The 57,671-nt window shown below is 69.0% G+C and carries 48 protein-coding genes and 1 pseudogene (1 of these 49 running past the window's edge); 24 read left to right on the forward strand and 25 right to left on the reverse strand.

Annotation, left to right across the window (positions count from 1 at the left end; translation table 11 throughout):
- Positions 1 to 83: 83 nt before the first annotated feature.
- The 7 genes from ACWGO0_RS24745 to ACWGO0_RS24775 all read right to left on the reverse strand — a co-directional run bounded on the left by ACWGO0_RS24745 (position 84) and on the right by ACWGO0_RS24775 (position 11,291).
- A complete protein-coding gene (locus ACWGO0_RS24745) occupies positions 84 to 1,226 on the reverse strand; it encodes an ABC transporter ATP-binding protein (RefSeq protein WP_453539002.1) in 1,143 nt (380 codons plus the stop codon).
- Positions 1,219 to 2,277: an ABC transporter ATP-binding protein gene (locus ACWGO0_RS24750; protein WP_453539004.1), complete on the reverse strand. Its 1,059-nt coding sequence runs from the start codon at positions 2,275 to 2,277 to the stop codon at positions 1,219 to 1,221. The genes ACWGO0_RS24745 and ACWGO0_RS24750 overlap by 8 nt, the downstream gene beginning before the upstream one ends.
- An 11-nt stretch (positions 2,278 to 2,288) precedes the next feature.
- Positions 2,289 to 3,233: an ABC transporter permease gene (locus tag ACWGO0_RS24755; protein ID WP_453539007.1), complete on the reverse strand. Its 945-nt coding sequence runs from the start codon at positions 3,231 to 3,233 to the stop codon at positions 2,289 to 2,291.
- Complete coding sequence (locus ACWGO0_RS24760; protein WP_453539010.1) at positions 3,226 to 4,158, reverse strand: ABC transporter permease; 933 nt, start codon at positions 4,156 to 4,158, stop codon at positions 3,226 to 3,228. The genes ACWGO0_RS24755 and ACWGO0_RS24760 overlap by 8 nt, the downstream gene beginning before the upstream one ends.
- Before the next feature lie 169 nt (positions 4,159 to 4,327).
- On the reverse strand, positions 4,328 to 5,965 hold the full coding sequence (locus ACWGO0_RS24765; RefSeq protein WP_453539013.1) for a peptide ABC transporter substrate-binding protein: 1,638 nt from the start codon (positions 5,963 to 5,965) through the stop codon (positions 4,328 to 4,330).
- Between the two features lie 488 nt (positions 5,966 to 6,453).
- Positions 6,454 to 8,328 (reverse strand): translational GTPase TypA, encoded by a 1,875-nt coding sequence (gene typA, locus ACWGO0_RS24770; RefSeq protein WP_453539016.1) that lies wholly within the window; start codon positions 8,326 to 8,328, stop codon positions 6,454 to 6,456.
- 449 nt (positions 8,329 to 8,777) lie between these two features.
- Positions 8,778 to 11,291, reverse strand: a complete 2,514-nt coding sequence (locus tag ACWGO0_RS24775) for an ABC transporter family substrate-binding protein (protein ID WP_453539020.1) — start codon at positions 11,289 to 11,291, stop codon at positions 8,778 to 8,780.
- Between the two features lie 299 nt (positions 11,292 to 11,590).
- Between ACWGO0_RS24775 and ACWGO0_RS24780 the strand changes: the two genes are divergently transcribed.
- The 5 genes from ACWGO0_RS24780 (at position 11,591) to ACWGO0_RS24800 (ending at position 16,796) form a co-directional block, all read left to right on the forward strand.
- Positions 11,591 to 11,827, forward strand: coding sequence for a hypothetical protein (locus ACWGO0_RS24780; protein ID WP_453539023.1), 237 nt, complete (start codon positions 11,591 to 11,593; stop codon positions 11,825 to 11,827).
- A 69-nt stretch (positions 11,828 to 11,896) separates the two neighbouring features.
- A complete protein-coding gene (locus ACWGO0_RS24785; RefSeq protein WP_453539026.1) occupies positions 11,897 to 12,745 on the forward strand; it encodes a hypothetical protein in 849 nt (282 codons plus the stop codon).
- Complete coding sequence (locus tag ACWGO0_RS24790; RefSeq protein ID WP_453539029.1) at positions 12,746 to 14,671, forward strand: fumarate reductase/succinate dehydrogenase flavoprotein subunit; 1,926 nt, start codon at positions 12,746 to 12,748, stop codon at positions 14,669 to 14,671.
- On the forward strand, positions 14,668 to 15,444 hold the full coding sequence (locus ACWGO0_RS24795) for a succinate dehydrogenase/fumarate reductase iron-sulfur subunit (protein WP_453539032.1): 777 nt from the start codon (positions 14,668 to 14,670) through the stop codon (positions 15,442 to 15,444). Before ACWGO0_RS24790 ends, ACWGO0_RS24795 begins: the two co-directional genes overlap by 4 nt.
- 287 nt (positions 15,445 to 15,731) lie before the next feature.
- Positions 15,732 to 16,796 (forward strand): LacI family DNA-binding transcriptional regulator, encoded by a 1,065-nt coding sequence (locus ACWGO0_RS24800; RefSeq protein WP_453539035.1) that lies wholly within the window; start codon positions 15,732 to 15,734, stop codon positions 16,794 to 16,796.
- A gap of 13 nt (positions 16,797 to 16,809) precedes the next feature.
- Here ACWGO0_RS24800 and ACWGO0_RS24805 read toward each other — a convergent pair whose 3' ends face one another.
- Positions 16,810 to 17,781, reverse strand: coding sequence for an acetylxylan esterase (locus ACWGO0_RS24805; RefSeq protein WP_453539038.1), 972 nt, complete (start codon positions 17,779 to 17,781; stop codon positions 16,810 to 16,812).
- Positions 17,782 to 18,035: 254 nt separating this feature from the next.
- Between ACWGO0_RS24805 and ACWGO0_RS24810 the strand changes: the two genes are divergently transcribed.
- From ACWGO0_RS24810 to ACWGO0_RS24840, 7 genes are all read left to right on the forward strand, one after another.
- Positions 18,036 to 19,283, forward strand: coding sequence for a sugar ABC transporter substrate-binding protein (locus ACWGO0_RS24810; RefSeq protein WP_453539041.1), 1,248 nt, complete (start codon positions 18,036 to 18,038; stop codon positions 19,281 to 19,283).
- Positions 19,284 to 19,285: 2 nt separating this feature from the next.
- Positions 19,286 to 20,287, forward strand: a complete 1,002-nt coding sequence (locus tag ACWGO0_RS24815; protein WP_453539043.1) for a carbohydrate ABC transporter permease — start codon at positions 19,286 to 19,288, stop codon at positions 20,285 to 20,287.
- Positions 20,284 to 21,129 (forward strand): carbohydrate ABC transporter permease, encoded by an 846-nt coding sequence (locus ACWGO0_RS24820; RefSeq protein ID WP_453539046.1) that lies wholly within the window; start codon positions 20,284 to 20,286, stop codon positions 21,127 to 21,129. Before ACWGO0_RS24815 ends, ACWGO0_RS24820 begins: the two co-directional genes overlap by 4 nt.
- A gap of 90 nt (positions 21,130 to 21,219) precedes the next feature.
- A complete protein-coding gene (locus ACWGO0_RS24825) occupies positions 21,220 to 22,422 on the forward strand; it encodes a glycoside hydrolase family 1 protein (protein ID WP_453539049.1) in 1,203 nt (400 codons plus the stop codon).
- Between the two features lie 252 nt (positions 22,423 to 22,674).
- Positions 22,675 to 24,147, forward strand: a complete 1,473-nt coding sequence (locus ACWGO0_RS24830; protein WP_453539052.1) for a glucoamylase family protein — start codon at positions 22,675 to 22,677, stop codon at positions 24,145 to 24,147.
- A gap of 107 nt (positions 24,148 to 24,254) precedes the next feature.
- Positions 24,255 to 26,354 carry a TPM domain-containing protein gene (locus tag ACWGO0_RS24835; RefSeq protein ID WP_453539054.1) on the forward strand — a complete coding sequence of 700 codons (2,100 nt, stop codon included), beginning with the start codon at positions 24,255 to 24,257 and terminating at the stop codon, positions 26,352 to 26,354.
- Between the two features lie 141 nt (positions 26,355 to 26,495).
- Positions 26,496 to 27,206 carry a PspA/IM30 family protein gene (locus ACWGO0_RS24840; protein WP_453539057.1) on the forward strand — a complete coding sequence of 237 codons (711 nt, stop codon included), beginning with the start codon at positions 26,496 to 26,498 and terminating at the stop codon, positions 27,204 to 27,206.
- A 60-nt stretch (positions 27,207 to 27,266) separates the two neighbouring features.
- Here ACWGO0_RS24840 and ACWGO0_RS24845 read toward each other — a convergent pair whose 3' ends face one another.
- The 6 genes from ACWGO0_RS24845 to ACWGO0_RS24870 form a co-directional block, all read right to left on the reverse strand.
- Complete coding sequence (locus ACWGO0_RS24845) at positions 27,267 to 29,831, reverse strand: SpoIIE family protein phosphatase (protein ID WP_453539174.1); 2,565 nt, start codon at positions 29,829 to 29,831, stop codon at positions 27,267 to 27,269.
- A 193-nt stretch (positions 29,832 to 30,024) separates the two neighbouring features.
- Positions 30,025 to 30,480 carry an ATP-binding protein gene (locus ACWGO0_RS24850; protein ID WP_453539060.1) on the reverse strand — a complete coding sequence of 152 codons (456 nt, stop codon included), beginning with the start codon at positions 30,478 to 30,480 and terminating at the stop codon, positions 30,025 to 30,027.
- 142 nt (positions 30,481 to 30,622) lie between these two features.
- Positions 30,623 to 31,027 (reverse strand): (deoxy)nucleoside triphosphate pyrophosphohydrolase, encoded by a 405-nt coding sequence (locus tag ACWGO0_RS24855; RefSeq protein ID WP_453539063.1) that lies wholly within the window; start codon positions 31,025 to 31,027, stop codon positions 30,623 to 30,625.
- Positions 31,028 to 31,056: 29 nt separating this feature from the next.
- Positions 31,057 to 31,257 (reverse strand): SPOR domain-containing protein, encoded by a 201-nt coding sequence (locus tag ACWGO0_RS24860; protein WP_453539066.1) that lies wholly within the window; start codon positions 31,255 to 31,257, stop codon positions 31,057 to 31,059.
- Positions 31,258 to 31,453: 196 nt separating this feature from the next.
- Positions 31,454 to 33,196 (reverse strand): purine-cytosine permease family protein, encoded by a 1,743-nt coding sequence (locus tag ACWGO0_RS24865; RefSeq protein WP_453539069.1) that lies wholly within the window; start codon positions 33,194 to 33,196, stop codon positions 31,454 to 31,456.
- Between the two features lie 198 nt (positions 33,197 to 33,394).
- Complete coding sequence (locus ACWGO0_RS24870; RefSeq protein ID WP_453539072.1) at positions 33,395 to 34,147, reverse strand: GntR family transcriptional regulator; 753 nt, start codon at positions 34,145 to 34,147, stop codon at positions 33,395 to 33,397.
- A 241-nt stretch (positions 34,148 to 34,388) separates the two neighbouring features.
- Here ACWGO0_RS24870 and ACWGO0_RS24875 point away from each other — a divergent pair, with 241 nt between their 5' ends.
- On the forward strand, positions 34,389 to 35,717 hold the full coding sequence (locus ACWGO0_RS24875) for a glycoside hydrolase family 18 protein (protein ID WP_453539075.1): 1,329 nt from the start codon (positions 34,389 to 34,391) through the stop codon (positions 35,715 to 35,717).
- A gap of 97 nt (positions 35,718 to 35,814) precedes the next feature.
- Here the strand turns inward: ACWGO0_RS24875 and ACWGO0_RS24880 are convergent, their stop codons facing one another.
- Complete coding sequence (locus tag ACWGO0_RS24880) at positions 35,815 to 37,389, reverse strand: S8 family peptidase (RefSeq protein ID WP_453539078.1); 1,575 nt, start codon at positions 37,387 to 37,389, stop codon at positions 35,815 to 35,817.
- Between the two features lie 208 nt (positions 37,390 to 37,597).
- Between ACWGO0_RS24880 and ACWGO0_RS24885 the strand changes: the two genes are divergently transcribed.
- Together ACWGO0_RS24885 and ACWGO0_RS24890 are read left to right on the forward strand one after the other, a co-directional pair.
- Entirely contained in the window at positions 37,598 to 38,683 is a 1,086-nt protein-coding gene (locus tag ACWGO0_RS24885; RefSeq protein ID WP_453539081.1) for a pyridoxal-phosphate dependent enzyme, read from the forward strand.
- Positions 38,646 to 41,063 (forward strand): discoidin domain-containing protein, encoded by a 2,418-nt coding sequence (locus ACWGO0_RS24890; protein WP_453539177.1) that lies wholly within the window; start codon positions 38,646 to 38,648, stop codon positions 41,061 to 41,063. The genes ACWGO0_RS24885 and ACWGO0_RS24890 overlap by 38 nt, the downstream gene beginning before the upstream one ends.
- A gap of 6 nt (positions 41,064 to 41,069) precedes the next feature.
- Here ACWGO0_RS24890 and ACWGO0_RS24895 read toward each other — a convergent pair whose 3' ends face one another.
- Entirely contained in the window at positions 41,070 to 41,843 is a 774-nt protein-coding gene (locus ACWGO0_RS24895; protein WP_453539084.1) for an enoyl-CoA hydratase/isomerase family protein, read from the reverse strand.
- Positions 41,840 to 42,619, reverse strand: a complete 780-nt coding sequence (locus ACWGO0_RS24900) for an SDR family NAD(P)-dependent oxidoreductase (protein WP_453539087.1) — start codon at positions 42,617 to 42,619, stop codon at positions 41,840 to 41,842. The genes ACWGO0_RS24895 and ACWGO0_RS24900 overlap by 4 nt, the downstream gene beginning before the upstream one ends.
- Positions 42,620 to 42,949: 330 nt before the next feature.
- Here ACWGO0_RS24900 and ACWGO0_RS24905 point away from each other — a divergent pair, with 330 nt between their 5' ends.
- On the forward strand, positions 42,950 to 44,107 hold the full coding sequence (locus tag ACWGO0_RS24905) for a 3-oxoacyl-[acyl-carrier-protein] synthase III C-terminal domain-containing protein (protein WP_453539090.1): 1,158 nt from the start codon (positions 42,950 to 42,952) through the stop codon (positions 44,105 to 44,107).
- A 142-nt stretch (positions 44,108 to 44,249) separates the two neighbouring features.
- On the opposite strand, the gene ACWGO0_RS24910 is transcribed toward ACWGO0_RS24905, so the two are convergent.
- Both ACWGO0_RS24910 and ACWGO0_RS24915 read right to left on the reverse strand, forming a co-directional pair.
- Entirely contained in the window at positions 44,250 to 45,068 is an 819-nt protein-coding gene (locus ACWGO0_RS24910) for a hypothetical protein (RefSeq protein ID WP_453539093.1), read from the reverse strand.
- Between the two features lie 130 nt (positions 45,069 to 45,198).
- Positions 45,199 to 46,401 carry a hypothetical protein gene (locus tag ACWGO0_RS24915; protein ID WP_453539096.1) on the reverse strand — a complete coding sequence of 401 codons (1,203 nt, stop codon included), beginning with the start codon at positions 46,399 to 46,401 and terminating at the stop codon, positions 45,199 to 45,201.
- A 113-nt stretch (positions 46,402 to 46,514) separates the two neighbouring features.
- Between ACWGO0_RS24915 and ACWGO0_RS24920 the strand changes: the two genes are divergently transcribed.
- Positions 46,515 to 47,057 carry a DapH/DapD/GlmU-related protein gene (locus ACWGO0_RS24920; RefSeq protein ID WP_453539098.1) on the forward strand — a complete coding sequence of 181 codons (543 nt, stop codon included), beginning with the start codon at positions 46,515 to 46,517 and terminating at the stop codon, positions 47,055 to 47,057.
- Positions 47,058 to 47,123: 66 nt separating this feature from the next.
- A pseudogene (locus ACWGO0_RS24925) lies at positions 47,124 to 47,287 on the forward strand (Uma2 family endonuclease); the annotation flags it as partial.
- Between the two features lie 112 nt (positions 47,288 to 47,399).
- Here the strand turns inward: ACWGO0_RS24925 and ychF are convergent.
- Positions 47,400 to 48,488, reverse strand: a complete 1,089-nt coding sequence (gene ychF, locus ACWGO0_RS24930) for a redox-regulated ATPase YchF (protein WP_453539101.1) — start codon at positions 48,486 to 48,488, stop codon at positions 47,400 to 47,402.
- A gap of 196 nt (positions 48,489 to 48,684) precedes the next feature.
- Between ychF and ACWGO0_RS24935 the strand changes: the two genes are divergently transcribed.
- Entirely contained in the window at positions 48,685 to 49,347 is a 663-nt protein-coding gene (locus ACWGO0_RS24935; RefSeq protein ID WP_453539104.1) for a DUF6542 domain-containing protein, read from the forward strand.
- Positions 49,348 to 49,358: 11 nt separating this feature from the next.
- Here ACWGO0_RS24935 and ppgK read toward each other — a convergent pair whose 3' ends face one another.
- Both ppgK and ACWGO0_RS24945 read right to left on the reverse strand, forming a co-directional pair.
- Positions 49,359 to 50,114: a polyphosphate--glucose phosphotransferase gene (ppgK, locus tag ACWGO0_RS24940; protein WP_453539107.1), complete on the reverse strand. Its 756-nt coding sequence runs from the start codon at positions 50,112 to 50,114 to the stop codon at positions 49,359 to 49,361.
- 46 nt (positions 50,115 to 50,160) lie between these two features.
- Complete coding sequence (locus ACWGO0_RS24945; RefSeq protein WP_453539110.1) at positions 50,161 to 51,150, reverse strand: 4-hydroxy-3-methylbut-2-enyl diphosphate reductase; 990 nt, start codon at positions 51,148 to 51,150, stop codon at positions 50,161 to 50,163.
- 93 nt (positions 51,151 to 51,243) lie between these two features.
- Between ACWGO0_RS24945 and ACWGO0_RS24950 the strand changes: the two genes are divergently transcribed.
- The 4 genes from ACWGO0_RS24950 to ACWGO0_RS24965 all read left to right on the forward strand — a co-directional run bounded on the left by ACWGO0_RS24950 (position 51,244) and on the right by ACWGO0_RS24965 (position 54,982).
- Positions 51,244 to 52,668: an APC family permease gene (locus ACWGO0_RS24950; RefSeq protein ID WP_453539113.1), complete on the forward strand. Its 1,425-nt coding sequence runs from the start codon at positions 51,244 to 51,246 to the stop codon at positions 52,666 to 52,668.
- 39 nt (positions 52,669 to 52,707) lie between these two features.
- Positions 52,708 to 53,919: an exodeoxyribonuclease VII large subunit gene (gene xseA, locus ACWGO0_RS24955; protein WP_453539116.1), complete on the forward strand. Its 1,212-nt coding sequence runs from the start codon at positions 52,708 to 52,710 to the stop codon at positions 53,917 to 53,919.
- Positions 53,920 to 53,988: 69 nt separating this feature from the next.
- Entirely contained in the window at positions 53,989 to 54,258 is a 270-nt protein-coding gene (locus ACWGO0_RS24960; RefSeq protein WP_453539118.1) for an exodeoxyribonuclease VII small subunit, read from the forward strand.
- 133 nt (positions 54,259 to 54,391) lie between these two features.
- The gene (locus ACWGO0_RS24965) at positions 54,392 to 54,982 is read left to right on the forward strand and encodes a malonic semialdehyde reductase (protein WP_453539121.1); all 591 of its coding nucleotides are present in this window, start codon (positions 54,392 to 54,394) and stop codon (positions 54,980 to 54,982) included.
- Positions 54,983 to 55,060: 78 nt separating this feature from the next.
- Here the strand turns inward: ACWGO0_RS24965 and ACWGO0_RS24970 are convergent, their stop codons facing one another.
- Positions 55,061 to 55,579, reverse strand: a complete 519-nt coding sequence (locus ACWGO0_RS24970; protein ID WP_453539124.1) for a DUF4245 domain-containing protein — start codon at positions 55,577 to 55,579, stop codon at positions 55,061 to 55,063.
- A gap of 147 nt (positions 55,580 to 55,726) precedes the next feature.
- On the opposite strand from ACWGO0_RS24970, the gene glpX reads away from it, so the two are divergent.
- Positions 55,727 to 56,761, forward strand: coding sequence for a class II fructose-bisphosphatase (glpX, locus tag ACWGO0_RS24975; protein WP_453539127.1), 1,035 nt, complete (start codon positions 55,727 to 55,729; stop codon positions 56,759 to 56,761).
- 174 nt (positions 56,762 to 56,935) lie between these two features.
- Here the strand turns inward: glpX and ACWGO0_RS24980 are convergent, their stop codons facing one another.
- Positions 56,936 to 57,307, reverse strand: coding sequence for a WhiB family transcriptional regulator (locus ACWGO0_RS24980; protein ID WP_453539130.1), 372 nt, complete (start codon positions 57,305 to 57,307; stop codon positions 56,936 to 56,938).
- Positions 57,308 to 57,476: 169 nt separating this feature from the next.
- Positions 57,477 to 57,671, reverse strand: the final stretch of a protein-coding gene (locus tag ACWGO0_RS24985) for a DUF1707 SHOCT-like domain-containing protein (RefSeq protein WP_453539133.1). The gene runs 513 nt beyond the window's last position; only the last 195 of its 708 coding nucleotides appear in the window; the start codon falls outside the window, past its right edge; its stop codon occupies positions 57,477 to 57,479.

Raw genomic sequence — 57,671 nt, forward strand, 5'->3', positions numbered from 1 at the left:
ACGGGGGCGCGGCCCGCTACACCCACCCCCCGGGGGGCCGCGGCCGCCCCCCCCCCCCCCCGGCGGTGGCGTACGAAGGGGAACTATGCCGCGTGAACGACATCCTTCTCCTCGGCGAAGTGACACGCCGACTCGTGCGCGGCCGGGGAGTCCACGGACTTGAAGTGCTCGGGGATCGCCAGCAGCGGCATCTCCGTGGCGCACTTGTCCTCGGCCTTCCAGCACCGGGTACGGAAGCGGCAGCCCGACGGCGGGTTCGCCGGCGACGGGACGTCACCGGAGAGAATGATCCGCTCGCGGCCCTCACGGGCCTCCGGGTCCGGAACCGGAACCGCCGACAGCAGCGCCTGGGTGTAGGGGTGCGTCGGGTGCTCGTAGATCTGCTCGTCGGTGCCGATCTCGGCCATCTTGCCGAGGTACATGACCCCGACCCGGTCCGAGATGTGCCGGACGATCGACAGGTCGTGCGCGATGAAGAGGTAGGAGAGGTTGAACTCGTCCTGGAGCTTCCCCATCAGGTTGATGACCTGGGCCTGCACCGACACGTCGAGCGCGGAGACCGGCTCGTCGCAGATGATGATCTCCGGGTTGAGCGCGAGGCCGCGGGCGATGCCGATGCGCTGGCGCTGACCGCCGGAGAACTGGTGCGGGTACCGGTTGATGTACTCCGGGTTGAGACCCACGACGTCCAGGAGGTCCTGCACCTTGCGGCGCCGCTCGCCCTTGGGCGCGACCTCGGGGTGGATGTCGTAGGGCTCGCCGATGATGTCGCCGACCGTCATACGCGGGTTCAGCGAGGTGTACGGGTCCTGGAACACCATCTGGATGTTGCGGCGCACGGCCTTCAGCGCACGCCCCGACAGCTTGGTGATGTCCTGGCCCTTGTAGAAGACCTCGCCCGCGGTGGCCCGCTCCAGCGTCATCAGGAGCTTGGCGACCGTGGACTTGCCACAGCCGGACTCGCCCACGATGCCGAGCGTCTCGCCCGCGAAGAGATCGAAGGAGATCCCGTCGACGGCCTTGACCGCGCCGACCTGCTTCTTGAACAGAATGCCCTGGGTCAGCGGGAAGTGCTTGACCAGGTTGCGCACCTGAAGGATGGGCTCGCCCTGCGAGACCGGCGCATCGATGGCGGCTACGGCCTCCGCCTCGGTGGCCGCGTCCACAGTCGCCACTTCGGTGACGTTCGGGGTGGCGTCCACGGGCTCTTTACTGATGTCAGCCATGGATCGTCTCCTTCCAGAAGTGGCAGGCGCTGCCGCGGCCGACCAGCTCGGTGCCGTCCTGCTCGGTCACCGGGCGCAGGGCCGGGATCTCCGTACGGCAGATGTCCTGCGCCATGATGCAGCGCGGGTTGAACGCACAGCCCGAGGGCACGTTCAGCAGGTTGGGCGGCAGGCCCTTGATCGCGAAGAGCTCCTGGCCCTTCTGGTCCAGGCGCGGGATCGACTCCAGCAGACCCTTGGTGTACGGGTGGGCCGGCCGCTTGTAGATCTCGTGCACCGGAGCGGTCTCGACGATCCGGCCCGCGTACATCACGGCGATCTTGTCGGCGACGTCCGCGACGACACCCAGGTCGTGCGTGATGAGGATCAGACCCATGTTGTACTCGCGCTGGAGCTCCGCGAGCAGGTCCATGACCTGCGCCTGCACCGTCACGTCGAGGGCCGTGGTCGGCTCGTCCGCGATGATCAGGTCCGGCTCCAGGGCCAGCGCCATGGCGATCATGATGCGCTGGCGCATACCGCCGGAGAACTGGTGCGGGTAGTCCGAGACACGGGCCGCGGCGGCCGGAATCTTGACCTGGTCCATCAGATCGATGGCCTTGGCCTTGGCTTCCTTCTTGGACAGGCCCTGGTGGACCCGGAACATCTCGCCGAGCTGGTAGCCGACGGTGAGGACCGGGTTCAGCGAGGACAGCGCGTCCTGGAAGATCATGGCGATCTTCTGGCCGCGGATCTTGCGCCGCTCCTCGTAGGACATCTTGAGCATGTCCTGGCCGCGGAAGAAGATCTCGCCCTGCGGGATCTTGCCCGGCGGCATGTCGAGGATGCCCATGATGGCCTGCGCCGTCACGGACTTGCCGGAGCCCGACTCGCCGAGGACGGCGAGCGTCTCACCGGCGTTCACGCTGTAGTTGACGCCGTTGACGGCCTTGGCCACGCCGTCGCGGGTGTGGAACTCCACGTGCAGGTCGCGGACTTCGAGCAGCGGGCCGACGTGGTCGTCTCCCGAGCGCGCGGACGGGACTTCTGCGGTCTTGTCGATGGTGGTCACGTGCGCCCTCCTTATCGCGTCTTCGGGTCGAGGGCGTTACGGACGGCTTCGCCGAGCATGATGAACGCCAGAACGGTGATGCTGAGCATGATCGACGGGTAGATCAGGATGTGCTGGGCCACCCGGATCTGAGCCGAACCACCGGAGATGTCCATACCCCACGAAACGGTCGGCGAGGCCAGGCCGAGACCCAGGTAGGACAGCGTCGCCTCCGCCGAGATGTACACACCGAGCGAGATGGTCGCGACCACGATCACCGGGGCCATGACGTTCGGCAGGATGTGGCGGAACAGGATGCGGGGCGTGCTCGCACCGAGTGCTCTGGCCGCCTGGACGAAGTCCGACTGCTTGATGGTGATCACCGCACCACGCATGACACGCGCGATCTGGGTCCAGCCGAGGAACGCCAGGGCGAAGACGACCACCCAGATCGAGCGGTCGGTGAAGGCCTGGAGGACGACCATCGCACCGAGCAGGAAGGGCAGGCCCAGGAAGATGTTGGTGAATCCGGAGAGCACCGCGTCGATCCAGCCGCCGAAGTAGCCGGACAGCATGCCGATCAGTCCACCGAACAGGGTCACCGCGAGGGTCACCGCGACGCCGACGATCACCGAGGCACGGGTGCCGTAGATGACGCGGGCGTAGACGCTGCGGCCCTGGCCGTCGTAACCGAACCACTCCGGCGAGCCGATCTTGCTCAGCTCGGGCTTCCCCAGGAAGTGGTTCACGAGGTCACCCGTGGTGGGCGAGGCGCTGGTGAACAGGCTCGGGAAGGCCGTGATCAGAAGAAGGACCACGATGAGGGCCGCGGAGATGATGAAGTACCAGTTGCGCCGCAGGTCCTGCCAGGCGTCGCCCCAGAGGCTGCGTGCCTTGTCGGCCTTGACGGCCTGGGGGTCCACGTCGGGAACGACGGCCTCGTCGGGCGCGGGAGCGGTCTTGGTCAGGTCAGGCATACCGGATCCTCGGGTCCAGGACCGCGTACAGCAGGTCGACGAGCAGGCTCATGAAGAGGTAGACGAGCACCAGGACGGTGACCAGTCCGACCAGGGTGGTGCCCTCGCGCCGGACGATCGACTCGAAGATGGTGCCGCCGATGCCCTTCACGTTGAAGAGGCCCTCGGTGACGACCGCGCCGCCCATCAGGGCACCGAGGTCGGTGCCGAGGAAGGTGACGACCGGGATCAGGGAGTTGCGCATGAGGTGGACACCCACGATGCGCCGCTTGGGAAGACCCTTGGCGACGGCCGTGCGCATGTAGTCCGAGCGCAGGTTCTCCGCCATCGTCGTACGGGTCAGTCGTGCCACGTACGCCAGGGAGAGCGAACCAAGAACGATCGCCGGGGTGAACAGCTCGCCCCACGTCGCCTCGTTGGAGACGTTCGGTGCGATCCAGCCGAGCTCGAAGGCGAACACCGACTTGACGATGAAGCCGAGCACGAAGACCGGGATCGAGATGATGAGCAGCGTCAGTACCAGGACGACGTTGTCGGTGAGACGGCCGGCGCGGAGACCGGCGGCCATGCCCAGGCCGAGACCGAGGATGATCTCGATGAGGAACGCCATCCCGGCGAGGCGCAGCGTGACCGGGAACGCGTCACCGAGCACGTCGGTGACCGGCCGGCCGCTGGCTATCTGGGTGCCGAAGTCGAAGTGAAGGACGATGCCCTTCATGTACTCCCAGTACTGCACCAGAATCGGCTGGTCGAGGCCGAGTTGGTGCCGCATGGCAGCAAGGGTCGCGGGGTCCGCACCCTTGTCCCCGAAGAGCCCCCGCACGGGGTCGCCGGGCAGCGTGTAGACCATCAGGAAGATCAGCAGAGTTGTCCCGATGAAGACCGGGATCATCTGGAGCAGTCGTCGTGCGACATAGCGCCCCATGGTGCCTCCATGTAAGTGGCACGCAGCAGCCCGACGGGCCCTCCCTCGGCACCGATCCCCTCGTGGGGTCGTCGGTGTCGTGGAAGGGCCCCCCGGCCACGGCGTGCAGGCTGGTGCAGGAACCGATGTCAGTGTCGGTCCTGCACCGGCCTGCGGACTACGTCGGTGGTTACTTCTTGACCTCGACCTGCGTCAGGATCGGGTCACCGTCCTGCTGGTAGCCCACGTTCTGGACCTTCTCCGAGTAGCCGGCGTTGACCTTGTAGTACCAGAGCGGGATGGTCGGCATGTAGTTGACCAGCTCCTTCTCCACCTCCTGGTACGCCTTGACCGACTCCTCGAGCGAGGCGGCGGTGTCCGCGGCCTTGATCTTCGCGTCGAGTTCCTTGTTCGAGAAGAAGCCGTTGTTGCCGGCCGCACCCGTGCGGAACAGGTCCGAGATGAAGTTGGCGTTCACCGGGTAGTCGAGCACCCAGCCACCGCGGTAGAAGGACTTGACCTGCTTGGCGTCACGGGCGTCCAGGTCGGCCTGGAAGTCGGCCTTCGAGTCGCCGGCGCACGCGACACCGGTCGCCTGGGTGATGCTGTTGCAGACAGCCTCGACCCATTCCTTGTGACCGCCGTCGGCGTTGAACTGGATGAAGATCTTGTTACCCGGAACACCGCCACCCTCCTTGATGAGGGCCTTGGCCTTGGTCGGGTCGTACTTGGTGACGTCACCGGCGACGTTCGGCTGGTAGCCGAGAACGCCCTTGGCGACCCAGCCGGTGGCCGGCTCGCGGGTGCCCTGGAGCACCGTCTTGGTGATCGTGTCACGGTCGATGGCCATCGACAGGCCCTGGAGGACCTTGGGGTCGGTGTCCTTCCACTGCTTCTGGTACATCGCGACACCGAGCGTCTGGATGGCGGAGTACGCCTGGTCCACAGCGCGGTCACCGAGGTCGGCACGGTAGACCGGAAGGTCCTTCGGGCCGATCTGGCGGAGAACGTCGACGTTGCCCGACTTCAGGTCCTCGTAGGCGGTCTCGATGGTGGTGTAGTTCTTGAAGATCACACCACCGTTCTTCGCCTTGTCGAGACCCTTGTAGTCGTCGTTGCGGACGACCTTGATCTGCTTCTTGTGGTCCCAGCTCTCGAACTTGTACGCGCCGTTGCCGACCGGCTTCTCACCGGCAGCCGCGGGGTCCTTGTAGAAGGACTCCGGCAGCGGGGAGTAGACCGTGTAGCCGAGCTTGTACGCGAAGTACGGCAGCGGGGCGTCGAGTTCGACGGTGAAGGTGTAGTCGTCCACGACCTTCAGGCCGGACATGGCGTCGGCCGTCGGCTTGGCGCCTTCCTTCTCCGGGTGCACGTCCGCGTAGCCCTTGATGCCGTCGAACCACGACGCGTTGGTCTGCGCGTTGGTGATGTTCGCGGCCCAGTTCCACGCCTTGACGTAGGACTCGGCGGTGACCGGGGTCCCGTCGTGGAACTTCCAGTCCTTCTTGAGCTTGATCGTCCACAGCTTGGAGTCCGTGGTGTCCACCGACTCGGCGTTGATCATCTCAAGCTTGCCGGCCGAGTCGTAGTCGACCAGCTGCGAGAAGATCGAGTCGGTGACGATCGAGCCGTTCGACTCCATCGTGTTGGCCGGCTGCAGCGGGTTCTGCGGCTCACCGACCTCGACGGAGAAGATGCCGTTGGGGTCAACCGCACCCTTGGCACTCTCGTTGCCCTTGTCATTGTTCTCGCCGCCGCCACAGGCAGTCGCGGCCAGGGCGATGATTGCCGCTCCCGCGACCCACTTGGCGCTCTTGGCACCGCGCATGGGTTTCCTCCTCATGAGTCCACTTTTGACTACAAGAGGGGCACTGGAGAGATCTACCGACACCCCTGACGGCGATCGATTCAGTGCCCCGAGTGTGCTCGTGAGTCGGCACTCCCCACAGTGCGTGACCCATTGACCCGAGCTCAATGGAGCCAACTATTGGGTACGCCCAGGCTGTAAACCACACTTAAAGGGTCTCGGTTTGACAACATCAGCTTGACCCGTGTGACCGAAATCCGGACAAACTGATCCTAGACAGACACCCCCGAAACGGACCGTTAACACATGTTCCGGAGAGCGACGCCCGATATCCGGACACCTCGGTCAGAAAAAGTGATTGACGAAAGGTCCGGCCCCCCACAGTTTCCGTGGGGGGCCGGACCTCTTGTCAATGCTTCGTACTGACGGATCGTCGAGTGAACCCGACGCTCCGGATGTTGGCCGACCAGGTCACACGGTGAACGTGCTCACAGTCGGCCGACGCCGCGTCAGCCGTTCTTGGCGCGCGAGGCGGTACGGCCGCGCTGCTTGGCGTCCAGGACGACCTTGCGGATACGCACGGTCTCCGGGGTCACCTCGATGCACTCGTCGTCGCGGCAGAACTCCAGGGACTGCTCCAGGGAGAGCTTGCGCGCGGGCACCACGTTCTCGGTGGTGTCCGCGGAAGCCGCACGCATGTTGGTGAGCTTCTTCTCCTTGGTGATGTTCACGTCCATGTCGTCGGCGCGGGAGTTCTCGCCGATGATCATGCCCTCGTAGACCTCGGTGCCGGCCTCGGTGAAGATGACACCGCGCTCCTGGAGGTTGACCATCGCGAACGGCGTCACCGTGCCCGAGCGGTCCGCGACCAGCGAGCCGTTGTGACGGGTGCGCAGCTCGCCGAACCACGGCTCGTGGCCCTCGAAGATGGAGTGCGCGATGCCCGTACCGCGGGTCTGCGTCAGGAACTCCGTACGGAAGCCGATGAGGCCGCGGGAGGGCACGATCCACTCCATGCGGACCCAGCCCGAACCGTGGTTCGTCATCGTCTCCATGCGGCCCTTGCGGGTCGCCATCAGCTGCGTGATGGCGCCGAGGTGCTCCTCGGGCGAGTCGATCGTCATGCGCTCGATCGGCTCGTGGGTCTTGCCGTCGACCTGCTTGGTGACGACCTCGGGCTTGCCGACGGTCAGCTCGAAGCCCTCGCGGCGCATCTGCTCGACCAGGATGGCCAGGGCGAGCTCACCGCGGCCCTGGACCTCCCACGCGTCGGGGCGCTCGGTGTCGAGCACGCGCAGCGAGACGTTACCGACCAGCTCGCGGTCGAGGCGGTCCTTGATCTGGCGCGCCGTGACCTTGTGGCCCTTGCCGCCCTTGCCGACGAGCGGCGAGGTGTTGGCACCGATGGTCATGGAGATGGCCGGCTCGTCGACCGTGATCAGCGGAAGCGCGATCGGGTTCTCGGGGTCGGCCAGGGTCTCGCCGATCATGATGTCCGGGATACCGGCGATGGCACAGATGTCACCGGGGCCCGCCACCTCGGCCGGCTTGCGGGTGAGCGCCTCGGTCATCAGGAGCTCGGTGATGCGCACGTTGGACATCGTGCCGTCGCGCTTGATCCACGTGACGTTCTGGCCCTTGCGCAGCTCGCCCTGCTCGACACGGCAGAGCGCGATACGGCCGAGGAAGTTGTCGGCGTCCAGGTTGGTGACGTGGGCCTGGAGAGGCGCGTCCGCGTCGTACTCCGGGGCCGGAACCGTGGAGAGGATCGTGTTGAAGAACGGCTCCAGGTTGGTGCTGTCCGGCGGGACAGTGCCGTCCTCGGGCTTCGTCAGCGAGGCGACGCCGTCACGGGCACAGGCGTAGACGATCGGGAACTCGATCTGGTCCTCGTCGGCGTCCAGGTCCAGGAAGAGGTCGTACGTCTCGTCGATGACCTCGGAGATCCGGGAGTCGGGACGGTCGGTCTTGTTGATGCAGAGGATGACCGGCAGCTTGGCCGTGAGCGCCTTGCGGAGCACGAAGCGGGTCTGCGGGAGCGGGCCCTCTGAGGCATCGACGAGCAGTACGACCGCGTCCACCATCGACAGACCGCGCTCGACCTCGCCGCCGAAGTCGGCGTGGCCAGGGGTGTCGATGATGTTGATGGTGATGACGTCGCCGCCATCCTTCGGGTGGTACTTGACGGCCGTGTTCTTGGCCAGGATCGTGATGCCCTTCTCACGCTCCAGGTCGTTCGAGTCCATCATGCGATCGTCGAGGTGCTCCGCGGCGTGCGCGGCGAAGGCGCCGGCCTGCTTGAGCATGGCGTCGACCAGCGTGGTCTTGCCGTGGTCGACGTGGGCGACGATGGCTACGTTACGGATGTCGTGGCGCGTGGGCATGGGTGGCTTGCGCTTCTCTCGGATCGTGGGATCAGGCGTCTCAGTCGGTCTCGAGTCCTCGTACGCCCGCCGGGCGGACACGCCACGGCTAGTCCAATGGTACGGGCCCGGCGCGTCCGGGGCTTCCCGGGCCGATCCGCGAGAGCGGTCTTCAGCCGGTATTAAGTCATTACTCGGCCACTGCACGCCCGGAACGGGGCGCGAAAAAGGCAGGGAAGAAAAGAAGAGACGCGAGGAGAGACACGAGGAAACGCGAGCGAGCGCGGTAGGAGATCGCGCTCGCCTGTGGGGGTGTGGGGAGGGCGAACAGCCCGGGTCAGGGCATGAACCACCTTGCCCGCCGGGGGGTCCGGCGGGCAAGGGAATTGAGCTGCTTCTGAGCTTCGGTCTGCGCTTAGGTGCGGTGCTTCGGGGCTGCTTCGGGAAGTCCTTAATACCGCCTTGACCTGCTACTTCTTACGGTTCGCGGGGGAACCTGCCGCTTGCGGCTTCTTGAAGCCGATGTCCTGGTAATGGGGGGCGGCGAAACCGAAGGCGCCGACGTTCACGAGCTTCTTGTCGGCCGCCACCAGCTGTGGGCGCTGGTAGAGCGGAATCGATCCTGCCGCGGCCCAGATCCGTGCGTCGGCCTGCTTCATCAGGTCCCGGGCGGCGTCCTCGTCGAGTTCCGAGACCGCCTGGTCGAAGAGCTGGTCGATGTGGTCCGTTCCGACCCGGGTGTAGTTCTGCTCGACCAGCAGTGATCCGTCGGTGGCGGGTTCGGGCTTGGCGAAGATCGGGCGGCCGTCGGTCGCCGGGTAGGCGCTCGCGGGCCAGGAGTACAGCGCCAGGTCGTAGTCGCCGGACGCGATGTGGTCCTTGAAGTAGCTGTCGTCGGCGACCTTCGTGATCTCCGTACGGATGCCGACCGATTCCAGCATCGCGGCGATCTTCTCGCCGACGCTGCGGAGCGCCTGGGAGCCGGGCCCGGACGGGAGGACGAAGCGCAGGGACAGCGGCACGCCGTCCTTGCCCAGCGGGCCCCGGACGGAGGCGGGCGCAGGGGCTGCGGTGCCCACGGGGGCGTAGGCACCGGCGGCGCCGCCGGGCCGCTTGTCCTGGGCGGTGACCTTGGAGGAGGCGGCTTCGGCCGCGGTGCCGGTGTCGCCGTTGTCGCTGTTGTCGCTGTCCTTGGCGTCGGCGGTGTCCTTGGCGTCCTTGAGGTCCGCGACCGGTTTGGCGGTGCCGGCCGCGGTGAAAAGGCCTGCCTGGCGCAGCAGGGCGGCGCTCTGCATGCCTGCGGCAGGGGCGGGGGCGAGGATGTGGGTGGCGGGGCCCTCGTCGCGGCGCTCGCCCGGCTTGTCGTCCTGGCCGACGATGTACATGCCCTCGTCGCGGGACGGCTCGGCGTTGCTGCCCGCGTCGCCCGCCCGGGCGGCGGTGTCGCTCTTCCCGGCCTTCTCGGCCTTCTCCGTCTTCTCCGTCTTCTCCGTCTTCTCCTCGGCCGCCTTCCCGGCTTCCTTCTCCTTCGCCTTCTTCTTGTCGGCCTCCTTCTCGGCCTCCGTCGCCTTCTTCTTGTCGGCCTCGCTGCCCGCCTTGGTGTCCTTGGGCTTCTGCGCCGCTCCGCCGTGCGTCCAGCCCGCGTCGGCCAGCAGCGCCTGCGCCTCCTTGGTGTCCTGGTCGCCGAGTGCGCCGCTGCCGTCCTTGTAAGCGGGCTGCCCGGTCAGGGCCAGGTGGCTGCCGAGCGGTTCCGCGGGCAGTCCGAGCGGCTTCAGGACGGTGTCGACGAGCTCCTGGCGGTCCAGGGCGCGCGCCACCGCACGGCGTACCCGGTCGTCCGAGAGCGGCCCGGACTCGCCGTTCAGCGCGAGCTGCGTATACGAGGGCTCCAGGGACTTGCGTACGGCGAATTCGCGCAGGGACTTCTGCTCGGTGGCGTACGAGGCGATGGCTTCCCGGTTCCTCTTGCGGGCGGCCTGCGCGGCCTCCGCCTGGTCCTCGTCCGAGCCGTGCGCCAGCGCCCAGGAGCGCAGGGCGGCGGCGGGGGTGAGGGCGGCGGCGGGACCGTGGTTGAGCGGCTGCCCGTTGCCGCCGCCGTCGCGGGCGGCGAGGGCGATACGGTTCGCGGCGCTCGCGTCGACGTCCGCGATGTCCACGGTCCCCTCGGCCAGCGCCTCGACGCGGTCCTGGGGCTTGACCGCACGGAAGACGAGCGAGTCGAGCTTGGGCTCGCTGCCCCACCAGCGCGGGTTGCGGTCGAGGGTGAGCTGTTGCTTGCTCTTGCTCACACTGCGCAGCCGAAACGGTCCTGCGGAGACCTTGAGCGTGGACCGCGCACCGTCGTTGAAGGTGTCCGGGGAACCGGTCACCTCCTTCGGGAGGAGCGGAGTGAAGAGCGAGCGCCAGTCCGCGTACGGCTTCGCGAAGGTGACCCGGACCTGAAGGTCGTCGCTGCCGCGCTCGATCTTCTCGATCCGTTCGTAGCCGGCGTTGCGGGCGGTCCAGTACGCGGAGTCCTTGCCGCTCAGCGCCCGCCACTGGGCGACGAAGTCGGGGGCTCCGATCTCCCGCCCGTTGCTCCACACCGCCTGCTGGTTGAGCTTGTAGAGCACGACCTGCTTGGGTTCCCGCTCGATGATCTTCGCGGACTCCAGGTAGTCCGGGTTGCGCCGCGGCGTCCCCTTGGCATCCATCGGGAACAGGGAGGGCAGCAGGGCACCGGTGACGCGCGCGGTCGAGCCGTCGGCGTCCGCCTGATAGGCGTTGAGGGTGGTGGGCATCGAGTCGATCGCCCAGTTGAGCGTGCCACCGTCCCGCACCATGTCCCGGGCGGCCGGAGCGATGTCCTGCGGGACGGCCGCCGAGGTCTCCTCGCTGCCCGAGCTGCATCCGGCCAGCACCGGGATCGTGAGCACACCCGTCGTGAGGAGCGCGACGGAGCGGCGCTTTCGGGCCGTCCCGCGCGGGACGCCGACGTGGGACATGGCTGATACCTCCGGGGCCGGCCCGGTCCACCCCGTACCGGAATGGACCGGATGCTTCGAGTTTGGTGGCATTTGCAGTTGATCACACTGGTTCCTTCCATCCACTGAAAGCGCCTCCGCGCGAGAGGCGGCGCAGGCGCGGCGGGCCGCGCCACGAACCTCACCCGAGCGGGCGAACGGCCCGGCCACCGGCCGCTCCGAGACAGCGATGCGCGCTCCCTTCACAAAGCAGATGTGACGCGCGACACTCGCTTCCGCATGAGCATGGCCGGCCGCCATCGCGGAAGTGAGGGCAAATCATGTCCCTGCACGAGGAATTGACGGCAGTTCAGCACTGCATCGACGATCTGGTCCGCACCGTCGGACAACTGGAGCGCAGCCTCGCGCGCCTGCGTCGCGAGGGCGCTGCGGGCCCGGCCGGTCCCCCGGACCACCCCGCCGACATGGTCACCATCACCGAGGCGCCGTACGACACCGCGCTGTGGACGGACTCGGACGACGAAGGTCTGGGAGTCCGCGGCAGGCACGCCCCCTAGGGCCTGATCCGCCGGGCAGGCCCCAGCGCCCGGCTCCAGCCACCCAGACCCATCCCCGAGGAGCACTCCTTGGCCACCGGTACGGAACCAGGCACGCAACCACCGCACCCGCGCACCGCGCGGACCGGCGCCGGCGTCCGCCACGCCTCGCGAGCCGCCATCGCCGCCCGGCATCTGCGCACCGACCGCTGGTGGCTGGCGCCCGCCGCGACGGCCGGCGGGCTGCTCGCCTTCATCGTCTACTCGACCTGGCGGGCCTTCGCCAACGCCGACTACTACGCGGCCCCGTACGTCTCGCCGTTCTACTCACCCTGTCTGGCGGAGAACTGCGAACCGATGCGCTCCGGACCGAACTGGGAGATCTTCGGCAGCTGGTGGGGCCTCTCCCCCGCGCTGATCGTCCTGATCTTCCCGCTCGGCTTCCGGCTGACCTGCTACTACTACCGGAAGGCGTATTACCGCGGCTTCTGGGCCTCGCCGCCGGCCTGCGCGGTCGCCGAGCCGCACTCCTCGTACACCGGCGAGACCCGCTTCCCGCTGATCCTGCAGAACATGCACCGCTACTTCTTCTACGCGGCGCTGCCGGTCGCCGGCATCCTCACGTACGACACCGTGCTCTCCTTCCGCGACGAGCACTACGCCTGGGGACACATGGGTCTCGGCACCCTGATCTTCCTGGTGAACATCACCCTGATCTGGGCGTACACCCTCTCCTGCCACTCCTGCCGGCACATCATCGGCGGCCGGCTGCGGCACTTCTCCAAGCACCCTGTGCGCTACCGGCTCTGGGGCTGGGCCGGGAAGCTCAACGGCCGGCACATGCAGCTCGCCTGGGCCTCCCTGATCAGCGTGGCGGTGGCCGACTTCTACGTCTATCTCGTCGCGTCCGGCGCTTTCGACGATCCGAGGTTTTTCTGAATGACTGAGCTAGAACGGCAGCAGTGGGACGTCGTGGTGGTCGGAGCCGGCGGCGCCGGGCTGCGGGCCGCGATCGAGGCCCGGGAGCGCGGAGCCCGTACCGCCGTCATCTGCAAATCACTCTTCGGCAAGGCCCACACCGTCATGGCCGAGGGCGGAATCGCCGCGTCCATGGGCAATGTGAACTCCGGGGACAACTGGCAGGTGCACTTCCGCGACACCATGCGCGGCGGGAAGTTCCTCAACCAGTGGCGGATGGCGGAGTTGCACGCCAAGGAGGCGCCCGACCGGGTCTGGGAGCTGGAGACCTGGGGTGCGCTCTTCGACCGCACCCCGGACGGCAGGATCTCCCAGCGCAACTTCGGCGGCCATGAGTATCCGCGGCTCGCACACGTCGGGGACCGTACCGGCCTCGAACTGATCCGCACGCTCCAGCAGAAGATCGTCGCGCTGCAACAGGAGGACTTCAAGGAGACCGGCGACTACGAGGCCCGCCTGAAGGTCTTCCAGGAGTGCACGGTCACCCGCGTCCTCAAGGACGGCGAGAGAGTCAGCGGCACCTTCTGCTACGAGCGCGAGTCCGGCCGCTTCTTCGTGCTCGAAGCCCCCGCGGTCATTCTCGCCACCGGTGGCATCGGCAAGTCGTTCAAGGTGACGTCGAACTCCTGGGAGTACACCGGCGACGGCCACGCCCTCGCCCTGCTGGCCGGCGCGCCCCTGCTGAACATGGAGTTCGTGCAGTTCCATCCGACCGGCATGGTCTGGCCGCCGTCGGTGAAGGGCATCCTCGTCACCGAGTCGGTACGGGGCGACGGCGGGGTGCTCCGCAACTCCGAGGGCAAGCGGTTCATGTTCGATTACGTCCCGGATGTGTTCAAGGAGAAGTACGCGCAGTCGGAGGAGGAGGGCGACCGCTGGTACGAGGACCCGGACCACAACCGCCGCCCGCCCGAGCTGCTGCCGCGCGACGAGGTCGCCCGCGCCATCAACTCCGAGGTGAAGTCCGGCCGCGGCTCGCCGCACGGCGGGGTGTTCCTGGATGTGTCGACCCGGATGCCCGCGGACACGATCCGCCGTCGGCTGCCCTCGATGTACCACCAGTTCAAGGAGCTGGCGGACGTCGACATCACGGCGGAGGCGATGGAGGTCGGGCCGACCTGCCACTACGTGATGGGCGGGATCGCCGTCGAATCCGACAGCGCGTCCGCAGTCGCCGTACCCGGGCTCTACGCGGCGGGCGAGGTGGCGGGCGGCATGCACGGCTCCAACCGGCTCGGCGGAAACTCCCTCTCCGACCTGCTGGTCTTCGGGAGGCGGGCGGGACTGCACGCCGCCGAGTACGCGGCGGGGCTCTCCGCGCTCCCGGTCGTGGACCAGGAACAGATCGACGGGGCGGCGGCGGAAGCCCTGCGTCCGTTCTCCGCGGAGGACCTGGCGGACGGGTCCGTCGCGGAGAATCCGTACACCCTGCACCAGGAACTCCAGCAGACGATGAACGACCTGGTCGGCATCATCCGCCGCGCGCCCGAGATGGCGCAGGCCCTGGAGAAGCTGGCCGGGCTGCGCGTACGGGCGGGCCGCGCCGCGGTGGAGGGCCACCGGCAGTTCAACCCCGGCTGGCACCTCTCCCTGGACCTGCGGAACATGCTGCTGGTCAGCGAGTGCATCGCGCGGGCGGCGCTGGAGCGTACCGAGAGCCGAGGCGGTCACACCCGTGAGGACTGCCCCACGATGGAACGCTCCTGGCGCCCGGTCAACCTGCTGTGCCGGCTGGCCGGCGACGATGCCGCCGCTGCCGCCGCGACGCCGGCCGGCCGGATCGAGCTCGTACGGAAGACGACCGAACCCATCCGTTCCGACCTGCTCTCCCTGTTCGAGAAGGAGGAGCTGGTCAAGTACCTCGCCGAAGAGGAGCTGTACGAGTGAGCAGCTACAACGCGCGGTTCAGGGTGTGGCGCGGGGACACCGAAGGCGGTGACCTGGAGGACTACACGGTCGAGGTGAACGACGGCGAAGTCGTCCTCGACATCATCCACCGCATCCAGGCCACCCAGGCGGGCGATCTCGCGGTCCGCTGGAACTGCAAGGCGGGCAAGTGCGGTTCGTGCAGTGCGGAGATCAACGGCCGGCCGCGGCTGCTGTGCATGACGCGGATGTCGGTGTTCGACCGCCAGGAGACGATCACCGTCACACCGCTGCGAGCGTTCCCCGTCGTCCGCGACCTGGTGACGGACGTGACGTTCAACTACGCCAAGGCGCGGGAAGTGCCCGCCTTCGTGCCGCCCGAGGGGGTGAAGGCGGGTGACTACCGGATGCAGCAGGTCGATGTGGAGCGCTCGCAGGAGTTCCGTAAATGCATCGAGTGCTTCCTGTGCCAGGACACCTGCCATGTGGTGCGCGACCACGAGGAGAACAAGGCGTCGTTCGCGGGGCCGCGCTTCCTGATGCGAGTCGCAGAGCTGGACATGCACCCCCTGGACGCCGCCGCCCGGTCGGGCCTCGACCGGAAGGCCACGGCGCAGGAGGAGCACGGTCTGGGCTACTGCAACATCACGAAGTGCTGTACGGAGGTGTGCCCCGAGAACATCAAGATCACGGACAACGCGCTGATCCCGCTGAAGGAGCGGGCCGCCGACCGGAAGTACGACCCGCTGGTCTGGCTCGGCAACAAGATCGGCCGGCGCGGGGACGGGGTGTGAGGGGCGGGGCTTGAGGGGCGGGGCTTGAGGGGCGGGGGCGTCCCTCATTTACCCCGGCCCGCCCCGGCCCGCTTCCGGGGCGCGGGCGGTGTGTGCTGTGTGTGCTGTGTGCGCGGTGTGCGCCACAACCGGGTGGCCTTGCCCCTCCGCGGCCCCGCGATCTAGGGTGAATGCGCTTTCAAAACCCGAGTGAGCAGCACAATCGGTAGAGAGCCATCAGTCACAATCAGCAGACAGCACACGCATCAGGCGCGTCGCTACGGAAGAAGAAGCGGACGGTCGGTCGAGTGAGCGCCCCCACGGTGTACGACGTCGCGGAGCGGTCGGGCGTCTCCATCGCCACGGTCTCCCGGGTCTACCGGAACCCGGATTCTGTACGCGTCCAGACCCGCGAACGGGTACTGGAGGCGGCCCGCGAGCTCGGATACGTACCCAGCGGGAACGCCCGGGGGCTGGCGAGCCGCACGACCGGGGTCCTCGGCCTCTGCTTCCCCGACTACTCCGATCCCGATGCCGAGAGCGCCGCGGCGGCCACCGACGCCGACGACGACGACGCCGTCATGCTCTACTCCGACCAGATCATCCGGGGCATGGAGCGGGCCTCACGCCGGCACGGGTACGCCCTGCTCATCGCCGCGTCGCTGGACGGCGGCCCGGAGAGCCTCGTCGCCAAGGTGGCGGGCCGGGTCGACGGCTTCGCGGTACTGGCGCAGACCGTGCCGACCAAGGACCTCGAAGTGATATCGCGACGGCTGCCCGTCGTGATGCTCGCCGGACCGCGCGAGATCGACCACCTCGACCACATCGTGGTGGCCAACGCCGACGGCGAACGCGAGCTCGCCCGCCACCTCATCAGGGATCACGGGCTGCGCAGGCTGGCCTTCATCGGCGGCGAGGCGAATTCCCCGGACGCCGAGGCGCGGTTCCGCGGCTTCCGGGAGGCATGCCGTGAGGCCGGGCTGCCGGTGCCGGACGAGCCTGCGCTGCGGGCCGAGATGATGACGCAGGCCGAGGGCGCACGGACCGCCGAAGCGCTGCTGGACCGGGCGGCGGACGGCGACCGGCCCGAGGCGATGCTGTTCGCCAACGACCAGATGGCCGTGGGCGCGCTGTACGCGCTGGAGCGGCGCGGCGTCCGGGTCCCCGAGGACATCGCGGTTACCGGCTTCGACGGGATTCCGCTGAGCCGGATCGTACGGCCGTCCCTGACGACCGTGCGGCAGCCCATTCAGCAGCTGGGCGAACAGGCCGTCGAGTTGCTGGTGCGCCGCCTCGGCGAGCGGGACCGCGACCCGGTCTCCCTGGAACTGCCGGTCTCCATGGCCCGCAGGGCGAGCTGCGGCTGCGGCTGACCGCGCCGCGGCTTCACCGCCCCAGCCACTCCCCGAAGAAGCGCCGCCGGTTCTCACGGAGCTCCGCCGTCTCCGCCGCGAGCGCCTCGTACTCGAAGTGCCCGGCGCTGAGCACCTGCAGCTCGCGCACGCCGGGCAGCGCGTTGTACACGGCGAACTGGCCGGGCGGCGGCACCGCGGGGTCGAACAGTGCGGCGGCGACCAGCGTCGGCGTCCAGAGCCGCGCGGCAGCCGACGCCGCGTCGAAGTACCGCAGCACGTCGGCGACTTCGGGGTGGTCCCGGTGATGGGCCCGCACCGATGCGCCGCTGCCGACGGACGGCAGGGTGAGCCGCAGCGGGTGGTTGCCGAACGTCGGCACCGTCAGCTGCGCGGCGGCGAAACGGTCGTCCCAGGGCAGCGCGAGGGCCCCGAGCCCGCCCCCGAAACTCTCCCCCACATACCCGAGGCGCCCGAGGCCCGGCACGAGCTCCGCAAGGGCCGAGGCGGCGCACCACAGGTCGGCGACGCACCCGGCGATGACGTAGGCGTCGCGCGACTCGATGCCGTGCAGTACATGCCCGGCGGCGACGTCCGGGATGCCGGTCCGCAGACCCCGGCTCCCCATGCCGCGTACGCAGGGCAGGATCGCGGCGGACCGCGGCAGGGGCAGCGGCACATCGGGGCCCGGCCGGTCCCGGCCGCCGTAACCGTGCCCGATGACGAAGCCGTGCCCGGCCGGCCCTTCGGCGGGCAGGGCCACCCATCCGCCGACGCGTATCCCGCCCACGGAGCTGTACGTCACACCGTGGATCCGCACACCGTCGCGCTCGTCCTCGACCGGGCCGATCTCCGGCGCGGTGTCGACCTTCCGGGCCTTCTCGTACTCCGCGCGCCAGAACTCCGCGAAGTCGCCGGGGGCCTCCGGGGCGGGGATGCGAAGCAGCTCGTCCAGCTCGCGCCCGTACGCCGGATCGAAGGGGAAGTCATGTGCGAACGAAGCCATGACCAGGACCCTAGACCGCCTCCCCAGCCCCTCGCGCACCCATTCCGCCCCTCGCACAACTATGCGAAATCGGTCACATCGGCTTCAAATCCGCATACGCCGCACCTACCGTTCGAAGTTGAACAATCAGGTGTCCAGCACGTTGCACGAGTGTGACCTAGCACCCTCTTGCGGATTCCCGAACGCCTGCCGCAGAGTGATGTATGCGCTTACAGGCAGCGCATACATCCGGATTGCTCAAGGAGGAGCCCTCCATGCCCCGCACCGCCAGAACCGTCTCCGCCGGCATCGCAGTCGCACTCGCTTTCGGCATCACCGCCTGCGGCAGTTCCGGGGGCGACGACGTCGCCGCGGACAAGAAGCAGACGCTCACTGTCTGGGCCATGGGGGCCGAGGGCGAGAAGCTCGCGGATGTGGCCAAGGTCTACGAGAAGGCCAACCCGAACATCACCGTCAAGGTGACCCCGGTCGGCTGGGACGTCGCCCACCAGAAGCTGGTCTCCGCCGCCGCCGCAGGCACCATGCCGGACGTGGCGCAGATGGGCGGCACCTACATGGGCGAGTTCTCCGAGCTCGGCGTCCTGGAGCCGGTCGACACCAAGGTCTTCGACAAGGGCGACTTCTTCCCGGCCGGCTGGAACCAGGGCGAGGTGGACGGCACCGCCTACGGCGTGCCGTGGTACGTCGACACCCGCGTGCTCTTCTACCGCACCGACCTCGCCGAGAAGGCCGGCATCGACAAGGCTCCGGCCAACTGGAAGGAGATGCAGGACCTCGCCACCGCCTACCAGGAGAAGGCGGGCACCAAGTGGGGCCTGTCCATCCAGCCCAGCGGCCTGGACACGGTGCAGAACTTCTACTCCTTCCTGTACTCGGCCGGCGGCGAGATCGTCAACGACAAGGGCGAAGCCGTCATCGACAGCCCCGAGGCCGTCAAGGCGCTCAAGGAGTACGGCTCGTACTTCGACAAGGGCCTCTCCAACAAGTCCGTCCCGCCCGGCTACGACGTCGTGAAGGACTTCGGCAACGACCGGGTCCCGATGTTCTTCGGCGGCCCCTGGCACGTGACCCTCCTCAACGAGGGCCAGCCGCAGATCAAGGGCAAGTGGGCGGTGGCCAACGTGCCCGCCGACAAGTCCTCCGGCTCCATGGCGGGCGGCTCCTCGCTGGTGATCTCCAAGGACAGCGAGCACAAGGCCGCCGCCACGGAGTTCATCAAGTACCTCACCGACACCAAGGGCCAGGCCGACTGGTACGAGCGCACCAAGGACCTGCCCGCGAACACCGCGGCCTGGACCTCCGGCACCCTCGCCGACAACGCCGACCTCCAGGTCTTCAAGAAGCAGATGGACACCGCCAAGTCCTCGCCGTCCAGCGCGAAGTGGACGGAGATCACCGACAAGGTCGACCAGGCCATCGCGAAGGTGACGCAGGGCAAGGCGTCCGCGGAGGACGCGCTGAAGACGGCGCAGTCCGAGATCGAAGGGCTCGTGAAGCAGTAGCCATGGGCACCACGACCGGAAAGGCCGCGCAGCCGGCCAAGGTGACGGCCGGGCCGGGGACATCCCAGTCCCCGGCCGCCGGGCCCGGGAACCGCCAGGGTCGCCGAGGTCGCAAGAAGGCTTCGATGGGCGTGCAGAACGCGGCCGGCTGGCTGTTCTCCACTCCCTTCCTCGTCATCTTCACCGTCTTCATGGCGTTCCCCATCCTGGCCACGCTGCTGATGAGCTTCACGGACTTCGGGCTGCGCAACGTCACTCGCCCGCTGGACGCGAACTTCATCGGCTTCGAGAACTACGTGAAGCTGTTCAGCGACGAGCGGTTCCTCAAGTCGCTCTTCAACACGGCGTACTTCGTGGTCATCGGTGTCCCCCTGACGATTGGTCTCGGACTGGTCGTCGCCGTACTGCTGAACAATGGCATCGACCGGGCGCGGACCTTCTTCCGCGTCGGTTTCTACGCCCCGGTGGTCACGACCATCGTCGCGGTCGCCGTGGTCTGGCGGTTCGTGCTCGACCCGAGTGACGGGCTGATCGCGGGCCTCTTCTCCGAAGTGGGTCTCACCTCGCCGGACTTCCTCGGTTCGGAGACGCTCGCCATGCCCTCGATGATCGCGATGGCAGTCTGGCGCAACGTCGGCACGGTCATGGTGCTCTTCATCGCGGGTCTGCAGGCCATTCCCACCGAGGTCCGGGAAGCCGCCAAGCTCGACGGCGCCGGCGCCTGGCAGGAGTTCCGCGGCATCACGGTGCCCCTGCTGCGGCCCACGCTGCTCTACGCCACGGTGATCACCACCATCGGCTACCTCAACGTCTTCGAGGAACCGTTCGTGATGACGCAGGGCGGGCCTTCCGACTCCACCCTCACCGTCTCGCTGAACATGTACCGCGAGGGATTCAACTTCTTCCACATGGGCTATGCGAGCGCCATGGCGTATGTCCTCTTCGTAGTGATCATGGGCATCACCGTGCTCCAGCTCCGACTGCTGAAGGACAACACCAAATGAGCACGCCGGTGAGGAAGCCCGCGAACCTGAAGCGCCCGCTCGTCTATGTCCTGCTCTCTCTCGGCCTGCTGGTCATGTCGGCGCCGTTCCTCTGGATGGGCCTCTCGGCCTTCAAGACGACGAGTGAACTGTCGGCCAGCCCACCGGTGTGGATTCCGACCGAGTGGACCCTGGACAACTTCCGGGAACTGCTCGACAAGCTGGACCTGCCGCTGTACTTCATGAACTCCGTGATCGTGGCGGTGCTGGTCACCGTCTCGAACCTGGTGTTCTGCTCGATGCTCGGCTACGCACTGGCCAAGCTGAACTTCGTCGGCCGGAACAAGATCTTCGGTCTGGTCCTCGGGGCCCTGATGGTCCCCGGCAACCTGATGCTGCTGCCGCTCTTCGTGCTGATGAGCAAGCTCCAGCTGATCGACTCGTACGCAGGTCTGGTGCTGCCCTTCGCCGCAGGCGCCTTCGGGGTCTTCCTGATGCGGCAGTTCATGCAGTCGATCCCGGACGAGCTGCTGGAAGCGGCCCGGATGGACGGCGCCGGTGAGTGGTACATCTTCTGGCGCATCGTGATGCCGCTGGTGAAGCCCGCCCTCGCGACGCTGTCGATCTTCACGTTCCTCGGTTCCTGGAACAACTTCGTCTGGCCGCTCATCGCGACCAACGACCCGGACAAATACACGCTCCCGGTGGCGCTCGCGACGTTCGCCACGGACCCCAACAAGGCCGGTGGCTCCAACGGCATGCTGATGGCCGGAGCCTTCCTGGTCGTGCTGCCGGTGCTGGTCCTGTTCATCGCACTGCAGCGGCACTTCACCCAGGGCATCGCCACAGCGGGCATGAAGTAGCCCGCCCGGGCAGCCCCCCGAACACGTACGAGACCGCACCCCGCACCACCGGCGGTCACACCCCTTCACGCACCAGAAAGACATTCCGCGATGACGCACACCCCGGTCCCGTTCCCCGAAGGCTTCCTGTGGGGTGCCTCCACAGCCGCCCACCAGATCGAGGGCAACAACACCAACAGCGACTGGTGGGTCAAGGAACACACCACCGGCACCCACATCCAGGAGCCCAGCCTGGACGCCTGCGACAGCTACCACCGCTGGCGCGAGGACATGGACACGCTGGCCGGACTGGGCTTCACCGACTACCGCTTCTCCATCGAGTGGGCGCGCATCGAGCCGGCCGAGGGCCATTTCTCCCGGGCCGAGCTCGCCCACTACCGCCGCATGGTCGAGGGCGCCATCGAGCGCGGTCTGCGCCCGATGATCACGCTGCACCACTTCACCGTGCCGCAGTGGTTCGAGGCTCGTGGCGGCTGGACCGCCGAGGGGGCCACCGAGCTCTTCGCCCGGTACGTGGCGGCCTGCGCACCGGTGATCTCCGAAGGCGTCAGCCACGTCTGCACCATCAACGAGCCCAACATGATCGCGGTGATGGCCGGTCTGGCCAAGCTCGGCGACATCGGCTTCCCTCCGGCCGGACTTCCGACTCCGGACGAAGAGACCACCGACGCCGTCATCGCCGCCCACCACGCGGCCGTGAAGGAGGTACGGGCGATCGACGCGGGCATCCAGGTCGGCTGGACAATCGCCAACCAGGTCTACCAGGCGCTTCCCGGCGCGGAGGACGTCACCGCGGCCTACCGTCACCCGCGCGAGGACGTCTTCATCGAGGCGGCGCGGGGCGACGACTGGATCGGTGTGCAGTCCTACACCCGCACCAAGATCGGCCCCGAGGGCCCGATCCCGGCGCCCGACGACGTCGAGCGCACGCTCACGCAGTGGGAGTACTACCCCTCCGCCGTCGGCCACGCCCTGCGCCACACCGCCGAGGTCATCGGCAGCGACATGCCGCTCATCGTCACGGAGAACGGCATCGCCACCTCCGACGACACCCGCCGCGCCGACTACTACGCCGGTGCGCTCAACGAGGTCGCCTCCGCGCTGGAGGACGGCCTCAACATCCAGGGCTACCTGGCGTGGAGCGCGCTCGACAACTACGAGTGGGGCTCGTTCAAGCCGACCTTCGGCCTGATCGCCGTCGACCTCGAGACCTTCGAGCGCACCGCCCGGCCTTCGGCCGTATGGCTCGGCTCTCTCGGGCGCAGCCGGGAGCTGCCGCGCATCGCCGGCTGATGCCGGCCACAGGACAGGGAGCCACCTGACGGCTCCCTCGCGTGCGGGAGCCGTCGGAACCTGACGACCGCCGGCTCCCGCACCGCACCACCCGGGCCCGCGCCCCAGCCCGCCGGGAATCAGCAGGCGGGCGAGCCCGGACCACTGCCTCCGGGCAGACCGCGAACGCACAAGGGCGCTCCGCGCCTTCAAGGCCAACGAACGAATTCTGCCCACCGCTCTTACGCGGTGGCTCTTCTTCGAGGGGTTCTCATGGACCGTCGCACATTCCTCACCGCCGCGGGTACCGGGGCTGCCGCCCTGTCGCTCGGAGCCGTATCCGCGCCTTCCGCAAGCGCCGCTCATCCTGTTCATGCCTTTGATACACCGCAACTGCTGCGCTGGTTCCGCGATACGTACCGCTCGATCGAGGCGATGACGACCGACTTCGGTCTCGCCACCGACAAGATCGATGTCAGCGGCCCCGGCGCCCCCGTCCAGTCGCGCCAGACCTCGCCCACCAATATCGGCTGCGGACTCTGGTCGACGGTCGCCGCCGCCGGCCTCGGCGTGATCAGCGAATCGTCGATGCGCCAGAAACTGACGCGCACCGTCTCCGCCGTGGAGAAGCTGGAGCGCCACCACGGCTTCTGGCTGAACTGGTACGACGCCCACGACGGCTCGGTCCTGACCGAGTGGCCGGGCACCGGCGACCCCGTCCGCCCGTTCCTCTCCTCCGTCGACAACGCCTGGCTCGTCACCGGCCTGCGGATCGCGGCCGACGCCGAGCCCTCGCTGCGTCCTCGCATCGAGCGCATCCTGGCCACGGCCGACTGGTCCTACTACTACACGCCCTACGATCCCGCCGATCCGGTCGCCGGCCCCGGCCAGCTCCGCGGCGGCTTCTGGCCCGACACCGAAGAACCCACCGGACACCACTACGGCGCGCTGAACACCGAGCCGCGCATGGCCAGTTACCTCGGGATCGCGGACGGCTCGCTGCCATCGGACCATTACTGGCACATGCTGCGCACGATGCTTCCCGAGCACGGACAGGAGCAGTCGCCGCAGGGCAGTTACGTCGCGATGGACGGCGTACGGGTCTGGCAGGGGCACTACACCCACGGTGGCCGGAAGATCGTCCCCACCTGGGGCGGTTCGATGTTCGAGGCGCTGATGGTGCCGCTGTTCGTACCGGAACCGGAGTGGTCGCCCGGCTCCTGGGGCCGCACCCACCAGCGCTACGTCCGCAGCCAGATCGAGCACGGGATGAAAGAGGCGCGGTACGGATACTGGGGCTTCTCCCCCGCCAACATCCCCGAGGGCGGATACCAGGAGTACGGCGTAGACGCGCTGGGCATGCAGGTCGACGGCTACGCGTCCAACACCGACCGTACGTACACCACGGACGGTGCGCCGCTGCCGCCTCCGTCCGCCTTCATCAACGGCGTGGTCACACCGCACGCCTCGTTCCTGGCACTGCCGTACGCCCCCCAGGAGGCCGTGGCCAACCTGCACGCCCTCGACCGCGACTTCGGCGCGTACCACGAGGGTCTCGGGTTCCGGGACTCCGTCAATGTCGGCACCGGCCGGGTCAGCGACTTCATGCTGGCTCTGGATCAGGGCATGATCACGGCGGCTCTGGCCCAGGCGATCCGGCCGGGCCTGCTCCAGCGCCCGTTCCGGACCGGCGGCTTCCGTACGCGGGTGCGTCCGCTGCTCGCCAAGGAGCGCTTCAGCATCTGATCCGCGCCGGAGGCGACCCGGAGGCTCTGCCGGGCGCCTCCGGGTCGCGGAGCCGGAATACGGGACATAGCCTCCCAAATGTGATGCCGCCTGCGAGTCGTACCCGGATGTCCGGATCCGGCAGAGCCCTGCTCACCGCACTGATCGCGGTGTGCTGGCTGCTGCTGCCCCCCATGCCGACCGCACACGCCGACGACCCCGTCACCCTGTCCCGCGACGGGCAGATCACCGACAAGGTGGGGGCGGTCGGCGACCGCGACCAGCCCGTGGAGGACGCGCTCGACTCGCTCTTCGACGAGCACCGCGTCCAGCTCTTCGTCGTGTACGTACGAGACTTCTCCGGCCGGTCCGCGCAGACCTGGGCCGATGAGACGGCCAACCGCAACGGCCTCGGCCAGGAGGACGTCCTGCTGGCCGTGGCCACGCACGACCGGCAGTACGCCTATTCGGTCGACGCGGGTTCGCGGCTCACGGATGCACAGCTGCAGGACGTGGCGAGCACCGCCATCGAACCCGCCCTCGCGGCGAACGACTGGGCGGGCGCCGCCATCGGAGCCGCCAACGGCTACTCCGCGGTGCTGGCAGGGCAGTCCGTGCCCACCCCCACGCTCACTCCCGGTGCCGCCGATCCCGGAACGGGCAGTTCCGACGGCAGCAGCGCCGGGAACCTGATCCTGCCGGCGGCGCTCGTCGGCGGGGCGGGTGCGGTCGCCGTGTACGCCTACACGCGGCGCAAGCGACGCGCTTCGGGCCGTACCACCCCTGCCGCGACCGGCTGGGGCTCAGGGGCGGCGGCCGAGGCCGAGCCGCCGACTCCGCTGCCGGAGCTCGACGCGCAGGCCAAGGAAGTGCTGGTGGACACCGATGACGCGGTGCGCACGAGCGAGGAAGAACTCGGCTTTGCCACCGCTCAGTTCGGGGAAGAGGCCGCCGTCCCGTTCACGGAGGCCGTCACCCATGCCAAGACGGAGCTGACGGCCGCGTTCCGGTTGCGTCAGCAGCTCGACGACGCGTTCCCGGAGGACGACGCGGCCCGCCGCCGGATGCTCGACGAGATCATCAGCCGCTGCGCGGATGCCAACGAACGCCTGGACACCGTGTCGGAGGACTTCGACCGGCTCCGGGCCCTCGAACGCACCGCTCCGCAGGCCCTGGCCACAGCGGAGGCGGCCTTCCGCGAGCTCACGGGACGGATCTCCACGGCGGAGGCGACCCTCACGGCCATGAGCAGCCGTTACGCGGAATCGGCCGCCGCACCCGTGGCGAGCGGCATCGAACAGGCCAAGGACCGGCTCCTCTTCGCGACGTCCAGCCTCAACGAGGCCCGCCAGGCCGTGGACGGCGGGGACAACTCCAAAGCCGCGGTGTACGTACGGGCGGCCGAGGGCGCGGTCGGACAGGCGGCCACACTCGTCGACGCCGTGGACCGGCGCGCCAAGGAACTCGCCGAGGCCGCGGGCAGGCTGCCGGCCTCGCTCACCGAGACCGAGACGGACCTTGCGGACGCCGGCGGGCTCCTCCAAGGAACGTCCGAGGGGGTGTCGACCGCCGATCTGCGCGGCCGGATCGCCCGCGCGCAGGCGGTGCTCGACGACGTACGGGCGGAAGTGGCGGCCGGTCCGTACGACCCCATCGACGCGCTGCGCAGGGTCGAGGAGGCGGACGCCGCGCTGGACGAGGCGCTGGCAGGGGCCCGTGAACAGGAGCAGGGAACTCTCCGGGCCCGGTCGCTCCTCGATCAGGCGATGCTCACCGCACGATCGACGATCGGCGCAGCGGCCGACTACATCACCACGCACCGGGGTGCCGTGGGCAGCCAGGCCCGCACCCGGCTCGCGGAGGCCCAGCGGCGGTGGGAACGGGCCGGGGAACTGGCGGGGGCGGACGATCCGCAGGGGGCACTGGCCGAGGCGCAGCAGGCGGACGCGCTGGCCGGTCAGGCGCAGAGCCTGGCGGAGCAGGACGTGCGGAGCTACGGGAACCAGGGCGGACCGGGCGGTGTACAAGGAGGTGGCGGCGGGATGAGCGGGGCGGTGCTGGGCGGGATCATCCTCGGCGGGCTCTTCGGCGGCGGAGGCGGCCGGGGTGGAGGCGGTGGCTTCGGAGGGGGATTCGGGGGTTCCGGTGGTGGGGGGTTCGGTGGCGGGCCCGGCAGCTTCGGCGGCGGGGGCACTCGGGGCCGGCGAGGCGGCGGCGGACGCTTCTGACCGGTCGTCCGCACCTTCGTCCACAGTTCGCAGTTCGCAGTTCGCAGTCATCCGTAGTTCGCAGTCCGTAGTCCGCGTTCGCAGTCGTCGTTCTTCGTCGTTCGTTCTTCGTCGTTCGTTCTTCACCCAAGGAGAGGTGCCATGACCAAGCAGACCATCCTCGGCCGCGTCACTCAGCTGGCGAAGGCCAACATCAACGCCCTGCTGGATCAGGCCGAGGACCCGCAGAAGATGCTGGACCAGCTGATCCGCGACTACACGAGCAATATCGCGGAGGCCGAACAGGCGGTGGCCGCCACCATCGGGAACCTCCGCCTGATGGAGCAGGACCACCGGGAGGATGTCGACGCTGCCAGGGAGTGGGGTCAGAAGGCCCTCTCCGCCAGCAAGAAGGCCGACGAACTGCGTGGCGCAGGCTCGGCCGCCGAGGCGGACAAGTTCGACAACCTCGCGAAGGTCGCGCTGGGCCGCCAGCTCCAGGCGGAGAAGGAGGCGAAAACCGCGGAGCCGACCATCGCCTCCCAGACAACCGTGGTCGACAAGCTCAAGACCGGCCTCGACCAGATGAAGACCAAGCTGACGGAGCTGAAGTCCAAGCGCGACGAGCTCGTGGCACGCGCCAAGTCCGCGCAGGCGCAGAACCAGATGATGGACGCGGTGAAGAACATCGACGTCCTCGACCCGACCAGCGAGCTCAGCCGCTTCGAGGACAAGGTGCGGCGGGAGGAGGCCAGGGCCGTGGGCAAGCAGGAGCTCGCCGCGTCGTCGCTGGACGCCCAGTTCGAGCAACTGGACAGCCTGGGCGACAGCGCCGAGGTCGAAGCCCGCCTCGCTGCCCTGAAGGTCTCCTGAAGGTTCCCTCAAGCGTTCCGAGGTGTCCTGAAGGTGTCCCGAGGGGGGTTCAGCACATGCTCAGTACATGCTCAGCAGTTGCTCGACCGAGAGCTCGGCGGCGGGCGCTCCGTCCGGCAGAGCCAGTTCGAACCAGACCGTCTTGCCGCGCGGTGTCCGCCTCGAACCCCACGCCGCGCTCAGCAGGCCGACCAGTTGCAGCCCGCGTCCGCCCTCGTCGGTGTCACGGGCCCGGCGTCGCCGGGGCTGGACGAGGCCCGCGTCCCATACCTCGCACACGAGCGTACGGTCGCGCAGCAGCCTGAGCCGGATCTCGCCCTCGCCGTACCGGAGCCCGTTGGTGACGAGTTCGCTGACGAGTAGTTCGGTGGTGTCCACCAGGTCGTCCAGGCCCCAGGCGAGCAGTTGCGTGCGGGCCAGTTCGCGGGCACGGCCGACGGAGCGCAGTTCGCGCGGCAGGGTCCAGTCGCCGATCGCGTCCGCCGGCAGACCCTGGATGCGGGCCATCAGCAGCGCTATGTCGTCCTCGCCGTGGCGTGTGTCCAGCGTCGTCAGCACATGGTCACAGACGTCCTCCAGCGGCCGGACGGGTGAGGTGAGCGCCTCGCGGAGGGCTTCCAGACCCTCGTCGAGCGGGTGGTCGCGGGATTCGACGAGGCCGTCCGTGTAGAGGGCGAGGAGGGCGCCCTCCTTGAGCTCCACCTCGACCTCCTCGAAGGGTTCGCCGCCGACGCCGAGCGGCATCCCAGGGGGGACGTCGAGCAGCATGGCCGGTTCGCCCGGTTCGACCACGGCAGGAGGGAGGTGACCGGCGTTGGCGAACGTGCACCGGCGGGTGACCGGGTCGTAGACGGCGTACACGCAGGTCGCGAGATAGACCTCGGAGAGATCCGCCTCGCGGGACTTGTGGGCGGCCCGCGAGGGCCACTGGGCGCCGCCGCCTCCGCCGAAGCCGTCGCTCCGGTCGCCGCCTCCGGGGGTGCCGAGGCCGCGGGCGACCTCGTCGAGTGCGGAGAGCACCTCCGCGGGTTCCAGGTCGAGGAGGGCCAGGGTTCTCACAGCGGTGCGCAGCTCTCCCATGGCGACAGCGGCCCGAAGCCCGCGGCCCATGACATCGCCGACGACGAGGGCGGTGCGGTGGCCGGGTAGTTCGATCACGTCGAACCAGTCGCCGCCGACCTCGGTGGCCGTATTGCCGGGCAGATAGCGGCAGGCGATGTCGAGGCCCGCGGCCTCGGGGTCGCCCGGGGGAAGCAGGCTGCGCTGGAGGATCAGGGCGCGCTCGTGCTCGCGGCGGTAGAGGCGGGCGTTGTCGATACAGACGGCGGCCCGGGCAGCCAGCTCGGTGGCCAGTGCCCGGTCCCGCTCGCCGAACGATTCGCTGCCCTTCGTCCTGGAGAACCGGACGAGACCGACAACCGTGTCGTGGGCGACCATCGGGACGGCGAGCGTGGAGTGGACGAAGCTGTTGTCGTCGCCGGGCACGTCCTCGATGTGCCCGGTGCGCAGGGCAACGGCACACGGCGAGTTGAACGGATAGCGGTGGACGGAGCCGAGGGCCGGCGGGCCTGTGCCCCCGTCCGGTGGGCAGCACTCCGGTGCGGTGGCCGACAGCGCGTCGGACACGGCGCTGGCCATGGCTACCCGGCGCAGTTCGGCCGAGCCGCCGGACTCGTGGTCGCCCGGACCCCAACTTCCCGGTGGAGCCTCCTCCCCCGTGAGCAGCCCCTGGTACAGGTCGACGGAAGCGAGGTCACAGAAGCCGGGCACGGCGACGTCGAGGAGTTCGCGTGCGGTGGTCTCCAGGTCCAGGGAGTTGCCGATGCGCGCGCCGGCCTCGTTGAGGAGGGCGAGGTTGCGGCGGGCGCTGGCCGCGTCACGGGCGGCCAGGTGCCTGCGGGTGACATCGGTGGCCAGTCCCGCGACACCGACGGGCCGCCCGGCCCCGCTGTGGACCCGGTAGAGGTTCATCGACCAGTGCCGGCTGTCACCGGCGCCGGGTGCGTTGCCCACCAGTTGGAGGTCGGTGACGGATTCCCCGGTCTCCAGCACGCGCTTCAGGGTGCGGGAGAGCCGGTCGGCCTCGGGGCCTGCGAGGTAGTCGTCGACCGTGCGCCCGCGATGGTCGTCGGCCTCCCCGCCGAAGACGGTGGCGAACCGCTGGTTGGCCCGCACGACCGTGAAGTCCGTACCGAACAGCACGAAGCCGAAAGGAGATTGGCCGAATATTGCCTGTGATGCCGCAAGGTCCGTTTCGATCAGGCGCAGCGCCCGGACATCGACGACGATGCAGAGCGCGGCCCGCTCGCCGGTCGCCGTCTCGCTCGGCATGACATAGATCTCGGCGACGCCGTGCGCGCCGTCCTCACCCGGCATCCGGAACGGGACGAAGCCCGTCCATTCCTTGCCGTCGAGGATTTCCGCGACCCTCCGACGGCCGTCGTCGCGGAGCTCGGCGGGCATGAACGCCTCGACCGGGTCCCTGCCCACCACCTCGTCGGAGGCCATGCCGAACAGACCGGCGGCGCGCCGGCTCCACTGCTCGATCAGCCCGTCGGGCCCGATCGAGAAGGAGGCGATCCTGACGTAGTCATAGATCGAGCCAGGTGGGCTGCTCTGCCACACGATGTCGCCCGCTGTCCCAGGTATCTCGCTCACGCGACCGTCCCCTCCAGCTCACACACCGGACCGGTCCTGCCCGCAGTATTCAGCACTACGGCCCCTACCGACACGGCGTTCACGATCACAGCAAGGTCTCAGTCCCTTTCAGCCAGGTTCTGCCCGACCTCTGGTGATCGCTGTGCGTCCCACCCCACTCCTAACCAGGGAGAGCCAGCTCGAACCACACCGTCTTGCCGTTCTTTCCCCGACGGGTCCCCCAGCGGCGCGCGGAACAAGCCACCAGCTGCAGTCCTCGCCCCCCTTCGTCGTCGGGTCCGGCACTGCGTTCGGTGGGCACATCCGGAAGCGGATCGGAGACTTCCACCAGCAGTCCGGGAGGAGCGGCCGCCCCGGGCCGACCGGAGCTGCCGGCCTCGGGAACACCATCGGGACGGGGCCTCACCAGCCGTACGCCGATGGGCCCGGAGGCGTAACGCAGGGAATTGGTCACCAGTTCGCTGACGAGCAGTTCGGTGACATCGGCGAGTGCGCCGTCGAGCCCCCACGAGCGCAAGGCGTCACGGACCGCGTGCCGGGCGCTGCGCACGGACCCCGGTACCGCCGGAAACGTCCACGCGGCACAGTCGCCCTCGGTGTCGATCACGCCGATCACTTCCCAAGACCAGAAATGGGGCGTTCCCCCAAAGAAAGGGGAATATTCACCACATACCCGTCATTCAGTACGAGCTACCGCCCGAGGCGGCGCATAGGGCGTACGGGTGTACGCCGGGCGCACCCTCGGAGGCGGTGAACGCTCAGCGGTGGGCGGCGGCGCGGAGGAGAAGCGCCGCTTCGGCCACGGCGGGCCGGTCCTGGTCCAGCCAGTCGACCGTGTCCACCTCGTCGGGCCCGAGCCACCGCAACTCGTCATGGTCCTGAAGGGCGCAGGGCTCACCGGACACCAGGCTCACCGTCCACACCTGGAGCACATATCCGGGCTTGAGCGGCCACTCGCCGGGAATGCGGTCCAGCGCCCGCGATTCCACACCCAGCTCCTCGCGGAGCTCCCGCACGAGCGCCTGTTCGCCGCTCTCCCCCGGCTCCACCTTGCCGCCGGGCAGCTCCCAGCGGCCCGCCAGCTCGGGCGGGGCGCTGCGGCGGGCGGCCAGCAGCCGTCCCTGGTCGAAGACGGCGCCGGCCACCACCACGGAAGCGTTCATACGCGGGAGCGTAGCCGCCGCGACCGGCCCTACGGGCGGGCGGTCTGCCCTATGCGCTCCACCCAGTACAACTGCTTGTGTCCGCGACTGTCGAGGCCGTCCGCGATCTTCTGGGCCTCGTCCTGCGTGGCATATCTGCCGACGCGGTAGCGGTTTCCGTTGTCGTCCTGCCGTATCACCAGCCAGGGGAGCACGGCGCCGCTGTCGCTCATCGTGTCCCTCCCGAGCATGTTGCCCCTCTCCCCACCGGAGTGCACGTCTCTAAGGATCCCCAGGAAACCGCAGTACGCATATGCCCGAGCCTACGCCTGACCTTTACTCAGCGGATGCGTCTTTACACAAAGAGATACGCATCCAGCCATGCGTGCAGGGGCGCACCCGCCCGGATGCGCCCCCTCGGGCTTCCCACCGGCCTTCCCACGCCCGTCAGTCCGCCGTACGCACCCCAGGCACCGCAGGCATCGCAGGCATCGCAGGCATCGGCAGCGGAACCGGTCCGGCCGACGGCTCCTTGCGGCAGACGTCTCCGCACTCCGCGTCCAGCGAGCAGCACAGCGAGCAGATCGGCCCCGCCTGGACCGGGCAGTCCGCGATGTCCGGCAGCTCGTACGCGGTCTCGCACACCGCGCACGTGTGGGTCGCGGTGATGTCGGCGACCTCGATGCCGGGCCCATTCACCGGGTTCGGGCGGGCCAGGTAGTACTTCCCCTTGGTGACCCAGGCGATCAACGGGCAGAGCACGAGAGACAGTCCGGCCGCGATGAAGGTCGAGAACGCTTCCGCGTACTCCCCGAACAGTCCGAAGAACGCCAGGATCGAGACGGTCGAGGCGATCACCATCGCCCCGAATCCGGCCGGGTTGACCGCGTACAGATAGGCCCGCTTGAACTCGATGTACGGCGGACTGAGCCCGATCCGCTTGTTGATGACCAGGTCGGCGGCGACGGCCACGATCCAGGCGATGCCCACGTTGGAGTAGAAGCCCAGCAGCTTGTTGAGGGCCGCGAACATGTTCATCTCCATCAGCGTGAGCGCGATGGCGAGGTTGAGGAAGATGTACCAGACCCGGCCCGGGTGCTTGTGGGTGATCCGGGAGAAGAAGTTCGACCAGGACAGCGAGCCGCTGTAGGCATTGGTCACATTGATCTTGATCTGCGAAACGATCACGAAGATCGCGGCGGCCGGGAGGGCGAAGGAGCCGAGCCACGGCTTCAGTGCCTCGATCTGCGGCGCGATCGGCTCCAGGGCGTGCGTCTTGCCGACCGCCTCCAGGGCGACGAAGGCGAGCAGCGCACCGCCGAGCTGCTTCGCGGCGCCGATGATGACCCAGCCGGGCCCGGCCGCGAGGACGGCCAGGTTCCACCGCCGCTTGTTGGCCTCCGTCTTGGCGGGCATGAAGCGCAGATAGTCGGCCTGTTCACCGATCTGGGCGATGAGTGACAGGGCGACGCCCGTACCGAGCCCGAAGGCGATCCAGGAGAAGCCCGATCCGGCACCCTCCGTACCGCCGAAGGAGGCGAAGTCGCCCCAGGCGTCGGGTGCTTCGAAGGCGAGGACCACGAACGGCAGCACCATGCCGATGATCCAGACCGGCTGCGTCCACGCCTGCACCTTGGCGAGTGCACCCATGCCGCGGAACACGATCGGGATGACGATCAGTGTGGTGACCAGATAGCCGATCTCCACCGGCAGCCCGACGGCCTGGTGCATGGCCTGCGCCATGATCGAGCCTTCGAGCGCGAAGAAGATGAAGGTGAAGGACGCGTAGATCAGCGAGGTCAGCGTCGAGCCGAAGTAGCCGAAGCCGGCGCCCCGCGTGACCAGGTCCATGTCCAGCCCGTACTTCGCGCAGGCCCGGGCGATCGGTATGCCCGTCACGAAGATGATCACCGCGGCGGCAAGGATCGAGGCGAGCCCACTGGTGAATCCGTAGGTGAAGACGATCGAGGCGCCGATCGCGAAGTCGGCGAGATAGGCGATTCCGCCGAGCGCCGTGCCCGCGACCATCGAGGGCGACCAGCGCCGGAAGGAGTGCGGGGCGTAGCGGAGCGAGTAGTCCTCACGGCTCTCGTCGGCGGCGAGCCTGGCATAACTCCGCCTGGGCGCGCCGGAGCCCTCCGGCGTGGTCGGATCCGGCGCTTCGGCCGTGGTGGTGACTGTGTCCGTCATCGGCGGCTTCCCGTTCGTCAGTCCGGTGTGCGGGTAACGAACGGGAAGGTAGGAGCCGGACATGACAATCTATTGATGCGGGTGATTGCCCATGGGTAACGGGAACCGAGGGGGCGTTAACTCGGCGTCACGGGCGGCGGACAAGCCGTCCAGATATCGGTCACGCGACAGGAACACACCTCTGCCGGGCGGCAGAGGTCACTTGACCGGCAGGTGATAGGCGATCCGGTAGCGGTCGGCGGGCACCACCACATCCGCCGTCTCGACGGCCCGGCCCGACGCGTAATACGTACGCTCGATCACCATCACCACATGACCCGGTACGCCGCCGAGCGCCAGGAGCTCCTCCGCAAGCCCCGGCCTCGCACCGACGTCCTCGGCCACGTTGTCCACGACGACATCGATGGCCGCCATCCGGTCGACCACCCCGCAGCCGCCGAGCGGACCCTCTTCGGGCAGCATCACAGGCGTGCGCCCCGTGACGGCCAGCGGCTCCCAGGAGGTGGAGAGCATCATCGGCTCGCCCGCTTCCCGGAAGACGTATCTCGTACGCATCACCCGGTCGCCCGGTTCGATACCGAGCCGTTCGGCGATCTCCGGGCCGGCTTCCTCCTGCTCACTTCGGGACTCCCAGGTGCCGCGCGCCCCCTCCGCCGTCTGTTCCTGGCGGAAGGGATTGGCGCCGGCGCCCGTCCGGTACCCGGAGCGGGCGATGCGGCGCGGGACGGGGCGCTCGCGCACGTAGGTGCCGGAGCCGGAGCGCCCTTCGACCAGCCCCTCGGCCATCAGTACCTTGCGCGCCTCCAGGGCGACGGTGTCCGAGACTCCGTATTCCTCGCGAATACGGGCCTGCGACGGCAGGCGGGTATGGGGCGGCAGAGCGCCGTTGACGATCTTCTCTCTGAGATCGCTCGCAACGCGCAGATAGGCGGGCTGCTCACCGAAAGTCACAGGCCACTCCCAACAGGTTGACAGACTGCGACAGCGTCGCAACCGTGGGTTGTGGACCGCAAGCACTGGCCAGAGATTCACTCGAAGTGATGATTCATCGGCGGGCGACGCATACCTCGAACATCAGCACCACGGGAGTCCCGACCGGACCCTTGACCTCATTTGGTCCAGACCAATAGCTTCCTGTGCAGCACGGCTCTCACCCCCTTCCAGCCCCGGCCACCACACAGGAACGAGCCTCATGCGTCGAAGAAGCCTGTCCAGACTGACCATTGCCGCCTGCACCTTCACGCTGCTGGCCGGTGTCGCCCCCGCCGCCACGGCCGGCCCCGAGCAGGGCAAGGGACACCACAAGCCCGCGTACCGCAGCGTCGGCTACTTCACCCAGTGGGGCGTCTACGGAAGAGACTTCCAGGTCAAGGACCTGGATACCAGCGGCACCGCGGCCAAGCTCACCCACATCAACTACGCCTTCGGCAACGTGAACGCCGACGGGAAGTGCTTCACCGGCAATGTGCCCGGCGAGGCCGACGCCTGGGCCGACTACGCCCGTCCGCTGGATGGAGCGGGCTCCGTGGACGGGGTCGCCGACACCGACACCCAGCCGCTCGCCGGTAACTTCAACCAGCTGCGGGAGCTCAAGGCCAAGCACCCCGGCCTCAAGGTGATGATCTCGCTCGGCGGCTGGAGCTGGTCCACCCACTTCTCGGACGCTGCCCGGACGGCCGCCTCCCGCAAGGCACTGGTCTCCTCCTGCCTCGACCTGTACATCAAGGGCAACCTGCCCCTGGACGGGGCGCGCGGCGGCGAGGGAGCCGCGGCGGGCCTCTTCGACGGTGTGGACCTCGACTGGGAGTGGCCCGGCTCGGCCGGTGACACGGACACGGTCTACCGCCCCGAGGACAAGCAGAACTTCACCGCGCTGGTGCACGAGTTCCGCACGCAGCTCGACGCGTACGGGAAGACGAAGCGTCAGCGCTACGAGCTCTCGGCCTTCGTCCCCACCGCCCCCGCCAAGATCGACGCGGGCTTCGACGTCCGCCGGATCATGCGGGACTTCGACTTCGTGAACCTCCAGGGTTACGACTTCCACGTCTCCGGCGAGAAGACCACCGCCCAGCAGTCCGCGCTGTACGCGAAGGGCGACTTCAGCGTCGACCAGACGGTCCGCGACTGGATCAGGCGCGGCGCCCCCGCCCGCAAGCTGGTGATGGGCATGCCGTTCTACGGACAGGGCTGGACCGGTGTGACGGGCGGCGGTGACGGTCTGGGACAGCCGGCCGCGGCTCCCGCGCCCGCCACCTGGGCCGCCGGCTACGAGGACTACAAGGCCCTCAAGAAGCTGGCCGACTCGGGGGCGTACAAGATCCACCGCGATGCGAGGAACGGTCACGCCTGGCTGTTCGACGGCACCACTCTGTGGACGTACGACGATCCGCAGGTCCTGCGTGCCAAGACCTCGTACATCCGTGACCGCGGTCTCGGCGGCGCGATGTTCTGGTCGCTGGACGGGGACACGGACGACGGCGAGCTGATGACGGCCGTCGACCGCGGGCTCAACCGGCGCTAGCGGAACGCGGTGTGGGGCGGCTGCCGGTGGCAGTCGCCCCACACCTGTTCAGATCAATGCCTCACGGGAACTTCGGGATCTGAGGACTGTCAGGACCTCAGAACTGCAGAGCCCAGGAGTTGAGCCGGCCGGTGTCGGCCGCCGCGTTGTCGCTGACGCGGAGCTTCCAGGTGCCGTTGGCGACCTCCGACGAGGCGTTCACCGAGTAGGTGGTGTTCACGTTGTCGGAGCTGCCGCCCACCCCGTACGCCTTCAGGGTGTAGACCGAACCGTCGGGCGCGACCAGGTCGATCTTCAGGTCGCCGATGTAGGTGTGCGTGATGTTGACCGGGACGCTCAGCGCGGCCGGCGCGTTACCGGCGACACCGGTGACGGTGACCGGCGCCTCGACCGTGGAGTTGTCCGCGATCGCGTAACCGGTCGTGTTCTCGAACCTCGGTCCGGGCGGCGTGACCGTGCCCGTGCCGACGTTCAGCAGGCGGTTCGGCGAGCCGGTGCCCGGGTTGGTCACCACACCGGTCGAGGAGGCGGCGACGAGTCCTGCGGAGACCTGCGCCGGGGTCTTGCCCGGGTTGTCCGCGAGATAGAGGGCCGCGGCACCGGCCACGTGCGGGCTCGCCATCGACGTACCGGAGATGGTGTTGGTGGCGCTGTCGCTGGTGTTCCACGACGAGGTGATCGAGGAGCCCGGGGCGAACAGGTCCAGGACCGTGCCGTAGTTGGAGAAGCTGGAGCGGGCGTCGGTGCTGGTGGTGGAGCCGACCGTGATGGCCTCGGTGACACGCGCCGGGGACTTGGTGGAGGCGTTGGTCGACTCGTTGCCCGCCGCGACGGCGTAGGTGATGCCGGACGCGATGGAGTTGCGCACCGCGGTGTCGAGCGCGGAGTCCGCCCCGCCGCCGAGGCTCATGTTGGCGACGGCCGGCTTGACGGCGTTGGCCGTCACCCAGTCGATGCCGGCGACGACCTGCGCGGTGGTGCCCGAACCGCTGTTGTCGAGCACGCGGACGCCGACGATCTTCGCCTTCTTGGCGACGCCGTACGCCGTACCGGCGACGGTGCCCGCCACATGGGTGCCGTGGCCGTGGCCGTCCTGCGCGGTGCTGTCGTTGTCGATGGCGTCGTAGCCGTACGAGGCCCGGCCGCCGAAGTCGCTGTGGGTGATCCGTACACCGGTGTCGATGACGTACGCGGTGACGCCCTCGCCCGCCTTGTCGGGGTAGGTGTAACTCTGGTTCAGCGGGAGGGTCTTCTGGTCGATCCGGTCCAGGCCCCAGGAGGGCGGCGAGGGCTGGGTGCCCGAGATCGTGAAGGTGCGGTTCTGGACGACGGACTCGACGGCCGGGTCCGCGGCGAACTTCTTCGCCTGCGCGGCCGAGAGCTCGACGGCGTAGCCGTTGAGTGCGGCGCGGTAGGTCTTCTTGATCTCGGCGCCGTACTCCTTGGCGAGCGCCTTGCCGGACGCGGAGCCGGCGTCGGCGGCCGATTCGTCGAGGGTGACGATGTAGCTGCCGCTGATGGCGCCCGGGGCGCCGGCGTTCTCGATCCGGCCTTCCGGCGCGGCCTCGGACGCGGTGGCCGGGAAGGCCGCCGCGGTGGTGAGCGCCATCGCGGCACCGGCTATAACGCTCGCCGCGGCCAGTCTTCGACGGGTGTAGGGGGTGTGACGCATGTGAGGGGTCCTCCTCATCGGCGGTGCCCTGGTGGGGGGTAAAGCCAGACATGGGCATGACAATCCAGCCATCACAGCGCCACGCCGTGCGCGCTGTTCGAGGGTCGGCATGCCTGCTGCCGACGAAAGATTGACCGATCCATAGGAATCACACAAGAGCGCCTTGGGAATCGCAATGCATCCGCCATTCACCTGCCATCCGCCTGACATGCCGGCCGGCGTGACCGCCTACCTCTGCCCGCAGGACGGGACCCGCGCCGACACGGCCGCTCTGACCTGGTGCTGCCCGGTCTGCCGGGGTCCCTGGGACCTCGACTTCGGGATCACCGAGGGGCTCTCGCTCAACTCCCTGGCGGGGCGCGTCAATTCACTGTGGCGTTACGAAGAGGTACTGCCGCTCGCCGCCCCGACGACCACACTCGGTGAGGGCCGCACCCCGCTCGTGCCCCTCACCGGCACGGTCTCGGCCAAGCTCGACTTCCTCATGCCGACGCTCTCGTTCAAGGACCGCGGCGCCGTGATGCTCGCGGAGCTCGCCCGGCGGCTGAATCCGGAGCGTGTGGTGGCCGACAGCAGCGGGAACGCGGGGACGGCCGTCGCCGCGTACTGCGCACGGGCAGGGCTGCCCTGCACCGTGTACGTCCCCGAGGGGACGTACACGAAGAAGACCGAGCAGATCCGGGCCCACGGCGCCCGGCTGGAAATCGTCCCCGGCGACCGCGAGGCCACCGCGCGGGCCGCGCGCGCCGCCGCGTCCGGGCCCGGCACGTTCTACGCCTCGCACGTCTTCGACCCGTACTTCCTGCACCGCACCAAGACCTACGTGTACGAGCTGTGGGAGGACCTCGGCGGGATCCTGCCGGACGCCATCGCCGTCCCCGTCGGCAACGGGACACTGCTCCTCGGCGCCGCCCTCGCCACCGCCGAACTGCACGCCCAGGGTCTGATCGAACGGCGCCCCCAAAACCGTTCCGCCACGCGTGCCGTGCACACGTGCGTGCTGCCGGACTCCCTACCTTCGTACGGTGAGACTCTCGCGCATCGCTCTCCTGACGTCCCTGGTCGCGGGCACTCTGATCGCGCCCCTGCCACCCCTCTCCCCCGCAGCCCTCGCAGCCGCCCACCCCGCGACGCCGCCCGCCGCGGCCTGCGCGCCGACGGACGGCAGCGACGCCTCCTGGGTACAGACCTCCACCCGGTTCGGCGAAGCCGACGGTTACGACCCCTATGTCGGCAACGGTTATCTGGGCCACCGCGTGCCCGCGACCGGCGCCGGATACGCGGCCACGGGTGAGAAGACCGGCTGGCCGCTGTTCACCCCGCGCTACGACGGCGCCTTCGTCTCCGGGCTGTACGCCCGCGACAAGAGCACCGCCGAGGGCCGCGACGTGATCGCCGCACTGCCGAGCTGGACGACCCTGGACGTACGCGTCGGCAAGGAGACCTACGGCTCCGGCACCCCCGCCGGCCGGATCTCGCACTACCGTCAGTCGGTCCTCCTGCGCTGCGGCGTGGTCGTCACCTCACTGCGCTGGACCACCGCCGACGGCCGCGCGACCGACCTGACGTACGAGGTGCTGGCCGACCGCTCCGACGTCCACACCGGTGCCGTACGCCTGCGGATGACCCCGCACTGGAACGGTGAGGCGACGGTGACAGGCCGTCTGGACGAGCGCGGCGCGCGCCGGGTCACTGTGGCCGACGACGGCACCTTCCGCACCCTGGGCAGCGGGACGGACGGGGCCGTCGTCCAGACGATGCGGCGCGGTTCGGGGGTCGTCGAGACGCTGCGGCCCCAGTCGCAGAGCACCCGGAACCCGCGGGCCACACCAGTACGCAGCGGGCGTACCTACACCTTCGAGAAGTACGTGGGTGTCGATACCGCCCTCACCTCCGCCGACCCGCTCGGCTCCGCCCGCGCCGCCGCACACCGAGCCGCCCGGCGCGGCTGGTCCGGTGTCCACGCGGCCAACGCCGCCGCCTGGCGTGAGGCGTGGTCCGCCGACATCGCCGTACCGGGCAGCCCCGAACTCCAGGGCTGGCTGCGGGCCGCGCGCTACGGGCTGCTCGCCAACACCCGTCCCGGCTCCTCGGACAGCATCGCTCCGGCCGGTCTGACCAGCGACAACTACGCGGGCATGGTGTTCTGGGACGCCGAGACATGGATGTTCCCTGGCCTGCTCGCCACCCACCCGGAACTGGCCCGCTCCGTCGTCGAGTACCGCTACCGGACCCGGGGCGCCGCCGCGGAGAACGCCCGCGAGCTCGGCCACCGAGGTCTGTTCTACCCATGGACCAGCGGCAGCAAGGGCAGGCTGCACTCCGAGTGCCAGAGCTGGGACCCGCCGCACTGTCTGACGCAGAACCACCTCCAGGGTGACATTGCACTCGCCGTCTGGCAGTTCTACCTGGCCACCGGGGACCGCGCCTGGCTCGCCGGGCGCGGCTGGCCGCTCCTGAAGGGCATCGCCGACTTCTGGCAGTCGCGCGCCACCGCGAACGGCGACGGCAGCTACTCGGTGAAGAACGTGGCGGGCCCCGACGAGTACAGCAACGGTGTCGACGACGGCGTCTTCACCAACGCCGTCGCCGCAACCGCACTACGCCACGCGACCCGCGCGGCCGAGCTGCTCGGCCATCCTGCACCCGCCGCCTGGACTCGGGTGGCGGACGGGCTCCGCATCCCGTACGACAAGAAGCGGAAGATCTTCCTCCAGTACGCGGGTTACAACGGCTCGACCATCAAGCAGGCCGACACCACCCTGTTGATCTACCCCCTGGAGTGGCCGATGGAGCCGGGCGCGGCTGCCGCCACGCTCGACCACTACGCCGCGCGCACCGACCCCGACGGCCCCGCGATGACGGACTCGGTGCACGCCGTCGACGCCGCCGTGATCGGGGAGCCGGGCTGTGCCACGTACACCTATCTCCAGCGCGCCGTGCGCCCGTTCGTACGCGGCCCGTACGCCCTGTTCTCGGAGGCGCGCGGCGAGAAGTCGGGTGCGCAGGACCCGCTCTCCGGCTTCCCGGCGGAGGACTTCCTCACCGGAAAGGGCGGCTTCCTCCAGGTCTTCACGCATGGTCTGACGGGACTGCGGCTGCGGGAGGACGGGGTGGCGGTCGATCCGATGCTGCCGCCGCAGCTGCGCGAGGGCGTCACGCTGACGGGGCTGCGCCACCGGGGCCGTACGTACGAGGTGGCGATCGGCGCCCGGCGGACCGTGGTCGGGCTGACGTCCGGCGCCCCGTTCACGGTCCACACCCCCGCAGGGCCGCGCCGTCTCGCCGGCACGCTGACCCTGCCCACCCGGCGCCCCGATCTGACGCCGACGCCGAACGCGGCGCGGTGCCGCCCGGCGACGGCCACATCCGAGACCCCCGGTCTGTACGCGGCGGCGGCGGTGGACGGCAGCCCGGCGACGGCCTGGTCCCCGGACGGGGCGAAGGGCGCGCTGTCGGTGGACCTGGGCCGGGTCTCCGCGGTCACCTCGTTCGTACCGCGGTGGAGCGGACTACGGCCCGAGTCGCACCGGCTGGAGACCTCGCTCGACGGCGGCCACTGGCAGCCGTACCGGCCGGGGTCGGCCGCCAGGTACGTGCGGGTCACGGTGGTCTCGGCGGACGCGGAGAAGCCGGCGGGCATCGATGAGCTGACGGTCGGGACGAATGGGTAGCGGAGGTCAATGGACGGCGGCGGCGGTGGCTTCCGCCCGTGACGCCTGGAAGCGCTGGAAGTGTTCGGTACGTTCCCCGGCGGCCAGCAAGGGGGCGAACAGGGCACGTTCCAGGTCGAGTCCGTACGCGAGCGGCCCCTCCATGCTCGCGTCGACGGCCTGTTTGGCGGCGGCCAGCGCACCGGCCGGACAGGCGGTGTAGCGGCGGGACCACTCGCGGGCCGTCGGAATGAGCTGTTCCTCGGGGACGACTGCGTCGACAAGACCGATGCGGGCCGCCTCGTCGGCGTGCACCATGCGGCCGGAGAAGATGATGTCCTTCGCGCGGGACAGTCCGATCAGCCTGGGCAGCCGCTGGGTGCCTCCGGCGCCGGGGATCAGGCCCAGCGGTGTCTCGGGGAGGGCGAAGCGGGCGGTGGGCGCGCAGATGCGTACGTCGGCGGCCAGGGCGAGTTCGCAGCCGCCGCCCAGGACGAAGCCCTCCACGGCGGCGATGACGGGGACGGGCAGCGCGGCAACCTGCCGGGTAAGCCTGCTGATCCGCTCGGCGTACTCGGCCACCTCGTCGGGTGCCAGCGTGCCCATCTCCTTGACGTCGCCGCCTGCCGAGAAGTGGCCGTGGGCGCCGGTGAACACCACGGCGCGCAGGCCGTCCCGGGCTTCCAGCTCGCGCAGCGCCAGCTCGGCACCGAGCTGCTGGGAGGTGTCGAACAGGTTGAGCGGCGGCCGGTCCATGCAGACCCAGGCCACCTCGTCCTCGTAGCCGACCCGCACCGTCACAGCAGTCCGCCGTTCACTTCGAGGACCTGCCCGTTGATGTACGAGGCGTCCGGGCCGACCAGGAACACGGCGGCGTTTACCGCCTCTTGGGGCGTTCCCGCGCGTCCGGCGAGCAGTCGTGGCCAGTACGCCTGCTTCAGCCGTTCGTCGGCGCAGACCGCTTCCCCCATGCCCACGGTGAGGATGCCGGGCGACAGACAGTTCACCCGGATACGCCGGCCGGCGAACTCCACCGCGCAGCAGCGGGTGAACGCCTCGATCGCCGCCTTCGACGCCACGTACGCGCTGGCTCCGGGGGCGATCCGGCCGGTCATCGCGGAGGAGAGGGTCAGGATGGTGCCCCCACCGCTGCGTTCCAGATGGGGCAACGCGGCCTGGACGGTGTGGAACACGCCGTCCACGTTCGTGCTCATCACCTCCCGCCAGTCCGCGGGACTGAGCTTGCGCACGGTGCCGTTGCGGGTGATTCCGGCGTTGGCGACGACGATGTCCACACCGCCGAAACGGTCCGCCGCCGCGGCCATCAGCTCCTCGACGGACGAGGGGTCGCGCACGTCTGCCGGTACGTAACCCGCGAACTCTCCGTACCGCTCGATGAGTTCACCGGCCTGTCCCTCGCGCCTGGCGCCGCACATCACCTGCGCGCCCGCTTCGAGGAAGCCCTCGGCGATGTGCCGCCCAAGGCCGGCGGTGCCGCCCGTCACGACCGCCCGCAGACCGGCGAGAACCCTTGCGCCGCGCGGATGTTCAGCCGTCCCGCGCCCGGGTACCGGCACGCCGGTCACCTGCGGAATCGAGTCAACGCTCGGGACGCCCATCGGCCAACCTGTCTGTCGTTCCACCTGGTCAGCGGTCATCGTGCCACCGGGTTCACGGCCACTCGCCGTCCTACACGCCCACCTTGGAGTGATTCCACGGGCACCCGTTTCGCACAGTCGTACGAGGTTGAGGCGACCGCACCGCCGGGCGGGTGGCTCCGCGCGTCCGCTCACCCGAATGAGGGACCTCGGCTTGGACGTCGTCCCTCCACGAGGCCGAAGATCAGCCCACCTTCCCCCAGAGCCCGTCGACGCTGTCGGCCACCGAACCACGGGATGCCCCACACCATGGACTTCTCCAGCTCCACCCCCGGCACCGCATCCGACGCCCCCGCGTCCCTCGCCCGCCCGGCGGGCACCGAGCCGTTCCCGTACGAGATCACGGGCGCCCACGCGGATCTGGGAACCGTCGTCGGCATGGACGACTGGGCCGAGCAGGCCCGCGTACCGGACCGCCACAGGCCCGGCAGCCACCTGAGCGGTGCGACCGTCAGGAAGCTGCTCGGCGTGCAGGGCAAGAGCTGGGACCCGGCACGGTTCGCGGGCATCGACTCGGTCGCCGCGGTCGCCCGCCAGGCCCTGGACCATGCCGGTCTCGCCCCCTCCGACATCACCACCGTCGTCGTCGTGACCTGCACGCCCTACCAGGTGATGCTCGACCAGGACGCCTTCGCGCTGATGCGGCAGCTGGGGATTCCCGACCGCGTTCCGCCGGTACAACTGGGCGCGGGCTGCGCGGGGATGGCGCGCGCGGCGGCGGTCGTCTCGGCGATGCGCGCCGAACGCGCCCTGGTGATCGCGTACAACATCCCGAGCCGCATGAGCACCGGCCCCGACGGCATGCTCCTTCCGCAGTACGCCGAGAACACCGCCCACCCGCACGGCAGAAACATGTGGGCGGCCCCGGCCCTCTTCTCCGACGGCGTCGCGGCCCTGGTCCTGAGCCGCAGCGAAGAGGCCGACGGCGTACTGCTCTACTCCCGCGACAGCCTGTCCTTCGACGGCGGCCCCGGCATCACCGACCCGCTGATCCACTTCCTCGGCGGCGGCAGCAGCCACCCGGCCGGCACTGCGGGAGCCGACGAGCTCTCCGCGTACGGGATGAACTCACCCGAGATCCGGAGCTATTACAGCGCCGGCATGACGCTCAACCACCAGGCGCTGGAGTCGGCGCGCCCCGGGTACCTCAAGGAGATCGCCCGCCTGTACACGCACCAGGCCCACCCGTTCCTCGTCGACGCGTTCCTGGCCGCGACGGACGTCCCCGGCGAGAAGGCCCCTGGAAACGCCCGCACCATCGGCAACACGGCTGCGCCCTCGACCCTCGCGCTCCTGCACGCCGACCAGCAGAACGGCGTACTGGCCGACGGAGACCTGGTGTGCCTCTCGGTGGTCGGCTCGGGCCCGGAACGAGGCGCGTTCCTCGCACCGCTCGCGATGCGCTGAGCCCCCCGGGCGGGGGACGGGGACCATGACTTTCGGCAGTGTCGGACCGCCCGCCTCTTCCGTAGCGTCACTTCCGTGAACGAGACCACGACAACGGCGGCGCCGCCGTATTTCTCACCGACCCACCACGCGGGGCCGTGCATCAGCCCTTCGGGCAGGGCGGCACTTCACCACTGCGCCGGTCGCGGGCGTACTCCGCACCAGTCTGTTCGTACCAGGTGTTCGGCATGTGGGAGCCCTTGTAGGCGCACGCGAGGGGAGGAAAGTACACCTTCCCGTAGCCCGACGAGTCGCGCAGTTCTCCGGTCAGTTCGAAGGGCTTGCCATGCGGACCACTGATCGTCATCTCGGCTGTACTGCCGCCGACTTGGTAGTACACGCGGAAGCGCCAGCGGCAGTATCCCTTTTCGGACGTCGCATGGACGAGGAACGCCTCGGTCTCATTCTGGTTCAACGTGATGTGTTTGGCCTTGAGCCCCGTGAAGAACGGTTTCGCCGGCTTGCCGCCCTTCCCCGACAGCTTGAGGCGAGGCCGTGGGGAGTCCACCGCCACCTCCAGCGGGATGACGTCCGCACCGCCCTGTGAGGGAACCTGAACGAGGCTGCCGCCGAGCGGTGCCTCGCACGAGCCTCCCTCCAGCTCGGGCACGATGTCGGTGATCCGGACCTGCTGGGCGGCGCGGCCCTGCAAGGCGATCATCCAGTTCGCGTCCCGGACATCGACGACTCGCCTGCCCTGTCTCCAAGAAGTGTCGTAGGACAGCGACTTGCGGAACCGGCCGTCCACGTCGTCACGAACCACGTAGAGCCCCGTCTCCTTGACGTCCTTGATCTCGACCACGTCGATGGCGTTCTGCGGCGAGAGCCGGTCCGGCACCCGGTCCAGCGGCAGGATCGTCTGCACCGAAGCCGCCAGCACGTCCTGGAAGGTCAGGGTCACCACGGTCAGCACAATGCCCACGAGCCAGGTTGCCGGGCTCCTCAGATACCGCAGCCGGTCCGGGGCCTCCTCGGTCCGCGCCGGGCGCGGCCCGCCGCCCCGGCGCACGCTTGCCCGGGTGAGCGCGCCCGTCCTGCGGGCAACACGTCGCTTACTGGGCATCGCTCAGCCGCTCCTCGCTCACATCCGCACCCGGTGCCACGTCGGCCCCGCGGCGTCTCATCAACAGAACCGCTCCCAGGAACGCGAGTCCTGTGGCCCATCCCCACGCGGTGGCGAACCGAACGGCATCACCCAGTGCCACCGCCAGATGCTGGGACGTCGCGGTCGCCGCCCAACGCGGAGCGAACCATTGCAGAAGCCAGCCGTCCACGACAGCGGCGGCCACGGCCGCCAGCAACGTCGCGTACCAGCCCTTCATGACCACACGCATGAGTGCCACCGGCCGCCGCAACAGCAGCACTTGCGGTGCGTGCCCGGCCATGGAACGGAGCACCACTGCCAACACCACGAGGAAGACGGCACAGATCGCGAGAGTCGCGAGCCAGCCGCTGATCCGCTCGGTACTGACCGGGCGCAGGCGCAGCGCCGGGTAGAGGATGCCGCTCCACTCGTCGACCAGGGCCGGTGGGCGGTACGAGGTCCACAGCTCCGGGTCGAAGGTGCCCGAGGCCGTCTGCTCCAACTGCCTCACCCGTATGTGCCGAAGGACCGGACCCCCCGCCACGGCCAGCACCACCATCGGGATCAGCCCGGCGCACACCAGATCCCGCCGCTCCCGCGCGGCGACGAGAAGAGGAACTTCCGCCTCGGTGTCTCCCGACGTCCCCAAGTACTGCTGCAGGGGCTGCCATTGCCGGTACCGCCACACCAGGAGCCAGACGGCCACCGTCAACCAGGAGGTGCACAGCGCGAACTGCGCGGCCGCAGCCGCCACCGCACCCAGCCGGGCTTCCATGAACCACTCGTCGTACGTGGGCAGAGCCGAGCGGGCCTGCGGATCCAGAGCGGGGCCGATCAGCATCGCCACGCCCGCCGCCAGCAGCGAAGCCGCGGTCAGGGCAACGACTGTTCTCAACTGCGGCTTGAGCCGCCCTGCGCCACGGAACACGCCGTAGGTCAGCACTCCACTGGACAGGACGAAGACGAGTTGCGGCAGCCATCCCTGGACGTGGTGCAGATCGCGCACCGCGAAACCGTCCAGCGACAGCCCCAGCACCCGGACGTCCTGGATGTCCGCGCCAGGCGCGAGCGCGCCTGTGACCCATTGCTTCATCGGGTCGAACAAGAGCAACACGATGGCCTGACTCCAGGCCCCGTATGCGGCCAGCGCCATGGAAAGGCGGCGATTCACCGTCGTACTCCCCCGAGTCGCCTGTGCACGGCAACGAACTCCGGCCTCAAGTCTGCCGCACCGGCCCTGCCGTACCAAGACGTTTACGGGCGAGCCGTGCCTAGGGTGAACCGGTGAACAGCGACCATCTCATGCGCATCCACAGCGCCGAGTTCAAGGCCATGTCCGAAAGGGTCCTGCGGGCCACCGAGCTGACCTCCCGCCTGAACGTCCTGCCTTTCGAGGACGAAGCGGGCAAGGCGGAACTGCTCCAGCAGATCCTCGGCAGGCCGCTGCCGGCGAGGGTCACGATCTATCCGCCCTTCTACACGGACCACGGCCTGCGCCTGGACCTCGCGGAGCGGGTGTTCATCAACCAGAACTGCACGTTCCTGGACTACGCAGGGATCCGCCTCGCCGAGGGCGTGTTGGTCGGGCCGAAGGTCACCTTCATCACCGTCGGCCATCCGGTCGATCCCGGGGAGCGACGCGAGTGGCTGAGCGGTGGGCCCATCGACGTGGCGGAGAACGTGTGGATCGGCGCCGGTGCCACGATCCTTCCCGGCGTCAGCATCGGCCGCGACGCCGTGGTCGCCGCCGGTGCGGTCGTGGCCGATGACGTTCCACCGGCCAGTCTGGTGACCGGTAGCAAGGCAGCCGTGCAGCGACGGTGGTGACGGTCTCGGCGGGCCCGTCGGTCCACCGCGTCGTCGCCCGGTTCGGAGGCGACCACGGCGAGGGGCGTCTCCCCCGAGTCCGCCCATCGCGATCGCACCGTAAAGCTTCGCAAGTACGCGGAGGCCGGAATCCCCCACCCGCCGGGATCTTCCGTGGCACCCTCCAGCGTCCCGTGCCCTTCGAGGTCAGCCTGGACCTCGACAAGCTCACGCCGCCCCGAAGCAGCTGAAAAGTCAGCACCAAGTCAGCACGGGAACGCGGAAGAGGTCGGACTCGTCGGAGTCCGACCTCTTCCGACCTGCACATTTGCCGCAACTGGCTAACATGCAGTAACGAAATGACTACACGTTGAAGCGGAACTCCACCACGTCGCCGTCCTGCATCACGTAGTCCTTGCCCTCCATACGGGCCTTGCCCTTGGCGCGGGCCTCGGCGACCGAGCCCGTTTCGACCAGGTCGTCGAAGGAGATGATCTCCGCCTTGATGAAGCCTTTCTGGAAGTCGGTGTGGATCACACCGGCCGCCTCGGGGGCCGTCGCGCCCTTCTTGATCGTCCAGGCGCGGGTCTCCTTCGGGCCTGCCGTGAGGTAGGTCTGGAGGCCCAGGGTCTCGAAGCCGACGCGGCCGAGGGTGGCGAGGCCGGGCTCTTCCTGGCCCATCGACTGGAGCAGCTCCAGGGCCTCGTCGTCGTCGAGCTCGATCAGCTCGGACTCGATCTTGGCGTTGAGGAAGATGGCCTCGGCCGGGGCGACCAGGGCGCGCTGCTCGTTCTTGAAGTCCTCGTCGACCAGCTCGTCCTCGTCGACGTTGAAGACGTACAGGAAGGGCTTCGTCGTCAGGAGGTGCAGCTCGTGGAGGAGCCTGCCCTTCTCGGTGCCCGCGGTGATGCCCGCGGCGAAAAGGGTCTGGCCGGCCTCCATGATCTTCTGGGCCTCCTCGACCGCGGCGAGGACCGCGACCTTCTCCTTCTGGAGGCGGGATTCCTTCTGGAGGCGCGGGATCTGCTTCTCGACGGACTGGAGGTCGGCGAGGATCAGCTCGGTGTTGATCGTCTCGATGTCGTCCTTCGGCGAGACCTTGCCGTCGACGTGGACGACGTTCTCGTCCTTGAAGGCACGGATGACCTGGCAGATCGCGTCGGACTCGCGGATGTTCGCGAGGAACTTGTTGCCCAGGCCCTCGCCCTCGCTCGCGCCGCGCACGATGCCCGCGATGTCGACGAAGTCGACCGTGGCGGGGAGCAGCTTCTGCGAGCCGAAGATCTCGGCCAGCTTGTTCAGGCGCGGGTCCGGGACGCCCACCACGCCGACGTTCGGCTCGATCGTGGCGAACGGGTAGTTGGCCGCCAGCACGTCGTTCTTGGTCAGGGCGTTGAACAGGGTCGACTTGCCGACATTCGGCAGACCGACGATTCCGATCGTGAGCGACACTTTGGCGACTTCCTGAGTAAGGAGATGAAGGAGAGAGGGGTTCAGTTTACGGGCGGGTCCGGGCCGGCAGCCACGGGTCGCGCACAGGGCCGAACAGGTCGTGTTTCGGCCGTGTGACATCGAACTCAACGCCAAGCTCGGCCAAAGCGCGTGTCCAACGCCTGATTCCTCCCGTCACGCGACCTACGTTGTGCTGGTGGAGCAGCACAGGACACGTCCCCCGCAGCGCAGGCAGCCTCATCAGCAGGCCCCGCTGTCCCCGCAGGCCACCATCGGCGAGACCGCGGCCGTCTACCGGGTGGTGGGTGCGCCCGGGGCCAGGCCCCGTACGGTGTCGCCCGTCGTGACGGCCCTGCGGAAGTTCCCCAATCCCCGGCTGACCGGCATCGGCGCGGGGCTCTTCGCCGCCCTCACCATGTTCGTGCTCGCCTGCCTCGACTGGCTGCTCCTCGACAGCTCGGAAACGGTGTACGGGCTGCTGTTCCTGCCGGTCAGCGCGCTGACCGCGCTCTGGGTGCGGCCCGCCGACCTGGTCACGGCGCCGATCAGCGTGCCGATCGCCTTCGCCGTCGGAGTGATCCCGATCTCCGGGGGCGCGGCCGGCTTCGGCGGGCAGACCATGGCGGTCGTCACGGCGCTCGCCGTCCACGCAGGCTGGCTGTACGGGGGCACGCTCGTCGCCGGTCTCATCGCGAGCGTGCGCAAGATCCGGCACATGCGGCAGCGGCACCTGCTCCGCGCCGCGCAGGCGCAGTCCGCGCGGAGCGTCCAGGGTGCGCGCGGGGCGCAGGATGCCCGCGGGGCGCAGGATGCCCGTGGGGTGCAAGGCGCGCGTCGGCCCCAGCAGCCGCAGCCGTAGGCGGCGTCCCCTCAGTTCCCGGGGGGCTCGGAGTTCTGGGCGGCTGCCATCGCCGCTCCCACGATGCCCGCGTTGTTCTGCAGCTCCGCCGGCACGATCTCCGCCCGTACGTGCTCGATCAGGGGCAGGAACTTCTCCGCCTTGCGGCTCACGCCGCCACCGATGATGAACACCTCGGGCGAGAACAGCATCTCCACATGGACCAGGTACTTCTGCACCCGGTGCGCCCAGTGCTGCCAGCTGAGGTCCTCGTCCTCCTTGGCCTTCGTCGACGCGTGCTTCTCCGCGTCGTGACCGTGCAGCTCCAGATGGCCCAGCTCGGTGTTGGGGACCAGGCGGCCGTCCGTGAAGACCGCGCTGCCGATGCCCGTACCGAAGGTCAGCACGATGACCGTGCCCTTGCGTCCGCGGCCCGCGCCGAAAGCCATCTCGGCCATTCCGGCCGCGTCGGCGTCGTTGAGGATGGTGACCGGCCGGCCGATCCGTTCGCCGAGGAGAGTGCGGGCGTCCGTGTCGATCCAGCCCTTGTCGACATTGGCCGCGGTACGGGTGATTCCACCGGTGACGACGCCCGGGAAAGTGATGCCGACGGGCCCCTGCCAGTCGAAGTGGCCGACGACCTCGGCCACGCAGTCGGCCACGCCCTTGGGCGTGGCCGGTTGCGGTGTCAGCACTTTGTGGCGCTCCTGCGCCAGGTCTCCGCGGTCCAGGTCCACGGGAGCACCCTTGATCCCGGATCCGCCGATGTCCACGCCGAAGATCTCCATGCGATCCACGGTACGGGCAGCCAGGGCCCCACGCCCGGCTTGGGCGCTACTTGCCGGAGAGTTCTGCCGCCTCGGCCCGCAGGTCGCGGCGGAGCTCCTTGGGGAGGGAGAAGGTGATCGACTCGTCGGCCGTCTTCACCGTTTCCACGTCGGCGTAGCCGCGCTCGGCCAGCCATTCCAGTACGCCGTCGACGAGGACGTCGGGGACCGAGGCACCGGAGGTGAGACCGACCGTGGTGACACCCTCCAGCCACGCCTCGTCGATCTCGTCAGCGAAGTCCACCAGGTGGGAGGCGGGGGCGCCCGCGTCGAGGGCGACCTCGACCATGCGGATCGAGTTCGAGGAGTTCTTGGAACCGACCACGATGACCAGCTCGGCGTCCTCGGCGAGCTTCTTCACCGCGATCTGGCGGTTCTGTGTGGCGTAGCAGATGTCGTCGCTGGGCGGGGAGAGGAGGTTCGGGAACTTCTCCTTGAGGGCGTCGACCGTCTCCATGGTCTCGTCGACGGAGAGCGTCGTCTGGGAGAGCCAGACGACCTTGGATTCATCGCGGACAGAGACGTTGGCCACGTCCTCGGGGCCGTCGACCAGCGTGATGTGGTCGGGCGCCTCACCGCTGGTACCGATGACTTCCTCGTGGCCCTCGTGGCCGATCAGGAGGATGTCGTAGTCGTCGTTGGCGAAGCGGACAGCTTCCTTGTGGACCTTCGTGACCAGCGGACACGTGGCGTCGATCGTGGCGAGCTTGCGCTCGGCGGCCTCGGCGTGGACGGTCGGCGCGACCCCGTGCGCGGAGAACATCACGATGGACCCCTCGGGGACCTCCGCGGTCACGTCGACGAAGATCGCGCCCTTCTTCTCCAGCGTCTGTACGACGTACTTGTTGTGCACGATCTCGTGGCGCACATAGATGGGGGCCCCGTACTGCTCAAGGGCCTTCTCGACGGCGATCACGGCACGGTCCACGCCCGCGCAGTAGCCACGGGGAGCGGCGAGCAGGACACGGCGTGCAGGCGTTGCAGTCATGCGTCCCATCGTAAGGCCGTACCGAACAGGCGCGGGTCCGGCCGGGTCTGGAGACTGTCGGAGACCGGGGCATCACCCGCATACGCGAGCGACGGAGGGTTCATGGCCGGAAGCACCAAGGACCGTGAGGCGGACCGGGGAACCCTGCGACGGACGCTCGGCTTCCGGGATCTGGTGGTGTACGGGCTCCTGTTCATCGCCCCCATGGCGCCGGTCGGGGTGTTCGGCACACTCGACGCGAGGTCCGAGGGCGCGGTCGCGCTCGTCTACGTCGTGGCCACGGTCGTCATGGCGTTCACCGCCTTCAGTTACGCGCAGATGGTGCGTGTCGCCCCCCTGGCCGGTTCGGTCTTCGCGTATGCGCGCAAGGGGCTCGGGGAAGGGCCGGGGTTCATCGCCGGGTGGATGGCGATGCTCGACTACCTGCTGATCCCCGCGGTCGCCTATCTCTTCTCCGGGATCGCGATGAACGCGCTGGTCCCCGAGGTGTCGCGGTGGGTGTGGACGACGATCGCCGTGGTGGTGACCACACTGCTGAACCTCTGGGGCGTCCGGGCGGCCGCCCGGGTCGGCTTCGCGGTGCTCGCCATGGAGATCGTGGTGCTGCTGGTGTTCGTGGTGTCCGCTGTCTGGGTGCTCGTACGGGACGGGGCGCAGCGCGGGTGGCTGACACCGTTCACCGGGGATTCCGGCTTCTCGATGGCGGCGGTGCTGGGGGCGGTGTCGGTCGCCGTGCTCTCGTATCTGGGCTTCGACGCCATCGCCTCGTTCGCCGAGGAGGTGACCGGCGGGTCGGCGAAGGTGGCCCGTGCGGTGCTGTTCTGCCTGGTCCTGGCGGGGGTGCTGTTCATCGCGCAGTCGTATCTGGCCGCGCTGCTGGAGCCGGTGAGTTCCGCGGAGCTGGCGGCCGATCCGGCGAAGCAGGGGTCCGCGTTCTACGACGCGGTGGATGCCTCGGTCGGGACGTGGCTGCATGACCTGGTGGCGGTCAGCAAGGCGATCGGCGCGGCGTTCGCCGCGCTGGCCGGGCAGGCGGCGGCGGGGCGGCTGGTGTTCGCGATGGCGCGGGACCGGCGGCTGCCGGGCTTCCTGGCCAGGGTCGACGCGCACTCCGGGGTTCCGCGGACCGCGATTCTGGGCGCGGCGCTCGTGACGCTGGTGGCCGCGGTGTGGGCGGCCCGGCGCGACGACGGCCTGGACCATCTGGTGTCGGTCGTGAACATCGGGGCGCTGTCGGCGTTCGTACTGCTGCACGCGTCGGTGTTCGGCTGGTTCGCCGTACGCCGGATGGAGGGGCCGCCGAGCTGGTGGCGCCATGTGCTGGTGCCTGTGGTGGGCGCGGGCGTGCTGATCGCGGTGATCGTGGAAGCCACGACGAGCGCGCAGGTGGTGGGGCTCTGCTGGTTCGGGGTCGGCCTTGTGGTGCTCGCGGTGCAGTGGGGGCGCCGGGCGGGGCCGGACGGGCCGGGGTCGGGCGTGGGGCCGGGGCCGGGGTCCGGGTCGGAGAAGGCGGAGGGGGCGCGCTGACCGGGTCTCTTGTCGGTGCGGGCCGATACGCTCGGCCGCATGGCTCTCAATACGTCCGCGGAAGCCCCGCTGCCCGTCGGTGAGGTGTCACGGCTCATCGGCGGGTGGATCGACCGGCTCGGTGCGGTCTGGGTCGAGGGGCAGATCACACAGTTGTCCCGGCGGCCGGGTGCCGGAGTGGTCTTTCTTACGCTGCGTGATCCGTCGCACGACATCTCGGTGGGCGTCACCTGCTACCGGCAGGTCTTCGACCGGATCGCCGATGTGGTCACCGAGGGCGCGCGCGTCGTCGTCCTCGCCAAGCCCGAGTGGTACGCGCCCCGGGGCCAGCTCTCCCTGCGGGCGACGGAGATACGGCCGGTGGGGATCGGCGAGCTGCTCGTACGTCTTGAGCAGCTGAAGAAGGCGCTCGCGGCGGAAGGGCTGTTCGCGCTGGACCGGAAGAAGCCGCTGCCGTTCCTGCCGCAGCTGATCGGGCTGGTCTGCGGGCGGGCATCGGCGGCCGAGCGCGACGTACTGGAGAACGCGCGGCGGCGCTGGCCCGCGGTGCGCTTCGAGGTCCGCAACACGGCGGTGCAGGGCGTGCACGCGGTGAATCAGGTGGTGCAGGCGGTGCAGGAGCTCGACGCGCTGCCGGAGGTCGACGTGATCGTCGTCGCCCGGGGCGGCGGCAGCGTGGAGGATCTGCTGCCCTTCTCCGACGAGCAGCTGATCCGGGCGGTGGCCGCGTGCCGTACGCCGGTGGTCTCCGCCATCGGGCACGAGCCGGACTCCCCGCTGCTCGACCTGGTCGCGGACCTGCGGGCCTCCACGCCGACGGACGCGGCGAAGAAGGTCGTACCGGATGTCGGCGAGGAGCTGGACCGGGTCCAGCAGCTGCGCGACCGGGCGCTGCGCACGGTGCAGGGGCTGCTGGAGCGGGAGGAGCGGGGGCTGGCGCACGCGCTGGGCCGTCCCTCGATGGAGCATCCCCAGAGGCTGGTGGACGAGCGGGAGGCGGAGGTCGACGCGCTCGTGGGGCGTAGCCGACGGGTGCTCGGGCATCTGCTGGACCGCGCCGAGTCCGAGATCTCGCACACCTTGGCCCGGGTGGTGTCCCTTTCCCCGGCCGCCACGCTGGAGCGTGGTTACGCGGTGCTCCAGCGGCCGGACGGCCATGTGGTGCGTTCGCCGGCCGAGGCCGGGGCGCCCGGCGAGGAACTGCGCGCGCGGGTGTCGGAGGGCGAGTTCACCGTGCGGGTCAGTGAGTAAGAGGCCGGTGCGGTTCAGCCGGTGCGGTCAGCGGTTCAGGTGTCGTAGCTCAAACATAGGGTGGATCACATGACGGACGACGGGACGACGACAGCTGCCGCGACGGGCACGCTCGGATACGAGCAGGCGCGGGACGAGCTGATCGAGGTCGTACGCCGCCTGGAGGCGGGCGGCACGACGCTGGAGGAATCGCTGGCCCTGTGGGAGCGCGGCGAGGAGCTGGCCAGGGTCTGCCGGCGCTGGCTGGAGGGCGCGCGGGCGCGTCTGGACGCTGCTCTGGCCCGGCCGGAAGAAGGAGCCGGGGACGGCGAAGCGGAGGGTGTGGGCGGGGGCGGCTGACGTTCCCGTAAAACGGTGACCGCGAAAGGTGGAATGGATCACTCCGGGCTCGGTTTAGTTGAAAGTTAACCTACCTCCGCGTTACGGTCGTGGCATCGCTTGATTCCCCCGTACGTCCGGAAGGCTCCGCACGATGACCCTCGCCCTTGACCCCGCCGCCCAGGACCTCCTCTTCCGTGAGGCCCGCACCGCCAACACGTTCACCGACGAGCCGGTGACCGAGGAGCAGGTCCAGGCGATCTACGACCTGGTCAAGTACGGCCCGACCGCCTTCAACCAGTCGCCGCTCCGCGTCGTCCTGGTCCGCTCCGCCGAGGGTCGCGAGCGGCTCGTCAAGCACATGTCCGAGGGCAACCAGCCGAAGACCACCGCCGCCCCGCTGGCCGCGATCCTCGTCGCCGACAACGAGTTCCACGAGGAGCTGCCGGCGCTCCTGCCGCACTTCCCGCAGGCCAAGGACATGTTCTTCTCCGAGCGCCCGGTCCGCGAGCAGTCCGCCGCGCTGAACGGCGCGCTCCAGGCCGCCTACTTCATCATCGGCGTCCGCGCCGCCGGTCTCGCCGCAGGCCCGATGACCGGCTACGACGCCGCGGGCATCGAGAAGGAGTTCCTGGACGGGGACCACAAGGTCCTCATGGTCGTCAACATCGGCAAGCCGGGCGAGGACTCGTGGTTCCAGCGCTCGCCGCGCCTCTCGTACGACGAGGTCGTCACCACCGTCTGACCGAACACGGAGAAGGCCCCCGGAGCACATGCTGCTCCGGGGGCCTTCTCCGTTCACGAAAGGTGACGTCAGGTCACGTCAGGACGTCTTGAGCGCCGCTGCCATCTGTGCCAGCCGCTCCATGGGCGCCGAACCCGTCACCACCGTGGTCGCGCCGTCGGCGTGCAGCACGAGGGCGTCGTACTTCGGGCCCTTCCAGTGCTGCCATGCCTCGCCCGCCACGTCGTGCGTACGGCCCGTGTTCTCCGCGCTCTGGCTGACCTCGGAGACGTACTTCTCCGCCGGGGCCGTGGACTGTTCCACCGCGACGTACTTGCCGTCCGGGTCGAGGAACCCCAGGTGCCAGCTGTTGGCCTCCTGGCGCTCGTACGAGACCGAGGTCGGCTTCCACCCCTTCGGCAGCCCGTCGGGCGCCGCCACCGGATACGGCGCCGCGCGCCGCGCCGTCAGGAGCTCCACCCGGTAGTCGACGGCCTTCACCGGGACGGCCGTGTCGTCGTGCGGAATGAAGATGTAGATGACCCCGGCGACGGCCGTGATCACGATCATCGACAGGAACATGTCCCGCACGGTCTGCTTGCCTCGCTTGCTTGCCACGGGCTCAATGGTGGCATGGGGCTCCGCACGCCCGACCACGGGGCGCCCGCTCATACGTGACCCGCCCTGCTCATTTTATCGACCTACCGATAGAGTCACAGGCACCCTCTCTTTTCCGGTCGTCGTCGTACAGAAAGGTGCGCTCCGATGTCCGAGCACCATCACCTGCCGTCTCAGCTCGAGGTCTCCCCGGAGGCCCCCGACCGCAACCTGGCCCTGGAGCTGGTCCGGGTCACCGAGGCCGCGGCCATGGCCGCCGGCCGCTGGGTCGGTCGCGGCGACAAGATCGGTGCCGACGGCGCCGCCGTGAACGCCATGCGGACCCTCGTCTCCACCGTCTCGATGAACGGCGTCGTCGTCATCGGTGAGGGCGAGAAGGACGAAGCCCCCATGCTCTACAACGGCGAGCGGGTGGGCGACGGCACCGGCGCCGAGGTCGACATCGCCGTCGACCCCATCGACGGCACCACGCTCAACGCCAAGGGCATGCCGAACGCCATCGCCGTGCTCGCCGCGGCCGACCGCGGCACCATGTTCGACCCGTCCGCGGTGTTCTACATGGACAAGCTCGTCACCGGTCCCGAGGCCGCCGACTTCGTCGACATCAACGCCCCCGTCTCGGTCAACATCCGCCGGGTCGCCAAGGCGAAGAACTCCTCCCCGGAGGACGTCACCGTCGTCATCCTCGACCGTCCCCGCCACGACGGCATCGTCAAGGAGATCCGGGAGACCGGCGCGCGGATCAAGTTCATCTCCGACGGCGACGTCGCCGGCTCGATCATGGCCGCCAGCGAAGGGACCGGCGTCGACCTGCTCATGGGTATCGGCGGCACCCCCGAGGGCATCATCTCGGCCTGCGCCATCAAGTGCCTCGGCGGCGTCATCCAGGGCAAGCTCTGGCCGAAGGACGAGGCGGAGCGTCAGCGCGCACTGGACGCCGGGCACGACCTGGACCGGGTGCTGTCGACGAACGACCTGGTCAGCGGGGACAACGTGTTCTTCGTCGCGACCGGTATCACCGATGGCGAGCTCATGCGCGGTGTGCGGTACCGCGGGGAGACCGCGACCACCGAGTCGATCGTCATGCGGTCGAAGTCGGGCACGATCCGGAAGATCGACTCGACGCACCGCCTCTCGAAGCTGCGCGCGTACAGCGCCATCGACTTCGACCGCGCGAAGTAACCCGGGTACGCGAGGAACCTCGTCGGCGAAGGCCGTCGAGGTTCCCGTACGCGAGATCGCGCGAGCGAAGAACAGGCTGGGTCAGGGGCTGTCGGTCGGGGCGCCCCTGACCCGTAGGTATGGGCCGAACCCATGGGTTCGGCCCATCACTCATGGGTTCAGCTCACCCGTAGGTCAGCCGGCCGCGGCGATGTGCTCAGTCGTGGCCGCGGTCTTGAGCTCGATTTCACGCCTGCGCCGCCGGGCGAGCACCACGCGGCGCTCGGCGGCGGTGAGGCCGCCCCACACCCCGTACGGCTCGGGCTGGACCAGGGCGTGTTCCTGGCATTCCACCATCACGGGACAGCGGGCGCAGACCCGCTTCGCGGCCTCCTCCCGGGACAGCCTGGCAGCAGTCGGCTCCTTCGAGGGGGCGAAGAACAGCCCGGCTTCGTCCCGGCGGCACACCGCCTCCGCGTGCCAGGGCCCGGCCTCGTCCTCCCGCGCGGGAGTGCGCTGGGAAGGCACGGCGACGACCTGCAGAGTCTGATGCGGCGGTTGCAGCACGGGTCTACTCCTGACGACGGCTTCGCGAGCGAGAGACGATGCAGCACTCCCTACCCGCTGTGCGCGCGCCTATGCACTGAGTGGCACTGGCTTGCGGTGCACGCAATTGCGACCGATCGCCGTGAATGGCCGAAATCGAAGCGTCACGGCCATACGTACCGGTGGCGGCTCAGCGGCCGAGGTGTTTGCGCAACTGGTTGTGGAGGTTGGCAATGAGCTTGCCGCGCTTGGGTTTTGCCTCGACGTGCCCGAACACCGAATAGCCGTTCACCACGACGACCGGCGCTTCCGGGTCCGCGGATTCCAGTGTGTCCACTTCGAAATAGCCGAAAATTCCTGTCCCGCTGCCGCGGAGCGAGATGTT

It is taken from the genome of Streptomyces sp. NPDC055749 (assembly GCF_053617235.1).

Excerpts from the sequence above, each read along its gene's own strand:
- ACWGO0_RS24880 (WP_453539078.1), bottom strand. The coding sequence starts at position 37,389 with ATGCGTCACACCCCCTACACCCGTCGAAGACTGGCCGCGGCGAGCGTT.
- ACWGO0_RS24885 (WP_453539081.1), top strand. The coding sequence starts at position 37,598 with ATGCCGGCCGGCGTGACCGCCTACCTCTGCCCGCAGGACGGGACCCGC.
- ACWGO0_RS24905 (WP_453539090.1), top strand. The coding sequence starts at position 42,950 with ATGGACTTCTCCAGCTCCACCCCCGGCACCGCATCCGACGCCCCCGCG.
- ACWGO0_RS24805 (WP_453539038.1), bottom strand. The coding sequence starts at position 17,781 with ATGGCTTCGTTCGCACATGACTTCCCCTTCGATCCGGCGTACGGGCGC.
- ACWGO0_RS24965 (WP_453539121.1), top strand. The coding sequence starts at position 54,392 with ATGACCCTCGCCCTTGACCCCGCCGCCCAGGACCTCCTCTTCCGTGAG.
- ACWGO0_RS24825 (WP_453539049.1), top strand. The coding sequence starts at position 21,220 with ATGACGCACACCCCGGTCCCGTTCCCCGAAGGCTTCCTGTGGGGTGCC.
- ppgK (WP_453539107.1), bottom strand. The coding sequence starts at position 50,114 with ATGGAGATCTTCGGCGTGGACATCGGCGGATCCGGGATCAAGGGTGCT.
- ACWGO0_RS24875 (WP_453539075.1), top strand. The coding sequence starts at position 34,389 with ATGCGTCGAAGAAGCCTGTCCAGACTGACCATTGCCGCCTGCACCTTC.
- ACWGO0_RS24855 (WP_453539063.1), bottom strand. The coding sequence starts at position 31,027 with ATGAACGCTTCCGTGGTGGTGGCCGGCGCCGTCTTCGACCAGGGACGG.
- ACWGO0_RS24765 (WP_453539013.1), bottom strand. The coding sequence starts at position 5,965 with ATGCGCGGTGCCAAGAGCGCCAAGTGGGTCGCGGGAGCGGCAATCATC.
- ACWGO0_RS24820 (WP_453539046.1), top strand. The coding sequence starts at position 20,284 with ATGAGCACGCCGGTGAGGAAGCCCGCGAACCTGAAGCGCCCGCTCGTC.
- ACWGO0_RS24960 (WP_453539118.1), top strand. The coding sequence starts at position 53,989 with ATGACGGACGACGGGACGACGACAGCTGCCGCGACGGGCACGCTCGGA.
- ACWGO0_RS24830 (WP_453539052.1), top strand. The coding sequence starts at position 22,675 with ATGGACCGTCGCACATTCCTCACCGCCGCGGGTACCGGGGCTGCCGCC.
- ACWGO0_RS24840 (WP_453539057.1), top strand. The coding sequence starts at position 26,496 with ATGACCAAGCAGACCATCCTCGGCCGCGTCACTCAGCTGGCGAAGGCC.
- xseA (WP_453539116.1), top strand. The coding sequence starts at position 52,708 with ATGGCTCTCAATACGTCCGCGGAAGCCCCGCTGCCCGTCGGTGAGGTG.
- ACWGO0_RS24745 (WP_453539002.1), bottom strand. The coding sequence starts at position 1,226 with ATGGCTGACATCAGTAAAGAGCCCGTGGACGCCACCCCGAACGTCACC.
- ACWGO0_RS24950 (WP_453539113.1), top strand. The coding sequence starts at position 51,244 with ATGGCCGGAAGCACCAAGGACCGTGAGGCGGACCGGGGAACCCTGCGA.
- ACWGO0_RS24815 (WP_453539043.1), top strand. The coding sequence starts at position 19,286 with ATGGGCACCACGACCGGAAAGGCCGCGCAGCCGGCCAAGGTGACGGCC.
- ACWGO0_RS24780 (WP_453539023.1), top strand. The coding sequence starts at position 11,591 with ATGTCCCTGCACGAGGAATTGACGGCAGTTCAGCACTGCATCGACGAT.
- ACWGO0_RS24775 (WP_453539020.1), bottom strand. The coding sequence starts at position 11,291 with ATGTCCCACGTCGGCGTCCCGCGCGGGACGGCCCGAAAGCGCCGCTCC.
- ACWGO0_RS24810 (WP_453539041.1), top strand. The coding sequence starts at position 18,036 with ATGCCCCGCACCGCCAGAACCGTCTCCGCCGGCATCGCAGTCGCACTC.
- ACWGO0_RS24755 (WP_453539007.1), bottom strand. The coding sequence starts at position 3,233 with ATGCCTGACCTGACCAAGACCGCTCCCGCGCCCGACGAGGCCGTCGTT.
- ACWGO0_RS24760 (WP_453539010.1), bottom strand. The coding sequence starts at position 4,158 with ATGGGGCGCTATGTCGCACGACGACTGCTCCAGATGATCCCGGTCTTC.
- ACWGO0_RS24865 (WP_453539069.1), bottom strand. The coding sequence starts at position 33,196 with ATGACGGACACAGTCACCACCACGGCCGAAGCGCCGGATCCGACCACG.
- ACWGO0_RS24835 (WP_453539054.1), top strand. The coding sequence starts at position 24,255 with ATGTCCGGATCCGGCAGAGCCCTGCTCACCGCACTGATCGCGGTGTGC.
- glpX (WP_453539127.1), top strand. The coding sequence starts at position 55,727 with ATGTCCGAGCACCATCACCTGCCGTCTCAGCTCGAGGTCTCCCCGGAG.
- ACWGO0_RS24860 (WP_453539066.1), bottom strand. The coding sequence starts at position 31,257 with ATGCTCGGGAGGGACACGATGAGCGACAGCGGCGCCGTGCTCCCCTGG.
- typA (WP_453539016.1), bottom strand. The coding sequence starts at position 8,328 with ATGCCCACGCGCCACGACATCCGTAACGTAGCCATCGTCGCCCACGTC.
- ACWGO0_RS24945 (WP_453539110.1), bottom strand. The coding sequence starts at position 51,150 with ATGGGACGCATGACTGCAACGCCTGCACGCCGTGTCCTGCTCGCCGCT.
- ACWGO0_RS24790 (WP_453539029.1), top strand. The coding sequence starts at position 12,746 with ATGACTGAGCTAGAACGGCAGCAGTGGGACGTCGTGGTGGTCGGAGCC.